Annotated in this window: 56 protein-coding genes, 1 rRNA gene and 1 pseudogene (1 of these 58 cut by a window edge); 40 read left to right on the plus strand and 18 right to left on the minus strand. The window is 69.8% G+C overall.

The window, feature by feature from the left end:
* From rrf to ACH4SI_RS24030, 9 genes are all read left to right on the plus strand, one after another.
* Positions 1–93, plus strand: a 5S ribosomal RNA gene (gene rrf, locus ACH4SI_RS23990); the annotation flags it as partial.
* Between the two features lie 73 nt (positions 94–166).
* The gene (locus tag ACH4SI_RS23995) at positions 167–823 is read left to right on the plus strand and encodes an HAD family hydrolase (protein WP_398298827.1); all 657 of its coding nucleotides are present in this window, start codon (positions 167–169) and stop codon (positions 821–823) included.
* A 25-nt stretch (positions 824–848) separates the two neighbouring features.
* The gene (locus ACH4SI_RS24000) at positions 849–2,057 is read left to right on the plus strand and encodes an MFS transporter (protein ID WP_398298829.1); all 1,209 of its coding nucleotides are present in this window, start codon (positions 849–851) and stop codon (positions 2,055–2,057) included.
* Complete coding sequence (locus tag ACH4SI_RS24005) at positions 2,026–3,198, plus strand: acetoin utilization protein AcuC (protein ID WP_398298831.1); 1,173 nt, start codon at positions 2,026–2,028, stop codon at positions 3,196–3,198. The genes ACH4SI_RS24000 and ACH4SI_RS24005 overlap by 32 nt, the downstream gene beginning before the upstream one ends.
* A 101-nt stretch (positions 3,199–3,299) precedes the next feature.
* Entirely contained in the window at positions 3,300–4,115 is an 816-nt protein-coding gene (locus tag ACH4SI_RS24010; protein ID WP_398298833.1) for a phosphatase, read from the plus strand.
* 131 nt (positions 4,116–4,246) lie between these two features.
* Positions 4,247–4,456 carry a helix-turn-helix domain-containing protein gene (locus tag ACH4SI_RS24015; protein WP_135341538.1) on the plus strand — a complete coding sequence of 70 codons (210 nt, stop codon included), beginning with the start codon at positions 4,247–4,249 and terminating at the stop codon, positions 4,454–4,456.
* A 122-nt stretch (positions 4,457–4,578) separates the two neighbouring features.
* Complete coding sequence (locus tag ACH4SI_RS24020; RefSeq protein WP_003948845.1) at positions 4,579–4,677, plus strand: 30S ribosomal protein bS22; 99 nt, start codon at positions 4,579–4,581, stop codon at positions 4,675–4,677.
* Between the two features lie 185 nt (positions 4,678–4,862).
* Positions 4,863–5,906 (plus strand): NAD-dependent epimerase/dehydratase family protein, encoded by a 1,044-nt coding sequence (locus ACH4SI_RS24025; RefSeq protein WP_398298835.1) that lies wholly within the window; start codon positions 4,863–4,865, stop codon positions 5,904–5,906.
* Positions 5,907–5,920: 14 nt separating this feature from the next.
* The gene (locus tag ACH4SI_RS24030) at positions 5,921–6,961 is read left to right on the plus strand and encodes a lysophospholipid acyltransferase family protein (RefSeq protein WP_398298837.1); all 1,041 of its coding nucleotides are present in this window, start codon (positions 5,921–5,923) and stop codon (positions 6,959–6,961) included.
* A gap of 235 nt (positions 6,962–7,196) precedes the next feature.
* Here ACH4SI_RS24030 and ACH4SI_RS24035 read toward each other — a convergent pair whose 3' ends face one another.
* The 4 genes from ACH4SI_RS24035 to ACH4SI_RS24050 all read right to left on the minus strand — a co-directional run bounded on the left by ACH4SI_RS24035 (position 7,197) and on the right by ACH4SI_RS24050 (position 11,287).
* Complete coding sequence (locus ACH4SI_RS24035) at positions 7,197–8,468, minus strand: DUF5667 domain-containing protein (protein WP_398298839.1); 1,272 nt, start codon at positions 8,466–8,468, stop codon at positions 7,197–7,199.
* A 214-nt stretch (positions 8,469–8,682) separates the two neighbouring features.
* Positions 8,683–9,522, minus strand: coding sequence for an ECF subfamily RNA polymerase sigma factor, BldN family (locus ACH4SI_RS24040; protein ID WP_398298841.1), 840 nt, complete (start codon positions 9,520–9,522; stop codon positions 8,683–8,685).
* Between the two features lie 468 nt (positions 9,523–9,990).
* Entirely contained in the window at positions 9,991–10,914 is a 924-nt protein-coding gene (locus ACH4SI_RS24045; RefSeq protein WP_398298843.1) for an HAD family hydrolase, read from the minus strand.
* Between the two features lie 94 nt (positions 10,915–11,008).
* Entirely contained in the window at positions 11,009–11,287 is a 279-nt protein-coding gene (locus tag ACH4SI_RS24050; protein ID WP_398298845.1) for a glutaredoxin family protein, read from the minus strand.
* Positions 11,288–11,634: 347 nt separating this feature from the next.
* On the opposite strand from ACH4SI_RS24050, the gene ACH4SI_RS24055 reads away from it, so the two are divergent.
* The 5 genes from ACH4SI_RS24055 to hemB are packed head-to-tail and all read left to right on the plus strand — an operon-like array spanning position 11,635 to position 17,588.
* A complete protein-coding gene (locus ACH4SI_RS24055; protein ID WP_398298847.1) occupies positions 11,635–12,465 on the plus strand; it encodes a redox-sensing transcriptional repressor Rex in 831 nt (276 codons plus the stop codon).
* Positions 12,462–13,961 (plus strand): glutamyl-tRNA reductase, encoded by a 1,500-nt coding sequence (locus ACH4SI_RS24060; protein ID WP_398298849.1) that lies wholly within the window; start codon positions 12,462–12,464, stop codon positions 13,959–13,961. The genes ACH4SI_RS24055 and ACH4SI_RS24060 overlap by 4 nt, the downstream gene beginning before the upstream one ends.
* On the plus strand, positions 13,958–14,926 hold the full coding sequence (hemC, locus tag ACH4SI_RS24065) for a hydroxymethylbilane synthase (protein ID WP_398298851.1): 969 nt from the start codon (positions 13,958–13,960) through the stop codon (positions 14,924–14,926). The genes ACH4SI_RS24060 and hemC overlap by 4 nt, the downstream gene beginning before the upstream one ends.
* Positions 14,923–16,587: a uroporphyrinogen-III synthase gene (locus tag ACH4SI_RS24070; protein ID WP_398298853.1), complete on the plus strand. Its 1,665-nt coding sequence runs from the start codon at positions 14,923–14,925 to the stop codon at positions 16,585–16,587. The genes hemC and ACH4SI_RS24070 overlap by 4 nt, the downstream gene beginning before the upstream one ends.
* Positions 16,584–17,588 (plus strand): porphobilinogen synthase, encoded by a 1,005-nt coding sequence (hemB, locus tag ACH4SI_RS24075; RefSeq protein ID WP_398298855.1) that lies wholly within the window; start codon positions 16,584–16,586, stop codon positions 17,586–17,588. The genes ACH4SI_RS24070 and hemB overlap by 4 nt, the downstream gene beginning before the upstream one ends.
* Positions 17,589–17,658: 70 nt before the next feature.
* Here the strand turns inward: hemB and ACH4SI_RS24080 are convergent, their stop codons facing one another.
* Positions 17,659–18,765, minus strand: a complete 1,107-nt coding sequence (locus tag ACH4SI_RS24080; RefSeq protein ID WP_398298857.1) for a serine hydrolase domain-containing protein — start codon at positions 18,763–18,765, stop codon at positions 17,659–17,661.
* A gap of 198 nt (positions 18,766–18,963) precedes the next feature.
* Here ACH4SI_RS24080 and ACH4SI_RS24085 point away from each other — a divergent pair, with 198 nt between their 5' ends.
* Positions 18,964–19,380 carry an NUDIX domain-containing protein gene (locus ACH4SI_RS24085; protein ID WP_398298859.1) on the plus strand — a complete coding sequence of 139 codons (417 nt, stop codon included), beginning with the start codon at positions 18,964–18,966 and terminating at the stop codon, positions 19,378–19,380.
* A gap of 49 nt (positions 19,381–19,429) precedes the next feature.
* Positions 19,430–19,567: pseudogene (locus ACH4SI_RS24090) on the plus strand (YdcF family protein); the annotation flags it as partial.
* Positions 19,568–19,602: 35 nt separating this feature from the next.
* Here ACH4SI_RS24090 and ACH4SI_RS24095 read toward each other — a convergent pair.
* From ACH4SI_RS24095 to ACH4SI_RS24105, 3 genes are all read right to left on the minus strand, one after another.
* Entirely contained in the window at positions 19,603–19,740 is a 138-nt protein-coding gene (locus ACH4SI_RS24095; RefSeq protein ID WP_398298861.1) for a hypothetical protein, read from the minus strand.
* Between the two features lie 88 nt (positions 19,741–19,828).
* Positions 19,829–20,470 (minus strand): nucleoside/nucleotide kinase family protein, encoded by a 642-nt coding sequence (locus ACH4SI_RS24100; protein ID WP_398298863.1) that lies wholly within the window; start codon positions 20,468–20,470, stop codon positions 19,829–19,831.
* A gap of 124 nt (positions 20,471–20,594) precedes the next feature.
* Positions 20,595–21,182 carry a hypothetical protein gene (locus ACH4SI_RS24105; RefSeq protein ID WP_398298865.1) on the minus strand — a complete coding sequence of 196 codons (588 nt, stop codon included), beginning with the start codon at positions 21,180–21,182 and terminating at the stop codon, positions 20,595–20,597.
* Between the two features lie 199 nt (positions 21,183–21,381).
* Between ACH4SI_RS24105 and ACH4SI_RS24110 the strand changes: the two genes are divergently transcribed.
* Positions 21,382–22,893, plus strand: coding sequence for an alpha/beta hydrolase (locus ACH4SI_RS24110; protein ID WP_398298867.1), 1,512 nt, complete (start codon positions 21,382–21,384; stop codon positions 22,891–22,893).
* 78 nt (positions 22,894–22,971) lie between these two features.
* Here ACH4SI_RS24110 and argS read toward each other — a convergent pair whose 3' ends face one another.
* Positions 22,972–24,759, minus strand: a complete 1,788-nt coding sequence (gene argS, locus ACH4SI_RS24115) for an arginine--tRNA ligase (RefSeq protein WP_398298869.1) — start codon at positions 24,757–24,759, stop codon at positions 22,972–22,974.
* 179 nt (positions 24,760–24,938) lie between these two features.
* Between argS and lysS the strand changes: the two genes are divergently transcribed.
* The gene (lysS, locus tag ACH4SI_RS24120) at positions 24,939–26,690 is read left to right on the plus strand and encodes a lysine--tRNA ligase (protein ID WP_398298871.1); all 1,752 of its coding nucleotides are present in this window, start codon (positions 24,939–24,941) and stop codon (positions 26,688–26,690) included.
* A gap of 77 nt (positions 26,691–26,767) precedes the next feature.
* Here the strand turns inward: lysS and ACH4SI_RS24125 are convergent, their stop codons facing one another.
* The 3 genes from ACH4SI_RS24125 to ACH4SI_RS24135 form a co-directional block, all read right to left on the minus strand.
* Positions 26,768–28,144 carry a DUF2637 domain-containing protein gene (locus tag ACH4SI_RS24125; RefSeq protein ID WP_398299478.1) on the minus strand — a complete coding sequence of 459 codons (1,377 nt, stop codon included), beginning with the start codon at positions 28,142–28,144 and terminating at the stop codon, positions 26,768–26,770.
* 100 nt (positions 28,145–28,244) lie between these two features.
* On the minus strand, positions 28,245–29,021 hold the full coding sequence (locus ACH4SI_RS24130) for a hypothetical protein (protein ID WP_398298873.1): 777 nt from the start codon (positions 29,019–29,021) through the stop codon (positions 28,245–28,247).
* Between the two features lie 123 nt (positions 29,022–29,144).
* A complete protein-coding gene (locus ACH4SI_RS24135; protein ID WP_398298875.1) occupies positions 29,145–30,089 on the minus strand; it encodes a DUF3558 domain-containing protein in 945 nt (314 codons plus the stop codon).
* A 160-nt stretch (positions 30,090–30,249) separates the two neighbouring features.
* Between ACH4SI_RS24135 and ACH4SI_RS24140 the strand changes: the two genes are divergently transcribed.
* Positions 30,250–31,443, plus strand: coding sequence for an RtcB family protein (locus ACH4SI_RS24140; protein WP_398298877.1), 1,194 nt, complete (start codon positions 30,250–30,252; stop codon positions 31,441–31,443).
* 48 nt (positions 31,444–31,491) lie between these two features.
* On the opposite strand, the gene ACH4SI_RS24145 is transcribed toward ACH4SI_RS24140, so the two are convergent.
* Positions 31,492–32,247, minus strand: a complete 756-nt coding sequence (locus tag ACH4SI_RS24145) for an SDR family oxidoreductase (protein ID WP_398298879.1) — start codon at positions 32,245–32,247, stop codon at positions 31,492–31,494.
* A gap of 208 nt (positions 32,248–32,455) precedes the next feature.
* Here ACH4SI_RS24145 and ACH4SI_RS24150 point away from each other — a divergent pair, with 208 nt between their 5' ends.
* Positions 32,456–33,850, plus strand: coding sequence for a PepSY domain-containing protein (locus ACH4SI_RS24150; protein ID WP_398298881.1), 1,395 nt, complete (start codon positions 32,456–32,458; stop codon positions 33,848–33,850).
* Here the strand turns inward: ACH4SI_RS24150 and ACH4SI_RS24155 are convergent.
* Complete coding sequence (locus ACH4SI_RS24155; RefSeq protein ID WP_398298883.1) at positions 33,840–34,172, minus strand: YnfA family protein; 333 nt, start codon at positions 34,170–34,172, stop codon at positions 33,840–33,842. The two genes, ACH4SI_RS24150 and ACH4SI_RS24155, sit on opposite strands and share 11 nt — an antisense overlap.
* Positions 34,173–34,221: 49 nt before the next feature.
* A complete protein-coding gene (locus ACH4SI_RS24160; RefSeq protein ID WP_398298885.1) occupies positions 34,222–34,770 on the minus strand; it encodes a hypothetical protein in 549 nt (182 codons plus the stop codon).
* 148 nt (positions 34,771–34,918) lie between these two features.
* Between ACH4SI_RS24160 and hemL the strand changes: the two genes are divergently transcribed.
* The 7 genes from hemL (at position 34,919) to ccsB (ending at position 42,568) form a co-directional block, all read left to right on the plus strand.
* Positions 34,919–36,226, plus strand: a complete 1,308-nt coding sequence (gene hemL, locus ACH4SI_RS24165; RefSeq protein ID WP_398299480.1) for a glutamate-1-semialdehyde 2,1-aminomutase — start codon at positions 34,919–34,921, stop codon at positions 36,224–36,226.
* A gap of 8 nt (positions 36,227–36,234) precedes the next feature.
* Complete coding sequence (locus tag ACH4SI_RS24170) at positions 36,235–36,921, plus strand: histidine phosphatase family protein (RefSeq protein ID WP_398298887.1); 687 nt, start codon at positions 36,235–36,237, stop codon at positions 36,919–36,921.
* A 164-nt stretch (positions 36,922–37,085) separates the two neighbouring features.
* Positions 37,086–38,267, plus strand: a complete 1,182-nt coding sequence (locus tag ACH4SI_RS24175) for a hypothetical protein (RefSeq protein WP_398298889.1) — start codon at positions 37,086–37,088, stop codon at positions 38,265–38,267.
* A gap of 69 nt (positions 38,268–38,336) precedes the next feature.
* Positions 38,337–38,954, plus strand: a complete 618-nt coding sequence (locus tag ACH4SI_RS24180) for a TlpA family protein disulfide reductase (RefSeq protein ID WP_398298891.1) — start codon at positions 38,337–38,339, stop codon at positions 38,952–38,954.
* A gap of 9 nt (positions 38,955–38,963) precedes the next feature.
* The gene (locus ACH4SI_RS24185) at positions 38,964–39,722 is read left to right on the plus strand and encodes a cytochrome c biogenesis CcdA family protein (protein ID WP_398298893.1); all 759 of its coding nucleotides are present in this window, start codon (positions 38,964–38,966) and stop codon (positions 39,720–39,722) included.
* 3 nt (positions 39,723–39,725) lie between these two features.
* Entirely contained in the window at positions 39,726–41,474 is a 1,749-nt protein-coding gene (locus tag ACH4SI_RS24190; protein WP_398298895.1) for a cytochrome c biogenesis protein ResB, read from the plus strand.
* Entirely contained in the window at positions 41,471–42,568 is a 1,098-nt protein-coding gene (gene ccsB / locus ACH4SI_RS24195) for a c-type cytochrome biogenesis protein CcsB (RefSeq protein ID WP_398298897.1), read from the plus strand. The genes ACH4SI_RS24190 and ccsB overlap by 4 nt, the downstream gene beginning before the upstream one ends.
* A gap of 29 nt (positions 42,569–42,597) precedes the next feature.
* On the opposite strand, the gene ACH4SI_RS24200 is transcribed toward ccsB, so the two are convergent.
* Positions 42,598–42,936 (minus strand): PLD nuclease N-terminal domain-containing protein, encoded by a 339-nt coding sequence (locus tag ACH4SI_RS24200; RefSeq protein ID WP_398298899.1) that lies wholly within the window; start codon positions 42,934–42,936, stop codon positions 42,598–42,600.
* A gap of 89 nt (positions 42,937–43,025) precedes the next feature.
* On the opposite strand from ACH4SI_RS24200, the gene ACH4SI_RS24205 reads away from it, so the two are divergent.
* The 3 genes from ACH4SI_RS24205 to ACH4SI_RS24215 all read left to right on the plus strand — a co-directional run bounded on the left by ACH4SI_RS24205 (position 43,026) and on the right by ACH4SI_RS24215 (position 46,109).
* Positions 43,026–44,477, plus strand: a complete 1,452-nt coding sequence (locus ACH4SI_RS24205) for a menaquinone biosynthesis decarboxylase (RefSeq protein ID WP_398298901.1) — start codon at positions 43,026–43,028, stop codon at positions 44,475–44,477.
* On the plus strand, positions 44,474–45,376 hold the full coding sequence (mqnP, locus tag ACH4SI_RS24210) for a menaquinone biosynthesis prenyltransferase MqnP (protein WP_398298904.1): 903 nt from the start codon (positions 44,474–44,476) through the stop codon (positions 45,374–45,376). The genes ACH4SI_RS24205 and mqnP overlap by 4 nt, the downstream gene beginning before the upstream one ends.
* Before the next feature lie 61 nt (positions 45,377–45,437).
* The gene (locus ACH4SI_RS24215) at positions 45,438–46,109 is read left to right on the plus strand and encodes a UbiX family flavin prenyltransferase (RefSeq protein WP_398298906.1); all 672 of its coding nucleotides are present in this window, start codon (positions 45,438–45,440) and stop codon (positions 46,107–46,109) included.
* On the opposite strand, the gene ACH4SI_RS24220 is transcribed toward ACH4SI_RS24215, so the two are convergent.
* Positions 46,106–46,273 carry a hypothetical protein gene (locus ACH4SI_RS24220; protein ID WP_398298908.1) on the minus strand — a complete coding sequence of 56 codons (168 nt, stop codon included), beginning with the start codon at positions 46,271–46,273 and terminating at the stop codon, positions 46,106–46,108. The two genes, ACH4SI_RS24215 and ACH4SI_RS24220, sit on opposite strands and share 4 nt — an antisense overlap.
* A gap of 126 nt (positions 46,274–46,399) precedes the next feature.
* On the opposite strand from ACH4SI_RS24220, the gene ACH4SI_RS24225 reads away from it, so the two are divergent.
* From ACH4SI_RS24225 to ACH4SI_RS24255, 7 genes are all read left to right on the plus strand, one after another.
* The gene (locus ACH4SI_RS24225) at positions 46,400–46,861 is read left to right on the plus strand and encodes an Lrp/AsnC family transcriptional regulator (protein ID WP_398298910.1); all 462 of its coding nucleotides are present in this window, start codon (positions 46,400–46,402) and stop codon (positions 46,859–46,861) included.
* A 63-nt stretch (positions 46,862–46,924) separates the two neighbouring features.
* Positions 46,925–48,106 carry an aminofutalosine synthase MqnE gene (mqnE, locus tag ACH4SI_RS24230; RefSeq protein ID WP_398298912.1) on the plus strand — a complete coding sequence of 394 codons (1,182 nt, stop codon included), beginning with the start codon at positions 46,925–46,927 and terminating at the stop codon, positions 48,104–48,106.
* Between the two features lie 52 nt (positions 48,107–48,158).
* Positions 48,159–48,809, plus strand: a complete 651-nt coding sequence (locus ACH4SI_RS24235; RefSeq protein WP_398298914.1) for a UdgX family uracil-DNA binding protein — start codon at positions 48,159–48,161, stop codon at positions 48,807–48,809.
* A gap of 64 nt (positions 48,810–48,873) precedes the next feature.
* Positions 48,874–49,398, plus strand: a complete 525-nt coding sequence (locus ACH4SI_RS24240; RefSeq protein WP_398298916.1) for a GNAT family N-acetyltransferase — start codon at positions 48,874–48,876, stop codon at positions 49,396–49,398.
* 107 nt (positions 49,399–49,505) lie between these two features.
* On the plus strand, positions 49,506–49,829 hold the full coding sequence (locus ACH4SI_RS24245; protein ID WP_398298918.1) for a DUF4229 domain-containing protein: 324 nt from the start codon (positions 49,506–49,508) through the stop codon (positions 49,827–49,829).
* Between the two features lie 328 nt (positions 49,830–50,157).
* Complete coding sequence (locus ACH4SI_RS24250) at positions 50,158–51,498, plus strand: dicarboxylate/amino acid:cation symporter (RefSeq protein ID WP_398298920.1); 1,341 nt, start codon at positions 50,158–50,160, stop codon at positions 51,496–51,498.
* A 206-nt stretch (positions 51,499–51,704) separates the two neighbouring features.
* Positions 51,705–52,625, plus strand: coding sequence for a phosphotransferase enzyme family protein (locus ACH4SI_RS24255; RefSeq protein WP_398298922.1), 921 nt, complete (start codon positions 51,705–51,707; stop codon positions 52,623–52,625).
* Between the two features lie 5 nt (positions 52,626–52,630).
* Here the strand turns inward: ACH4SI_RS24255 and ACH4SI_RS24260 are convergent, their stop codons facing one another.
* Positions 52,631–54,001 carry a sporulation protein gene (locus ACH4SI_RS24260; RefSeq protein WP_398298924.1) on the minus strand — a complete coding sequence of 457 codons (1,371 nt, stop codon included), beginning with the start codon at positions 53,999–54,001 and terminating at the stop codon, positions 52,631–52,633.
* Positions 54,002–54,477: 476 nt separating this feature from the next.
* Here ACH4SI_RS24260 and ACH4SI_RS24265 point away from each other — a divergent pair, with 476 nt between their 5' ends.
* The 3 genes from ACH4SI_RS24265 to ACH4SI_RS24275 all read left to right on the plus strand — a co-directional run.
* On the plus strand, positions 54,478–54,810 hold the full coding sequence (locus ACH4SI_RS24265; RefSeq protein ID WP_398298926.1) for a hypothetical protein: 333 nt from the start codon (positions 54,478–54,480) through the stop codon (positions 54,808–54,810).
* On the plus strand, positions 54,807–55,067 hold the full coding sequence (locus tag ACH4SI_RS24270; RefSeq protein WP_398298928.1) for a hypothetical protein: 261 nt from the start codon (positions 54,807–54,809) through the stop codon (positions 55,065–55,067). The genes ACH4SI_RS24265 and ACH4SI_RS24270 overlap by 4 nt, the downstream gene beginning before the upstream one ends.
* A gap of 295 nt (positions 55,068–55,362) precedes the next feature.
* Positions 55,363–55,597, plus strand: the beginning of a protein-coding gene (locus ACH4SI_RS24275) for a hypothetical protein (RefSeq protein ID WP_398298930.1). 242 nt of this gene lie beyond the right edge of the window; only the first 235 of its 477 coding nucleotides appear in the window; the start codon lies at positions 55,363–55,365; its stop codon lies beyond the right edge, outside the window.

Here is a 55,597-nt window from a genome sequence, read left to right on the forward strand (position 1 = left end):
ACGCCCGGTTACATTCCGAACCCGGAAGCTAAGCCTTTCAGCGCCGATGGTACTGCAGGGGGGACCCTGTGGGAGAGTAGGACGCCGCCGAACAATCTTTGGAAAAGGCCCTGTGGAGAGCTGATAGCTCCCCACAGGGCCTTTTCGCGTTTGTAGGCTGCACGACATGCGCTACGACATGGTCATCTTCGACAACGACGGAGTACTCGTCGACAGCGAGCCGATCTCCAATCGGCTCCTGTCGGGCTATCTCACCGAGCTGGGACACCCCACCAGCTACGAGGACTCCCTGCGGGACTACATGGGATCCGCCATGCACCGCATCCACGATCTGGTCCTGGAGCGCACCGGGCAGCGGCTGCCCGCCGACTTCGACGCCACCTTCCACTCCCGCGTCTTCGCCGCCTTCCGCCGTGAGCTGGAACCCGTGGTCGGCGTCGCCGCGACACTCGGCGCTCTGCGGGCGGACGGGATCCCGTACTGCGTCGCCTCCTCCGGAAGCCATGAGCGCATACGGGTCGCCCTGCGGAAGACCGGGCTCTACGACTTCTTCGGCGAGGACCGCATCTTCAGCTCCGAGGACGTGGGCCGCGGCAAGCCCGCCCCCGACCTGTTCCTCCACGCGGCGAGCCGCATGGGCGCGACTCCCGGGCAGTGCGCCGTCGTCGAGGACAGCCCGCTCGGGGTGCGGGCCGCCCTGGCGGCCGGGATGGACGCGTACGGCTTCACGGCCATGACCCCGGCCGACCGGCTCCCGGGTGCCCGGGCCCACTTCTCGGACATGGCCGAACTGCGAATACTGCTCAGCTCTACCCACAAGTAGCGCCGGGGGCCTAGGCTCCGCGGACATGACGGATACGCGCCCGGGCCCACGGTTGCGGCATGGCCGTGCCTCGCTGGCCATCAGCTTCTTCGTCCAGGGCGCGATCTTCGCTCTCCTCGTGACCCGGATACCCGCCCTCCAGGACCGCTACGGGATATCCGACGGGCTGCTGCCCCTCTTCCTCGCCGCCGTGCCCGTTCTGGCCGGCGTGGGCAGCGTCGCCACCGAACACCTCGTCAAGCGCGTGCGGCCGGGGCGGGTGCTGCGCCGGGTCCAGCCCGTCGTCTCGCTCGCCCTGCTCGCGGCGGGGTCGGGTACCAAGGTGTGGCAGCTCGCTGCGGCGCTCGCGGTCTTCGGCCTCACCGTCGGGGCGCTCGACGCGTCGATGAACATGCTCGGGGTGAGCCTGCAACGCGCGTACGGGCGGAGCATCATGCTCGGCTTCCACGCCGCGTACAGCCTGGGCGGGATCGCCGGGGCCTCGCTCGCCTGGGTGGGCGCGCACTGGGACCTGCCGCTGCCGGTGCTCTACGCGCCACTCGTGGCGGCCCTCGTGCCCGTCGCGTTCGTCGCGGCCCGTTGGTACGCGGACGACGAGGGCCGACCAAGCGCGGCGGGCACCGCGGAGCACAGTGCCGTGAGCATGAAGCTGCTGCTGCCGCTCTGCCTCGTCATGGCCTTCGCCTACATCGGTGACTCCACGGTCTCCAACTGGTCCGCCAAGTACCTGGAGGACGTGCTGCACAGCTCCGATCAGCTGGCGACCGTGCCGTACAACGTCTACATGGTCACCACCCTCCTCGGCCGGTCCTTCGGCGACCTCGGGGTGCGGCGCTTCGGCGCGGCCGCCGTCGTGCGGGCCGGGGCGCTGCTCGCGGCGGGCGGGTTCGCGGTGGTCGCGGCGGCGCCCGGGGCCTGGGTGGGGATGCTGGGGTTCACGCTGCTCGGGCTGGGGCTGTGCGTCCTGGTGCCGCAGACGTTCGCCGCCGCCGGTCGGCTCTTCCCCGGGGCATCGGACGCGGCCATCGCGCGCCTGAACATCTTCAATTACGTGGGCTTTCTGATCGGTTCGCCGCTCGTGGGCGCGCTGGGAGGCGCGTGGAGCTACCGCGGGGCGATGCTCGTGCCGTTGGCGCTGGTCCTCGTCACGCTCGCCTATGCGAGGTCGTTCAGCGCTGCACCAGCCCGATACGGTGACGGGCATGAGCGGCCGCGCACAGTTGATGTGGGATGAGGAAGTAACCGGATACGACTTCGGGCCCGGGCACCCGATGGACCCGGTCCGGCTCGCGCTGACCATGCGGTTGGTGGAGGCGTACGGGCTCGACCGGGCGGTCGAGGTGGTGGCCGCCAAGGCGGCCGGCGACTCGACGCTGCGGCTCGTCCACCGCCAGGAGTACATCGATGCGGTCCGGCGGGCGTCGGCCGATCCGGCGGGCGCGGACGGTTCGTACGGGCTCGGGACCATGGACGACCCGGCGTTCGCCGGGATGCACGAGGCGTCGGCGCTGATCGCCGGGCAGTCGGTGGGCGCGGCGGAGAGCGTCTGGCGTGGTGAGGCGCTGCACGCGGTGAACTTCACCGGCGGGCTGCACCACGCCATGCCCGGCGGCGCCGCCGGGTTCTGCGTCTACAACGACGCGGCGCTTGCGGTGGCCCGGCTGCTGGAGCTGGGCGCCGAGCGGGTCGCGTACGTGGATGTGGACGTGCACCACGGCGACGGCGTGCAGGCGGCCTTCTGGGACGATCCGCGGGTGCTGACGATCTCGCTGCACGAGCACCCGCGCACCCTCTTCCCGCAGACCGGATGGCCCGAGGAGACGGGCGGCGAGCACGCCGAGGGCTCGGCGGTGAACGTGGCGCTCCCGGCCGGGACCGGGGACGCCGGCTGGCTGCGGGCCTTCCACGCGATCGTGCCGGAGCTGCTGGCCGCGTTCGGCCCGCAGGCGCTGGTGACCCAGCACGGCGCGGACACCCACATCGAGGACCCCCTCGCGCACCTGGGCGTGACCGTGGACGCGCAGCGCGCGGTCGCGGAGAGCTGCCACCGACTGGCCCACGAGCACGCGGACGGGCGCTGGATCGCCCTCGGGGGCGGCGGCTACGCGGTGGTGGACGTGGTGCCGCGGTCGTGGACGCATCTGGTGGCGATCGCGGCGGGGCGGCCGGTGGAGCCGGAGGCGGAGGTGCCGGAGGAGTGGCGGCACGAGGTCTACCGGCGGACCCGGCTGGAGGCGCCGCGGCGGATGACGGACGGGCGCGAGCCGGCCTGGCAGGACTTCGCCGAGTCCGGCTACGACCCGGCGGACCGCCTGGACCAGGCGATTCTGGCGACCCGGCGGGCCGTCTTCCCCCACCGCGGCCTGCTTCCCTAGCGACCCGCCCCGCGCTTCTTCGTACGCCAGTGTTAGGCCGACCGTGGGAACTCGGGGCGTTCGCCTTCGGGCGCGTACGGAGATCCAGCAGCATCGGTGGGGTGTTGAGTACCGCCGCGCTGCGTGCGCATCTGCTGGCGGCGCGGCTCGCCGGGCCGGTGGCCACCAGCCGGGAGGAGAGCCTGCGCCGCTACCGGCTCTTCGCCGCCCGCGACCCCCGGGTGCTGCTCGGCCTGGAGCCCGAATACGACTGGTCCTTCGCCGAATTACTTCGCCTCATGGGGAGTAAATGCGGGGTTTCGGTCAACCCGGCAGATGTCTCCGGTCACGACGTGATCGATCCGGAGCGTACGATCGTCGCCCTGCAGATCTTCGCGGATCGGCTCCGGGTGGCCGCCGAGACTCGGGCGCCGGTGCTCCTGGGCACCGGCCACCCCCACCGTCTCCTGGGTTTCTACGCCGCGTTGGCGTCGGCCCTCTCGGCGGCCGGATGCCCGATCCTCACCCCCGCGCAGGGTAGATGTGTCGACATAACGACTCGCTTTGGCGTACGTACGTACCAGCTCACCTACGTACGGGGCGTCGCGATGGTGCGGGAACCCGGCGCTCGGCCGACCGCGAATGAGCCGGGCGCCCACAGTCACTCGCCCCTCCCGGTTCGCGTCGCCCTCGCCTGTGCCGCGGAGTCCGGCGGGCCACTTCCGGGGCTGGTGATCGGGGACCACGGATGGGTCTGCGGAGCAGGTCAACTGGGGTTTGCGGCCATCGGGCTGGGCGACACCGACGACCCCGCGCCGTTCGTCGGGGAGGCCGAGGGACAGGTGTCCGTGGCCGTTCCACTTGATGACGCTGTGCGGTCTGGTTACTACCGGCCGCTTACTCGCTATGTACTCAATCGAGCGTGTCTGTCACAGTAGGCGTGCGATCGCTACTCCTCTTCCCCACTCGCATCACCCGCCCCTAACCTGGGGATGAGCGCGCATGCGAGCAGGAGTCACCGGAGGGGAAGCCGGTGCCCGACATGTGCGGAAGGTTCAGGTGGTGTGTCATGGCTGCTGGCGAACGGCCTCTGAATGAGGTTCAGTTTCTGACCGTGGCGGAAGTCGCCGCGGTGATGCGAGTCTCCAAGATGACCGTGTACCGATTGGTGCACAGTGGTCATCTGCCGGCGATCCGAGTGGGCAGGTCCTTCCGGGTCCCGGAGCAAGCGGTGCATGAGTACCTCCGCGAGTCCTATGTGGGGGTGGAGTCCGCTTAGGCCGCTTAGGCTGACGACCCTCGGATTACGTGGTTCGCCCGGTGGCGGGTAGGCTGGCCCGATGTAGGTCGTGTGGGCTCGGACGCCCCGCACCGAGTGATTCGAAGTGAGCGAGGGTAGTCGTGGGCTCTGTTATCAAGAAGCGGCGCAAGCGGATGGCTAAGAAGAAGCACCGCAAGCTGCTCAAGCGCACGCGCGTCCAGCGTCGTAACAAGAAGTAGGACCAGCGGCGCTGTGTTCGTCCCGCAGCCCTTCCACCCATGGTGGAAGGGCTGCGGTGCGTGTGGCGGGGCCCCGGCTTAAAACGTCGCACCTCGCGGCGAGTGGTCATCACAGCGCAACATCGAGCGGTTACGGTGTTCCGCACAGCCCAGCTCGGACGAGGGTGGGAAGGAAGGCGCTGATCTTGGGAAAGGTCGTGCTCGTCACCGGAGTCGCCCGCCGGCTGGGGGGCCGCTTCGTACGGCGCATACAGCGCGAGCCGGACGTCGACCGGGTCATCGGAGTGGACGCGGTCGCTCCCGAACACCAGCTGGGCGGAGCCGATTTCGTCCGGGCCGATATCCGTCACCCCACGATCGGGAAACTGCTCGCCGAATTCGGCGTCGACACCGTCGTCCACATGGACATCAACGGCACCCCGCTCGGCGCCCGCGGCAATCGCACCTCGGTCAAGGAAACCAACGTCATCGGCACCATGCAGCTGCTCGGTGCCTGCCAGAAGGCGCCGTCGGTCCAGCGGCTGGTGGTGAAGTCCAGCACCAGCGTGTACGGCTCCGCGCCCCGTGACCCCGCCGTCTTCGGCGAGACCACCCCGCCCAAATCGCTGCCGAGCGGTGGCTTCGCCAAGGACACCGTCGAGGTCGAGGGGTACGTACGCGGCTTCGCCCGGCGCCGCCCCGACGTCGCGGTGTGCGTGCTGCGCTTCGCCAACATCCTGGGGCCGTGCGCGGACTCCCCGCTCGCCGAGTACTTCGCGCTGCCGGTGCTGCCCACCGTCATCGGCTACGACCCGCGGCTCCAGTTCGTCCACGAGAAGGACGCCATCGAGGTGCTGCGGATCGCCGCCTCCGAGCCGCGCCGCGGCACGCTCAACAGCGGCACGTTCAACATCGCGGGCGACGGGGTGCTGCTGCTCTCCCAGGCCGCCCGGCGCCTGGGCCGCCCCACCCTGCCGCTGCTGCTGCCGACCCTCCGATGGGCCCGCACCGCGCTGCGGTCCCTCGGCATCACCGACTTCTCGCCCGAGCAGGTGCGGCTGCTCACCCACGGCCGGGTGGTGGCCACGACCCAGATGCGCGAGACCCTGGGATTCGACCCCGAGTACACCACCGCCGGCGCCTTCGCGGACTACGCGCACAGCCGCGGTCCTGGGCTGCTCCCGCCCGAGACCCTCGCCCGTACCATCGACCGGCTCGGCGCACTGCTGCCCGCCGGCACCCAGAATTGAGGAGCGCGACCACCATGGCGGATGCCAAGGTCATTCCGTTCGGTGAGGAACCCCGGTCCCGGCGGAAGGGACTGCGCACCGGCCGTTCGAACCGGTCCCAGGGCCCGCTGAAGCCCGTACCGCAGCAGCGCGACGAGGAGCTGGAGCACCCCCAGACCTCCGCGGCGGCCGCCCCGCCCTCGCCCCCGCACCCGCCGAAGCGGGCGCCGGGCGGCGGCGACTGGGAGCGCAAGCTCGCCCACGGCCTGAGCTTCCTGCGCCGCCGGATCACCGGCGAGTACGAGGTCGACGACTTCGGCTACGACGAGGACCTCACCGACCAGGTGCTGATGTCGATGCTCCGCCCGATGTACGAGAAGTACTTCCGGGTCGAGGTGAAGGGCATCGAGAACATCCCGGAGAGCGGCGGCGCGCTCGTGGTCGCCAACCACTCCGGGGTGCTGCCGCTGGACGGGCTGATGCTCCAGGTCGCGGTGCACGACAACCACCCGGCCCAGCGTCATCTGCGGCTGCTCGCCGCCGATCTGGTCTTCGTGCTGCCCGTCGTCAACGAACTGGCGCGCAAGGCCGGTCACACCCTCGCCTGCTCCGAGGACGCCCAGCTGCTGCTGGAGCGCGGTGAGGTCGTCGGGGTGATGCCGGAGGGCTTCAAGGGCATCGGAAAGCCGTTCGCGGACCGGTACAAGCTCCAGCGGTTCGGGCGCGGCGGCTTCGTCTCGACGGCGCTGCGCGCCGGGGCGCCGATCGTGCCGTGCTCGATCGTGGGCGCGGAGGAGATCTATCCGATGGTCGGGAACGCGAAGACGCTCGCCCGGCTGCTGGGGATCCCGTACTTCCCGATCACGCCGACGTTCCCGCTGCTCGGACCGCTGGGTGCGGTGCCGCTGCCGACGAAGTGGACGATCCAGTTCGGGGAGCCCATCCCGACGGACGGGCATCCGCCGGAGGCCGCGGACGACCCGATGCTGATGTTCAACCTGACGGATCAGGTAAGGGAAACGATCCAGCACACGCTCTACAAGCTGCTCGTGCAGCGCCGTTCGGTGTTTTTCTGAGGGCTCTCAGGGCGAGGCCGTGTCGTGGTGCGGGCCCCAGCCCGACGGACGGAGTCCGGCGCGGCCGGCCGAAGCTTGGGAGGCCCGCCAGGGCCGAGCAATGCGAGGGTGGCCAGAGCAAGGGGGCCAAGCTGCTCGTGCAGCGCCGCTCGGTGTTCTTTTAGCCGCTCGGTTTTAGTACTGCCGGTCGGGTCCGGCGTCACCGCCGGACCCGACCGCCCTTCACGTTGGTCGGCTACCTCGTGTCGTCGCCGTCGAGATCGAGCCCCGGCAGCAGGTCGGGCAGCAGCGGCGGGATGGTGATGTCCGGCTGGGGCGGCTTGCCGCCGCCCGCGTCGCCCTTGCCCGCGGACGGGCTCGGCGTCGTCGCCGCACCGGCGCCGGTCGGCGGGTCCAGCAGGCCGCCGGCGCCGCCCACCAGGCCCTGCCCCTCGGAATCGGCCGACGCCGACGGGCGCGGCCGGGCGGAGGCGTCCCCGGGGCGGCTGTGGCTCGGGGCGGCCGACGAGGACGCCGACTGGCCGCGCTCCGGCTCCACCACGCCCGGACGCGGCGGCAGCTCGCCGCTCGGCTGACCGGACTGCCCGTGCTGCTCCCGCGAGGTGGGCAGCAGCGAGCGCAGCGGACCGACCTCATCGTCTATGGCGTCGAAGACCGAACTGACCTGCTCGCCGACGTCCATGAGCTGGACCGGCAGCTGCTCGCGCAACCGGCTCCAGCCGTCGCGGTGCGCCGTGGCGAAGGTGGACAGCTCCCGCATCGCGCCGAGCGAGCCGTCCCGCTTGTACACCTCGCGCAGCAGCCGGTGGCCCTCGGAGGCGTCGTGGCGCATGCCGGACAGGGCCCGGCGGATCTCGCCGAGCTGGTCGTGGTCGAGGTCGCCGGAGCGGGTCCGCTCCATCAGCCGGCGGGCCTCGTTCAGCCGGGTGGACGCCTGGTCCAGATAGATCCGGCCGCGATCGGCGTCGCCGTCGGCCATCTCCAGCTTCAGGTCCTCCATGCCCCGCTTGACCCCGTAGAGGGTGTCGCCCGGGAGGGCGTCGGAGCTGGCCGCGGCGACTCCGCCGAACGCGCCCGCCGCGACTCCCACGGTGAGCCCCCCGGCCGCGAGCCCCTTGGACCAGCGGGAGCGGGGCCGGAGTCTGGCCACCGGGGGTTTCGCCCGGTGGGCGCCGCTGGTGCGGCGGCGCTGCTCGGGAACGCGGGACGCGCCGTCGGCGAAGGCGGCCTCCATGGCGGCGATCAGCTGGGCCCGCTGGGTGGTTTTGACGTCGGCGGACAGCGTCGGCGCGGGCAGCTCGCCGAGCTGCCGCGCCAGGCCCACCAGCCGCTGCTGGCCGGGGCTGTCCGCCGCCGGGCCGGACGGTTCGGCCCCGGCCCTGCCTCCGGTCGCGGTCGCCCCGGTCGTGTCCTGGGACGCCTGGTGCCGGCTCTCCAGAGCCTCCAGGGCCTCCAGCGCCTCGGCGAAGGCGTTCGCCCGCCGGTGCGCCGATACGTTCGCGATCACGGGCGGCACCTCCTCTTCTCGTGACGGTCGACTCCCCAGGACACCTGGAGGTTCCGTGCCATGCGCGCGTCCACCCGATCGAGTGAGGGGACTACGGGCAGGGTACGACCGCGAGGCGCCTGCATCTCCCACAACGAGCGGCGCAGCACAGGGGTTACGCCCTCCTGATGATCGGACCACACGTCGCGCCGCCGTTTCCGGGGGGTCGACGGGGTCAGCGGGCGTCGTCCGGCAGCAGCCGGGCCAGGGTGCGTACGGCTCGGTACTGCAGGGTTTTGATGGCGCCCTCGTTCTTCCCCATGACGCGGGCGGTCTCGGCGACCGAGAGGCCCTGGAGGAAGCGGAGCGTCACGCACTCCTGCTGCTGCGGGTTGAGTTTTCGCACCGCCTGGAGCAGCGCCGCGTTGGAGAGGGACTCCAGGACGGAGTCCTCCGGGCTGCGCTCGACCTCGTTGGCGTCGAGCATCTCGCCGGTGGTGACCTCCAGCCGGAAGCGGCTGGACTTGAAGTGGTCGGCGACGAGATTGCGGGCGATCGTGACCAGCCAGGCGCCGAAGTCGCGGCCCTGCCAGGTGAAGGTCCCGATGCGGCGCAGGGCGCGCAGGAACGTCTCGCTGGTGAGGTCCTCGGCCGTGGCCCGGCCGCCGACCCGGTAGTAGATATAGCGGTACACCGTGTCGGCGTACTGGTCGTAGAGCCGGCCGAAGGCCTCGGCCTCGCCCGCCTGGGCGCGCTCCACGAGGTCCATCATCCGGCGGCTGTCGCTGTCGGCGCTGGGCCGGCGGGCGGTGGAGGCGGAGCCGCGGGAACGTCTGCCGACCGCCGCGCCGCCATCGGTGAGGGCATAGCAGGGGCTGGCGGTGCCGGACCGGCTGACCGTGCCGTCGGCCGACCCGGCCGGACGGGCAGGACCGGCCGGACCGACGGGCACGGGCGAGGCGAGGGCGAGGGCGGGGACGGCATACGCGGTGGGGACGATTCCGCGCAGACAGTCGAGGACCGTTGCGCGCAGCGTAGCCAGGCCCGAGGCGTCAACCCCGACGTGTGGGTACACGGGACTCCCAGAGGCAGAGCTTCCATCACGTGCAGTACGGGACCGTTCACCCGCCGTAGGGACGCGTGGGTACCGGTTTGCGTCTAAGGAGAATAACGCTTCGTATAGGCGGCGCTACACCCAGTTGCTCAAATCATCGTTTCCGTCTGCTTCGTTATGCGTTGATGACAGATCAAGTGTCGAATGCAGTATGGGAGTTGATCGGAAACCTTCGCTGCTTGTGCACTGGAATGGCGTGTTGTGACATACGGGCGGTAAGGGGACTGGCGGGGGCGCTATGGGGCGGGAAACGCGGATTGACTGAAACGGGACGGACGCGGTCGTCCGATGACCGTTCTGATCGCTGCCCACGCCGTCACGCAGCGCGACGAACGGTCAAGGCCGGGCATACCGGGTCACCCTCGTACGGCGACGGTGGGTCACGGTGACGGGGGCGCCGCCGGAGGGGCTTTCCGGGGCGAACGGCCGCTAGCGCCTGCGGCGGTGGAGGGCCACGGCGGCGGCCGTGCCGCCCGCCACGGCGCCTACGCCGGCCGCGGCCGGGATGCCGATGCGGGCCGCCTTGCGGCCGGTGCGGTAGTCGCGCAGCCGCCAGCCGCGCTCGCGGGCGTGCTTGCGCAGCTGCCCGTCGGGGTTCACGGCGTAGGGGTGGCCGACGATCGACAGCATCGGGATGTCGTTGGAGGAGTCGCTGTACGCCGCGCAGCGGCTCAGGTCGAGCCCCTCGGCCGCCGCCAGCGCCCGTACGGCCTCCGCCTTCGCCGGGCCGTGCAGCGGTTCGCCGACCAGTTTGCCGGTGTACACGCCGCCGACGGACTCGGCCACCGTCCCCAGGGCCCCGGTCAGGCCCAGCCGCCGGGCGATGATCGTCGCGGTTTCGACGGGGGCCGCGGTCACCAGCCACACCCGCTGCCCGGCGTCCAGGTGGGCCTGGGCGAGGGCCCGGGTGCCGGGCCAGATGCGGTCGGCCATGTACTCGTCGTAGATCTCCTCGCCGATCGACATCAGCTCGGCGACCCGGTGACCCTTGACGATCGACAGCGCGCTGCTGCGCACGTCCTCCATGTGGGCCGGGTCCTCGACCCCGGCCATCCGGAACCACGTCTGCTGCCAGGCGAAGCGGGCCAGCTCGCGTTTGCGGAAGAAGTGCCGCTTGTAGAGGCCGCGCCCGAAGTGGAAGATCGCGGCGCCCTGCATGACCGTGTTGTCCAGGTCGAAGAAGGCGGCGGCCTGCTCGTCCCCGACGACGGGGAACTCCGGCTCGGCGGCGGTCTGTGGCGGGGGCGTCTCGGCCGACGACTTGCGCGCAGCCTCGGCCGATGCCTCTCCGGCGAGGACGCTCCGCTCCGTAGCGGGCTGTCGACGTCGGGTGAACCATCCCAGTGCGGCCATGGAGCGAGCATAGCCACGCCCCCGGTGCTTCCCGTTACGCCCGGGTGTCGAGCGGATTCAGGTTACGCGAAAGGGGGGCAGGCGGGAGTGGGCGTCAGCCGCCGAGGGCGGCGCGCAGCCGCTTGGGGTCGACCCGCCAGAAGTCGTGCTGGGTGCCGTCGACGAGGATCACCGGGATCTGCTCCCAGTACTTGCGGTACAGCTCCTCGTCCTGGGTGATGTCCTTCTTCTCCCAGGGCGTGCCCAGCTCGCCGCAGATCTTCTCGATCACGGCCTCGGCGTCCTCGCAGAGGTGACAGTCGGGCTTGCCGATCAGCGTCACCGTGCGCTCGCTGGGCTTCTTGCGGGGGCTACGGCGCAACAGCGGACTCATGGCCCCCATTGTGCGCCCCGTCCGGGGCTCTTCCGGCGAGTTCGGTGGCGGAGCCCGGGTCGGTTTACGATCGTGGGCGATTTGTTGCTGTCCGGGGGTAAAGCGGTGAGGAGTGAGGGCCCGTGCTCCCCTCGGCGTCTCCTTGGTGCGTGCGCGTCCCTGGGGAACGGTGCGACGCTGGTGGTGGTTCCGTGGCCAGGTCGAATGGGTGCGTGACACCGGTCACTTTGCTCGGACAAAGCGGACACCATCTTTGTGCACGCGTTCACAAAGACATAGCCTGGCGTCGATGGGGCGGCCTCACGCCGTACGGCCGCCCGCAGCCCCGCTCTACCCGCAGGAGCACCGTGGCAACTGGCCGAACTCACCGACCGGCGACCCGAAGCCGAGGAATCCCCGAGGCCACCGTCGCCCGGCTACCGCTGTATCTGCGCGCCCTGACCGCGCTCTCCGAGCGCTCGGTGCCCACGGTGTCCTCCGAGGAACTCGCGACCGCCGCCGGGGTCAATTCGGCCAAGCTGCGCAAGGACTTCTCGTACCTCGGCTCGTACGGCACCCGGGGTGTCGGCTACGACGTGGAGTACCTCGTCTACCAGATCTCGCGGGAGCTCGGCCTCACCCAGGACTGGCCGGTCGTGATCGTCGGTATCGGTAATCTCGGCGCCGCGCTCGCCAACTACGGCGGCTTCGCCTCCCGCGGTTTCCGGGTCGCCGCGCTGATCGACGCCGATCCGGCGATGGCCGGGAAGCCGGTCGCGGGCATCGCGGTGCAGCACACGGACGAGCTGGAAAAGATCATCGACGACAACGGGGTATCGATCGGCGTCATCGCCACCCCGGCCGGCGCCGCCCAGCAGGTCTGCGACCGCCTCGTCGCGGCCGGGATCACCTCGATCCTCAACTTCGCGCCCACCGTGCTGTCCGTGCCGGAGGGCGTGGACGTCCGTAAGGTCGATCTCTCCATCGAGCTGCAGATCCTCGCCTTCCACGAGCAGCGCAAGGCGGGCGAGGAGGCCACACCTCCCGAGCGGGAGACGGCCGGCACCGGCGAGCCGGGTGTCGCGACGACGCCCAAGGCGCCCTCCGTCACCCCGCATCGCCCGGCCGCCGGTGGGTCCGGCGGCGACGGCAGCCGGCAAGGACCTGACGGGGATGTGCCCGCCGTGATGCCGGCATGAGTCTCCTCGTCGTCGGAATGAGTCACCGCAGCGCGCCCGTGAGCGTGCTGGAGCGCGCCGCCCTGGTGGGGGACGAGCAGGCGAAGCTGTTGCAGGACACGCTCGCCGCCGACCCGGCCACCGAGGCCGCGGTGCTGGCCACCTGCAACCGGATCGAGCTGTACGCCGATGTGGACAAGTTCCACGCCGGAGTGGCCGAACTGTCCACCCTGATCGCCCAGCACACCGGCGTCGGGCTGGACGAGCTGACCCCGTATCTCTACGTCCACTACGAGGACCGGGCCGTCCACCACCTGTTCTCGGTGGCCTGCGGGCTGGACTCGATGGTCGTCGGCGAGGGCCAGATCCTCGGCCAGATCAAGGACGCGCTCGCGCTCGGGCAGGAGCTGCACACCGCGAGCCGGATGCTGAACGACCTCTTCCAGCAGGCGCTGCGGGTCGGCAAGCGGGCGCACAGCGAGACCGGGATCGACAAAGCCGGGCAGTCGCTGGTGACCTTCGGCCTGGAGCAGCTGGCCGGGTCAGCCTCGGTGCCCGCGTGGGCGGCCGGGAAGCGCGCGCTGGTGATCGGCGCGGGTTCGATGTCCTCGCTGGCCGCGACGACCCTCGCGCGGGCCGGTGTGGCAGAACTGGTGATCGCCAACAGGACGTTGGAGCGGGCCCTGCGGCTCGCCGAGTCCCTCGCGGGCCACCACGCCGGGCTGGCCGCCGCCGCCGCCGTCGCCGACCGGGCGGCCGACGCCGCGCGCGAGGCCGACCCGGAGCAGCGGCCCGGCCTGATCGCCCGCGCCGTGGCGCGCGACCGGGTGGCGAACGAGCTGCCGCACGCCGACATCGTCGTCTCCTGTACGGGCGCGACCGGCCTGGTGCTGACCGAGGACGATCTGCGGACCGCCCTCACCCAGCGGGCGGGCTGCCCGTCGGGCGGGCATGCCGGCACCGTCTCGCTGCTGGACCTGGCGATGCCGCGCGACATAGACGCGGCGGCGCACCGGATCGAGGGACTGCGGCTGGTCGACATCGAGTCCCTCGCCGAGGCGGCCGCCACCCCTTCCGACGACTCGGGTTCCTCCGCGGTGGCGCTCGCCGCCGATGTCGACGCGGTCCGCGGAATCGTCTCCGCCGAGGTGTCCGCCTTCGGGGCGGCCCAGCGCGCCGCGCACATCACGCCGACCGTGGTCGCGCTGCGTACCATGGCGGCAGATGTCGTCGCGAGTGAGATCGCCCGGCTCGACGGACGCCTGCCCGATCTGGACGACAAGCAGCGCTCGGAGATCACCCAGACCGTGCGCCGGGTCGTCGACAAGCTGCTGCACGCGCCCACCGTGCGGGTCAAGGAGCTGGCGAGCACTCCGGGCGGCGCGGGCTACGCGGACGCGCTGCGCGAGCTCTTCGACCTCGACCCTCAGGCGGTTGCCGCCGTCAGCCGGGCCGACACCGGCTCGGGCCCGGCGGTCGCCGCCGAACCGAACGACCCGAAGGGAGGCCGGGCATGACCACCGCCCCCACCACCCCACTGCGGCTGGGGACCCGCCGCAGCGCACTCGCCAAGGCGCAGTCCGGCCTCATAGCCGACGCGGTGCGCGAGCTGACCGGCCGCCCCGTCGAGCTGGTCGAGATCACGACGTACGGGGACATCTCGCGCGAGCAGCTCGCGCAGATCGGCGGCACCGGCGTCTTCGTCTCGGCGCTGCGCGAGGCGCTGCTGAGCGGCGAGATCGACTTCGCCGTCCACTCGCTGAAGGACCTGCCGACCGCCGAGCCGGAGGGCCTGACCCTGGCCGCGATACCGCGGCGCGAGGACCCGCGCGACGCGCTCATCGCGCGCGACGGCCTCACCTTCGAGCAGCTGCCGCCCGGCGCCCGGATAGGCACCGGATCGCCGCGCCGTGCCGCTCAGCTCAACGCGTGGGCGCGGTCGTTCGGGCTCGATGTCGAGACCGTGCCGATCCGCGGCAACGTCGGCACCCGGATCGGCTACGTCCGCTCCGGTGAACTGGACGCCGTGGTGCTCGCCGCCGCGGGGCTGATCCGCCTCGGGCAGATCGGCGAGGCGACCGAGATCCTCGACGCCGACCATGTTTTGCCCGCCCCCGGCCAGGGGGCCCTGGCAGTCGAATGTGCCGCGGAGGACGCGGAGCTGACTGCCCTGCTCGCCGGACTCGACGACCCGCACACGCGGGCCGCCGTGACCGCCGAGCGTTCCCTGCTCGCCGCCCTGGAGGCCGGCTGCAGCGCACCTGTGGGGGCGCTGGCCGACCTGTTGGGCGACGGTCAGGTTGTCACCGAAATGCGCCTGCGCGGCGTCGTCGGCACGACCGACGGCTCGACGCTGGTGCAGCTGTCCACCACCGGTCCCGTACCCGCGTCGCCCGACAAGGCCGCGGACCTCGGTCGCGAACTCGCCGCCGAGATGCTTGCCAAGGGTGCGGCCGGTCTTATGGGGGAGCGAGCACTTTGAACCCCAACGCCCCTAACCACCCCGGCTGCGGGCACGTCACCTTTCTCGGTGCCGGCCCAGGAGATCCGGGCCTACTGACGCTGCGTGCCGTGGAGGCACTGGCCGCCGCGGACGTGCTGATCGCCGACCCGCACGTCCTCGACGTGGTGCGTACGCACGTCAGGCCGGGCGTGGCCGCGGAAGCTCAGGGCACGCCTGGGCAGGCGGGCCCTGACGTGTCGTCAGGCATCGCCGAGGTCCCGGTACTCCGGGACAGCACCAATCTTGTCATGGCGGCCGCGCGCGGCGGCAAGCGGGTCGTCCGCGCCGTCGCGGGCGACCCCGGCCTCGACGGGAACGCCGCCGACGAGATGCTCGCGTGCGCCGCCGAGGGCATCGTCTTCGAGGTGGTCCCCGGTGTCGCTTCCGCGGTGGGCGTGCCCGCCTACGCGGGTGTGCCGCTGCGGGACTCCCAGGGCGCCGATGTGCGCTTCGTGGACGCCCGCACCGCCGACGAGCGGTGCTGGAGCGAGGTCGGCTCGTCCGACGCGACGGCCGTCGTCTCCGCCACCCTGGAGACGGTCGCGGCCGCCGCGGGCGAGCTGGTGTCCGCGGGCCGCAAGCCGGACACCCCGCTGACCGTCACCGTGGCGGGCACGACCACCCGCCAGCGCACCTGGACGGCGACGCTCGGCAGCATCGCGCAGGTGCTGAAGTCCGCGAAGGTGCTGCCGTCGCCGCAGGGCGCGCAGCCCGTCATAGCGGTCGTCGGCGAGAGCGGCGCGGCCGAGCGGCGCGATCAGCTGTCCTGGTTCGAGTCCAAGCCGCTGTTCGGCTGGAAGGTCCTGGTGCCGCGCACCAAGGAGCAGGCCGCCTCGCTCTCGGACCAGCTGCGTTCGTACGGCGCGGTGCCCAGCGAGGTGCCGACGATCGCCGTCGAGCCGCCGCGTACCCCGCAGCAGATGGAGCGCGCGGTCAAGGGCCTGGTCACCGGGCGCTACGAGTGGATCGCCTTCACCTCGGTCAACGCGGTCAAGGCGGTGCGCGAGAAGTTCGAGGAGTACGGGCTCGACGCCCGCGCGTTCGCCGGGATCAAGGTCGCCGCGGTGGGCGAGCAGACCGCCAAGTCGCTGATCGAGTTCGGTGTGAAGCCGGATCTGGTGCCCAGCGGTGAGCAGTCCGCGGCCGGGCTGCTGGAGGACTGGCCGCCGTACGACCCGGTCTTCGACCCGATCGACCGGGTGTTCCTGCCGCGCGCCGACATCGCCACCGAGACCCTGGTCGCCGGGCTGATCGAGCTGGGCTGGGAGGTCGACGACGTCACCGCGTACCGCACCGTGCGCGCCTCGCCGCCGCCGGCCGAGACCCGTGAGGCGATCAAGGGCGGCGGGTTCGACGCGGTGCTGTTCACCTCGTCGTCCACCGTGCGGAACCTCGTCGGTATCGCCGGCAAGCCGCACAACGTCACTGTCATCGCCTGTATCGGCCCGGCCACCGCGAAGACCGCGGAGGAGCACGGCCTGCGGGTGGACGTGCTGTCGCCCGAGCCCTCGGTGCTCAAGCTCGCCGAGGCGCTCGCGGACTTCGGCGCGGCGCGGCGCCAGGCCGCGGTCGAGGCCGGGGACCCGGTCACGCGCCCGAGCGAGCGACGGCCCGGATCGCGAAGGAGGGCACGCTCTTGAGCACGCGGTACGGCAGCTTCCCCGGGGCCCGTCCCCGTCGGCTGCGTACGACACCCGCGATGCGGCGCATGGTCGCGGAGACCCGGCTGCACCCGGCCGAGCTGATCCTTCCCGCGTTCGTGCGGGAGGGCGTCAGCGAGCCGGTGCCGCTCCAGTCGATGCCGGGCGTCCTCCAGCACACCCGGGACACCCTGCGGAAGGCCGCGGCCGAGGCGGTCGCGGCGGGTATCGGCGGGATCATGCTGTTCGGGGTGCCGGAGGAGTCCAAGAAGGACGCCGTCGGCACCCCCGGCACCGACCCGGACGGGATCCTTCAGGTCGCCATCCGCGATGTGCGCGCCGAGGTCGGCGACAACCTCGTGATCATGTCCGACCTGTGCCTGGACGAGCACACCGACCACGGCCACTGCGGCGTCCTGGACGCCGAGGGCCGGATCGACAACGACGCCACCCTGGAGCGCTACGCCGAGATGGCCCGCGCCCAGGCCGACGCGGGCGCCCACACGGTCGGCCCGAGCGGCATGATGGACGGCCAGGTCGGCGTCATCCGCGAGGCCCTGGACGGCGCCGGGTACCAGGACGTGTCGATCCTCGCCTACACCGCCAAGTACGCCTCCGCCTTCTACGGCCCGTTCCGCGAGGCGGTCGGCTCGTCGCTCAAGGGCGACCGCAAGACGTACCAGCAGGACCCGCCCAACGCCCGCGAAGCCCTGCGCGAGCTGGAGTTGGACCTGTCCGAGGGCGCCGACATGGTCATGGTGAAACCGGCCCTCCCGTACCTGGACATCCTGCACCGGATCGCCGACGCGGTGGACGTGCCGGTGGCCGCGTACCAGATCTCCGGCGAGTACGCGATGGTCGAGGCGGCCGCCGCCAACGGCTGGATCGACCGGGACCGCGCCATCATGGAGACCCTGACCTCCATCCGCCGCGCGGGCGCGGGGATGATCCTCACCTACTGGGCCACGGAGGCCGCCCACCGCCTGAACCGCGGCGAGTAGGTCTTCCCGCCACGTTTCCACGCTGTACGGGCCGGATGCGCACCCTGCGCATCCGGCCCGACTGCGGCTGTCAGTCGGCGAGCGCGGCGTTGACGAGTGCCTTGATGTACGGGAGGTCGTTGCCCGTCCCGGTCGGATTCAGGGAGTACACCAGGCGGTGTCGGAGGTCGCGGGTGGCGAAGACGCCGTTGTCCCAGCCGGGGCGGGAACCGGTCTTGCCCCAGGCGTACTCGCCGTTCGGGAGCTGGTGGCGCAGGAGTCCGCCGATGCTGTAGCAGGCCGTCCGGCCGACGCAGTTCGTGTTGTCGGCGGCGCTCGGCACGTTCGGTACCCGGAACACCAGCTTTTGCTGGGAGGGCGGAAGCAGGCGGCCCCGGAACAGCGCGGTGATGAAGCGGTCCAGGTCGGCGGCAGTGGAGATCATGCCTCCCTCGGCCCACGGGTACGGGCTCTGCTCGGTCACGTCCTGCCCGTCGAGGTACACCTCCGCGTGGGGTGAGGGGATCGTCGGGTCGTCGGCGGCGGGCAGGCTGGTGTGGCGCAGGCGCAGCGGCAGGATGATCCTGCGCTCCAGTTCGTCGGCGAAGGAGCGGCCGGTGACCTTCTCCACGATCAGGCCCAGCACGAGGGAGTTGAGGCCGTTGTACTGCTGCTCGGAGCCGGGCGCGGGCGGCGTGCCGGTGGCCGCGGCGAACGAGTCGCGCAGACCGTCTTCGGGCGTCACGGACTTGAGCTGCCATCCGAGCCCGTCGGCGGGGCCGGGAGTGGGGGCGGGCTTGGGCAGGCCACTCGTGTGGTCGAGGAGCTGGCGCACGGTAACGCCGTCGTACGCCTTGGGCAGCACCTCGGGAACGTATCGCCGCGCCGGCGCGTCCAGGCCGATCCGGTGCTCGGCGACGAGCTGGAGAATCACCGTGTTGGTGAACATTTTGGTGGCACTGCCGATCCGAAAATGCGCGTCGGCGGTGACCGGGCCGGCGGTTGCTCCCACGCCGTCCCGTCTGAGCAGCGCGCCCGCAACGATGTCGTCGGGCAGGTGGTCGAGGATGCCCTGGACAGTCGGCTTCACGGACGCCGGAGCGCTGGAAGCAGACGTGGCGGCGGCCGTGGGCAGAGCCGCGCCGACCGTGAGCGCGGTGGCCAGGGCAAGGGTGCTGACGGCGAGGCGGATACGCATCGAAGTCTCTCCAGGACGGCTCGGACGGGTGTTGTTGACAACGTCAACTCTGCTGCGTACAGCTGCGGTCGCCCATCAGTGATCGCCCTGATCACAACCCTGGGCTGCCCCTGAAAGAGGGGGCAATCCCGAGAAGCCGGTGGCCTCTGCCGCTACGGTGGGGGCCACCGCTGCGAAGGCGTCATCGGGAGGGTGGTTGTGGCTGAGGCTCCGCCGAAGAAGATCCCCGGGTGCTTGGCTGTGATCCTCACCAGCCGCAGGGAAATCATCCTGCAACTGCGGGACGACAAGCCCGGGATCGGCTGGCCGGGGTACTGGTCACTGCCCGGAGGGGGACGGGAGCCGGGCGAGAGGCCTATGGACACCATCCTCCGCGAGATCAAGGAGGAGACCGGCATCACGCCGGATACGATCGAAGAGGCCACGGTGACCCCGTACGACCCCCTCAAGATTCCGCCGCATGTGTTCCTGGTCTCCTGGGACGGCGAGGAGGGCGAGCTCGTCCTCGGTGAGGGGCAAGCGTTACGGCTGGTCCCTCTGACTCAGCTGCCCGAGAAGATGCCGCCTCACATCCGGCACTACATCCTTCAGCTCACTGCGGTGAACAGCATGTGACCACCGAGGCGCAGTGGCGTGACGCCAGCGGCGTTCGCGGCCAGGCAAGTACCACGCCGGTCTATTCCCCCTGCTGGTGTTCAGCGGTGGCAGCAGCCCGACGACTGCTGCCCTCTATCCTCGCGGCGAAGCCGTGCATTTCCACGATTATGCGCTTGATCTCGGTGTGCCCGCCGACGCGATTCTGGGTGTACGCGCCCGAGCCGCACGCATACGGACAGGTCAACCCTCGTCGCGGTGCTGCGGGGACAGTTTCGCCCAGGCGGTGAACGCGGTGGCGACCGTCAGTAGGCCGAGGCCGATCCAGAGGCTGATGCGGATGCCGTCGGCCTTGGCGAGTTCGGCCGGGCCGTCGGTCACGCCCAGGACCGTCAGCACGGCGCCGTACAGGCCGAGGAGGGCGGTGATGAGCCAGCGGACGTCGAAGGTCTGTGGTTCAGGGTGCCGGTCATGCCTCGGCCTCTCCCGCGGCGGTGAAGCCGATGACGAGGTCGGCGGCGTCGCGGCCCGGGGCGACGAGACGGGCGTTGGCCTCGTCCGTGGTGAGGACCCAGCGTTCGGCCTCGGCGGGCTCCTTGCCGAACCGCTCGTGGCGGTCGATCAGGCGCCGTACCCGCTCCTCGGTGTCCAGCTCGACCCACCAGGTCTCGTCGAGCAGCGCCCGGACGGGGTGCCAGGGCGCGTCGTCGAGCAACAGGTAATTGCCCTCGGTGATGACGAGCGGGACCTCGGGATCCACCGGGATGGAGCCCGCGATGGGCTGCTCCAGCTCGCGTTCGAAGCCCGGCGCGTAGACCGGCTCGCCGGGGCGCGGCTCCTTGAGGCGCCGTAGCAGCGCGGTGTAGCCGTACGGGTCGAAGGTCTCCGGGGCGCCCTTGCGGTCCAGCAGGCCGAGGCGGCGCAGCTCGACGTCGGCGAGGTGGAAGCCGTCCATGGGGACCAGGACCGCGCGGGCGGGGCCGAGCGCGCCGACCAGGTACTCGGCGAGGGTCGTCTTGCCGGCACCGGGCGGTCCGGCGATTCCGAGCAGCCGCCGGCCGCCGGAGTCGGCCAGGCGGCGGGCGCGATCAAGAAGTTGCTGGGGAGTCATGGCGGATGCTTTCGGGGAGTCCGGGTGAGTGCTTCAGGCCAGCCCGTTCTACACCGCCGCCCCGGGCTCCCCTTTTGAGGGGGCGCCTGCGCCGCCATCGGTCATGGGCGCGTAGCGCCCCCGCTCAGCGGGCGGCGGTCCAGGAGTGGGCGACGTCCACGATCACCTTGCCGTCCGACTGGAAGACCCGGAACGGCAGCCGGGCGCGCACCCCGAGGCCGACCTGGGTGTCGCCCTCGAAGCTGGCGGCGTAGCGGGTGTCCCGGAAGGTCCGGTAGCCGGTGACGTCCACGCCCGGCAGCTGCTGCCGGGCCGTGCCCGGATACGTCCGCCGGCCCGACTCGTAGTCGTAGCTGGGCGCGCCCACCCGGATGTCGAGGATCGCCCCGCCGTTCACCGGGATCGGGTCCCCGGAGCCGTCCTGGTGCAGCGCGTCGACGTACCGCACGTCGTACCGCACCTTGTCGGACGCGGTGGCTCCCTTCACGTCGAAGACCATGCGGTCGAAGCACTCGTGCCGACCGGTCCTGATGTTCTCCAGCGGCTTGTGGTTCCCCGAGGGGGCCGTCTTCTCGCCGCTGCCCCAGCCGGTCGCGCACGCCGTGGCCGTTCCGGTACCGGTGGCCTGCGCCGCTTGCGCTGTTCCGGCCGTCACCGCCAGTCCGGCGCCTGCCAGCACGATCGCCGCGAGCGAGGTTCCCCACCGTCGCATGTCCTACCCCCAAGTGTCTCGATTGACGGATGATGTATGAGGTTTGACGGGCCGCGGGCTCCGGAGGTTGTCCCCAAACGGGGAATCTGTCGCAAAGGGTGCGGTTCGGGGCCGCCCCCTACGGGTGGGGTTATCCGCAGCGCCCACCGGCCGGGTGACCGGATGGGCACGCTCGTCCGGTGCGGACAGGCTCGTCCCCATGCTACTGATGACCGGCAAGACCGCCGCGCTGGCGCTCGCCATCGCCGCCACCGCCTCCGTCCTGGCCACCGTGTCGTCCGCCGACGCGACCGAGGGGAAGGCCGCCACGCCGCCCCTCGGCTGGGGGACGTGCGACGGCGACGGCCACGACGCCCGCCAGGAGTGCGCCACGCTCTCCGTGCCGCTGAACTACCGCGACCCGGGCGGGAAGCGGATCACGCTCGCCGTCTCCCGGATCCGCAGCGAGCGGCCGGACGCCCGCCGCGGCACCCTGCTGCTGATCCCCGGGGGCCCCGGGGGGTCCGGCCTGAACCGGCCCACCACCTACGGCAAGCGGCTTCCCCAGTCGGTGCGGGACGCCTACGACCTCGTCAGCTTCGACCCACGCGGACTGGGCCGGTCCACACACGCGGACTGCGGTCTGGCGGACGAGGACCTGTCCGTGGCCACGGCCCGCCCCTGGCCCGCCGCCGACGGCGGCATCGCCGGGAACGTCGCCACCGCCCGCCGCATCGCCGACGCCTGTGCCCGCAACGGCGGCGATCTGGTGCACGGCCTCAGCACCGTCAACGAGGCACGGGACATCGACCGCATCCGCCAGGCGCTCGGCGAGCGGAAGCTGTCCGCCTGGAACATCTCGTACGGGACGTACGTGGGATCCGTGTACGCGCAGCTGTTCCCGGAGCACACCGACCGCTGGGTGCTGGACAGCAACGACGATCCGAACCCCGAGCGGGTGGGGCGCGGCTGGTTGGCGAACCTCGCGGTCGGCGTCGAGGACACCTTCCCCGCCTTCGGGAAGTTCGCCTCCTCCCTTCCCGAGGCCGAACGCCTTGCCGACACCCCGGCCGGGGTGCGCCGCGTCGTCCTGGACCTCGCCGCCCGCCTGGACGCCGGGCCGCTGCCCCGGGACGGGGCCGACCAGCCCGCGCTGGACGGCAACATGTTCCGCCACAGCGTCCTGACCGCCCTCTACTCCCCGAGCAACTTCAAGGGCCTGGCACAGTTCATCAAGGGCGTCCAGGACGGCTACGCGCCTGCCGAGACGCCGGCGCAGATGACGCAGGACGCCGCGGCCGTGTCCTACGCGACCCTCTGCAACGATGTGGAGTGGCCGAAGTCGATCTCGGCTCACGCCCGCGATGTCGCCGCCAGCCGCGCCTCCCACCCGCTGACCGCGGGCATGCCGGTGAACATCACGCCGTGTTCCTTCTGGCCGGACAAGCCCCAGGACAAGCCGGTCCGCATCACCGACCGGGGCCCGTCCAACGTGTTGCTCGTCCAGAACCGCCACGACGTCGCCACCCCCTACAGCGGGGCGCTGAACCTGCGCCGCGCCCTCGGCGACCGGGCGCGGATGGTCAGCGTCGACGCCACGGGCCACGGCGCGGCCTACCTCCCCGCCCCGTACGCCAACCCCTGCGCGGACCGCGCGGTGACGGACTACCTGGTGCGCGGCGAGCGGCCCGCGCGCGACGTGTCCTGCCCGGCGCCGCAGGAGGCGCCGTGAACGGCCGCGCGGCGGGCCCGGCCGCCTCTTCGTGACCGGGCCCGCCGCGCGCGGGCGTACGGGGTGGTGCGGGAGCGCTCAGAGGCGCTCGGGCGTCCGGATGCCCAGCAGGGACATCCCCTGCCGCAGCGTGCGGGCCGTCACGTCGCACAGGAAGAGCCGGTTCTCGACCTCGGCCGGGCCGCCCTCCGCCTTCAGGACCGGGCACTGGTCGTAGAAGGTCGTGAAGAGCGAGGCCAGCTGGTAGAGATACGCGGCCAGCTTGTGCGGCTCGTACGACGCGGACACCTCGGCCAGCGTCTCCGCGAACTGGTCCACATGCAGGCCCAGCGCCCGCTCGGCGCGGGCCAGCGGCAGCTCCGGGTGCGGGGCCGGGGCCTGCGTCTCGTCGGCGCGGCGCAGGATCGACTGGATGCGGGCGTACGCGTACTGGAGGTAGACGGAGGTGTCGCCGTTGAGCGAGACCATCTGGTCGAGGTCGAACTTGTAGTCGCGGGAGGCGGAGGTGGACAGGTCGGCGTACTTCACGGCGCCGACGCCCACCTGGCCGCCGCGCTCCAGGATCTCCTGCTCCGTGAGGCCGAGCTTCTCGCTCTTCTCCCGGACCACGGCCGCGGCCCGCTCGGTCGCCTCGTCGAGCAGGTCCTCCAGCCGGACCGTCTCGCCCGCGCGGGTCTTGAACGGCTTGCCGTCCTTGCCGAGGACCGTGCCGAAGGCGAGCTGGACGGCGTGGACCTGCTCGTTCAGCCAGCCGATCCGGCGGGCGGTCTCGAAGACCATCTTGAAGTGCAGCGACTGCCGGGCGTCCACCACATACAGCAGGGTGTCGGCCTGGAGGTTCTGCACCCGGTCGCGGATCGCGGACAGGTCGGTGGCCGCGTAGCCGAAGCCGCCGTCGGACTTCTGGACGATCAGCGGGACCGGGTTTCCGTCCGGGCCCTTGACGTCGTCGAAGAAGACGCACAGCGCGCCCTCGGAGCGGACCGCGACGCCGGACTCCTCCAGCAGGCGGCAGGTCTCGGCCAGCATGTCGTTGTAACCGGACTCGCCGACCACGTCGGGGTCATGGATCTCGATGTCGAGCTTGTCGAAGACCGAGTAGAAGTAGATCTTCGACTCGTCCACGAACTTCCGCCACAGGGCGATCGTCTGCTCGTCCCCGGCCTGCAGGTCCACCACCCGCCGCCGGGACCGCTCCTTGAACTCCGGATCGGAGTCGAACAGCGCGCGCGCCGCCTTGTAGAGCCGGTTCAGATTGGACATCGCCTCTTCGCCGGATGCGGCGTCCTTGTGGTCCAGCTCGTGCGGATGCTCGATCAGGTACTGGATGAGCATGCCGAACTGGGTGCCCCAGTCGCCGATGTGATGGCGCCGGATCACCTTCTCGCCGGTGAACTCCAGGATCTTGACCACCGCGTCGCCGATCACCGCCGAGCGCAGATGGCCGACGTGCATCTCCTTCGCCACGTTCGGCTGGGCGTAGTCGATCACGGTCGTGCCCGCGTCCGCCGCGAACGGGACGCCGAGCCGGTCGTCGGCGGCGCGCGCGGCGAGGGTCGCGGTGATGGCGGAGTCCGCGACGGTGATGTTGAGGAAGCCGGGTCCCGAGACCTCGATGTCGGCGATCACCGGGTCGGGGTCGGCGGAGGACGGGGCGACCGGAAGGCGCTCCACGACCTTCGCCGCCAGCTCGCGCGGATTCCCCTTCAGCTGCTTCGCCAGCGCCAGCATCCCGTTGGCCTGGAAGTCGGCCCGGTCGCTTCGTCGCAGCAGCGGGTCCGCGGAACGGGCCTCCGGCAGGGCAGCCGTGAGGGCGCTCGCGACGCGCTGGTGGACCGAAGCGGCAAGGGAGGGGACCGAGGCCATGGGTGAGGTGCCGTTCCTATAGAGGGCTGGGTTACCAATCTGGCCACCTCAGTATTTCATGGGCCGTCCAACCCTTTCTCCGGGCTGTGGACAGCTGGATAACCCCCGATGTGGATAACGCCGACTACCTGTGGGCAACCCCGAAGGTCCCTCCTCCGTCTGGGACAATGGTCGGTGCCATGACCGCTAGGAAGGAAGTGCCGACCGTGGCTCAGAGCACCGAGACCGACTGGGTCTCCCGTTTCGCGGACGAGGTCATTGCCGAGGCGGAGCGTCGCGCGCCCGGCAAACCGATCGTCTGCGCCTCGGGCCTCAGCCCGTCCGGCCCGATCCACCTCGGCAATCTGCGCGAGGTCATGACGCCGCACCTGGTCGCCGACGAGATCCGGCGCCGGGGATACGACTGCGTCCACATCCTGTCCTGGGACGACTACGACCGGTACCGGAAGGTCCCGGCCGGGATCGACCCGTCCTGGTCCGAGCACATCGGCAAGCCGCTGACCTCCGTCCCGGCCCCGCCCGGCTCGGCGTACGCGAACTGGGCCGAGCACTTCAAGGCGCCGATGATCGAGGCGCTGCGCGCGATGGGCATCGAGTTCCACGGCATCAGCCAGACCGAGAAGTACACCTCGGGCGCCTACCGCGAGCAGATCCTGCACGCGATGCGCCACCGCGAGCAGATCGACGCCGTGCTCGACCGGTACCGCACGAAGGACAAGCCGGCCCCGAAGAAGCAGCAGCAGAAGCAGCAGAAGCCGGTCGACGAGGCCGAGCTGGAGGCCGCCGAGGGCTCGGGCGCCGCCGCCGAGGACGACGGCAGCGCGGGCGCCGCCGGGTACTACCCGTACAAGCCGTACTGCTCGGTCTGCGAGCGCGATCTGACGACGGTGACCTCGTACGACGACGAGACCACCGAGCTGGCCTACACCTGCGCCTGCGGCCACGGCGAGACCGTCCTGCTCAGCGAGCACGACCGCGGCAAGCTGGTCTGGAAGGTCGACTGGCCGATGCGCTGGGCGTACGAGGGCGTCGTCTTCGAGCCCTCCGGCGTCGACCACTCCTCGCCGGGCTCGTCCTACGTGGTCGGCGGGCAGATCGTGCGCGAGGTCTTCGGTGGCGACCAGCCGATCGGCCCGATGTACGCGTTCGTCGGCATCAGCGGCATGGCCAAGATGTCCTCCTCCAAGGGCGGTGTGCCGACCCCGGCCGACGCGCTGGAGATCATGGAGGCGCCGCTGCTGCGCTGGCTGTACGCGCGCCGCAGGCCGAACCAGTCCTTCAAGATCGCCTTCGATCAGGAGATCCAGCGCACCTACGACGAGTGGGACGCCCTGGAGCGCAAGATCAACGACGGTTCCGCACAGCCCGCGGACGCCGCCGCGTACAGCCGCGCGACCGGCACCGCCACCGGTGAGCTGCCCCGCACCCCGCGCCCGCTGCCGTACCGGATGCTCGCCTCCGTGGTGGACATCACCACCGGGCACGACGAGCAGACGCTGCGCATCCTCAGCGAGCTGGACCCGGCGAACCCGGTGAAGTCCCTGGACGAGACGCGGCCGCGGCTCGACCGGGCCGAGCGCTGGATCACGACCCAGGTCCCGGCCGAGCAGCGCACCCGGGTCAGGGAGGAGCCGGACACCGAGCTGCTGGCCTCGCTCGGCGAGACCGAGCGCGAGTCGCTGCGGCTGCTGCTCGACGGGCTGGACGGGCACTGGTCGCTCGACGGGCTGACGACGCTGGTCTACGGCGTGCCGAAGCTCCAGGCGGGACTGTCGGCGGAGGCCAAGCCGACACCGGAGCTGAAGGTCGCGCAGCGGGCGTTCTTCGCGCTGCTCTACCGGCTGCTGGTCGGGCGGGACACCGGGCCGCGGCTGCCCACCCTGCTGCTCGCGGTGGGGGCGGACCGGGTGCGCAAGCTGCTCGCGGCCTGAGTCCGCTGTGAGTCCGTTGGCGACGGACTGAGCCGGGCGGGCCGCGTGCCCGCCCGGCTCACCCCGTATCCGAGGTGTTACGGAGTGTGCTCCACCTGCATCTCCATGCGGTGGCGCTCCTTGAAGTCGTTCACGTATGCGTTCAGCTCGTCGATGCCGAGATCGGCGACGCCGTAGGTCTCCCGGAGCCGCTGCCCGAACTGGTACGCCGAGGGGTACCGCCCGTTGTCGGCGAGGAACTGCCGGTAGGTCGCGAAGAACACGTCGTCGCGCGGCACGTCGTCCGGCATCGTCGCGGCGGCGGGCGGCTCCGGCTGCTCGTACTCGGCGTACGGCTGCTCCTGGTCGCGCTGCTCAGGGACGTACGCGCCCTGCCTGGTCCCCACGCCCTGGCCGCCGAGCTGGCGGACCCGGTTCGGCCCGACCGGGACGGTGACCTGCGGCTGCTCGGGCTGTACCGGCTGCTGCTCAGGGTGTCCGGGCTGCGCCGGATGGGAGGCGGCGGGGTCGAACGGGACGGCGCCCCGGCCGTCGTGGTCCTGCCCCGTCGGCTGCTGGTACACCGGCAGCGGCAGCGAGAGGGGCAGCTCCTGCGGCTGCTGCGGCTGCTGCTGCCCGGGACCGGCGGCGTACCCGGCGGTGCCGTCGGCCGCGCCGTGGACGCCTTGCTGCGCCCCGGGGTACGCCGTGTCCGGCGTCCACCCGGCCCCGCCCCCCGCGGTGCCCGGTGTGCCCGTCGGCAGCGCGGCCGGGGAGAAGGCGCTCGCTTCCAGCCCGGCCGCCTCGAGGCCCGCCGGGGCGGTGTCGGACAGCGGCACCCCGTAGCGCGCCAGCCGCAGCGGCATCAGCGCCTCCACCGGGGCCTTGCGGCGCCAATTCCGCCCGTAGCGGGCCTGTAGCCGGGTCTGGTAGACCAGCCGGTCCTGTTCCAGCCGGATGACCTCGTCGTAGCTGCGCAGCTCCCACAGCTTCATCCGGCGCCACAGCCGGAAGGTCGGTAGCGGCGCCAGCAGCCAGCGGGCGATGCGGACCGACTCCATGTGCCGGTCGGCGGTGATGTCGGCGATCCTGCCGATCGCGTGCCGGGCGGCCTCGACGGAGACCACGAAGAGCACGGGGATGACACCGTGCATGCCGACGCCGACCGGGTCCGGCCAGGCGGCGGCGCCGTTGAAGGCGATGGTCGCCGCAGTCAGCATCCACGCGGTCTGGCGCAGCAGGGGGAAGGGGATGCGGATCCAGGTCAGCAGGAGATCCAGGGCCAGCAGGACGCAGATACCGGCGTCGATCCCGATGGGGAAGACGTTGGCGAAGGCGCCGAACCCTTTCTTCTCGGCGAGGTCGCGGACCGCGGAGTAGGACCCCGCGAAGCCGATCGCGGCGATCATCACCGCCCCGGCGACGACCACGCCGATCAGTATTCGATGCGTTCGTGTCAGCTGCATCGCGGCCACCCGCGATCCCTCCCCGTCCTTGGCGACAAGCCTTGGCATGCAGCGGCCAGGGTCGCATACACGTCAACCGCCACGGACGGGAAGGGGGCGGCGGAGACGGCTAGGCGCCGCCCTTGGAGTCCTTGGATCCCTTGGACGCGTCGGCGGACTTGGAGCCGCCGGAGCTCGGGGAATCCTTGCCGCCACCGGCGCCGCCGGTGCCCTTGGCGACGGATGCGACGACCTCCTTGGCCGCAGCCTTGGCGTCGTCCATCAGCTTGGTGGCGTTCGGCGTCTTCTCGGTCTCGTAGCCCGCGCCGTCGTACTCGATGGTCACCACGACGTTGGCGGTCCGGGCGACGACCGTCGTGTTCCGGAAGTCGTCGCCGTCCTTCTTCTCGTCGCTACGGACCGTGGTCGCCGCGTCACCGATGGCCGTCTGCTCGGTCTTGACGTTCTTCACCCCCTTCGCGCCGGAAGACTTGCTCGCCTGCTGGGTGGCGTACTCCTGGGCGCGCTTGTCGCCGGTGCCGAGCCCCGCGTCGGAGGGGAAGAGCTTCAGGGAGAGGGACAGCGAGCGGTACTTGAAGCCGTCGAGGCCGTTCCACAGGCAGGTGGCGGACGTGTTGGTGTCGCCCGAGGGGAGGGCCTTGCCCTTCTTGGGCTTCGCCTTGGGCACCAGCTTGCCGATGGTCGTGCCCGAGAGGGCCGAGCACACATCGGGGAGCTTGCTGAACTTTGCCGCCGCGACGGACGGCGAGGCACTGGGTGAGGAGGGTCTCGACGAACTCTCCGCGTTCTTTTTGTCGTCGGAGCCGGAGGAGCAGCCGGCGACGAGCATGACCGGTACGGTCGCGCAGGCGAGTATTCGGGCGAGTCGCGGGGCTGAACGGTGCATGGTTCCTTCGCTCAATCTCTGTCGATGGGCGGTGATCCCGCCCGCGTCATTACCGGCACGGTACGCGGCCGATCGCGGGCGGCCCAATCCCCGAGGTCTCCCACCCGCGGTCGGCTCGGTCCGCTATTCGGTGAGGCGCCCGGTCAGCTCCTGGGCCAAGTCTTCGGCGTTCCCCTGGAGTTCTTCGCTTTCGGGAATGTCCTTTTTGTTGATCGACCATTCGTCGTACTCAATGGTGGCAATCACATTCGAGGACCGGAAGACGACCGTGATGTCCCGGTGGATTCCGGAGTCCTTGGTGATCAGCTGGTCATTGAGGAACGCGTCGTCGGCGAGGTCGTCGAGGCGACGCGGGGCGGTCGCGTCCGGGTTCTCCGGCGTGGCTCCGTCGCTTGCGGTGCTCTCATCGTCGCCCGCGCCCGGGGTGCCCGTGTCGCCCTTCTCGCCGGTGTTGCCCTTCTCACTTCCGGCGCCGCTCTTGCCGCTGTCCGCACTCGCGCTGCCCTTGCCGCTCGACGTCCCCGATCCCGAGCCGGGGGACGAGGAGGCGGAGGCGCCGCCGTCCGACTCGTCCTCGTCCGAGGTGCCGGCGGAGGGCGAGGGCGGGGTGTCCGGAATGTCCGCGGCGGACGCCTTCTTCTCGTACAGTTCCAGCGCCCGGTCGTCGTCGCTCACGGACGGGTCGTACGAGACGACGCGCTCGAAGTCCAGCGTCAGATAGCGGGTGCCGCTCGGCGTCGCGAGCTTCCAGCGACAGCCGTCGCGGCGGTCTATGTCGTACGTCACGGTCGCCTGGCCGTCGTACGCCTTGTCGTCCTCGGTGCCGCCGGGCAGCAGCCGGCGCAGGGTCTTGGCGCTCACGGCGCCGCACGCCTCGGGAAGGGTGTTGTAGCGGCCGGGCTCGGCCGAGACCGTCGAACCGGAGTCGCCGGAGGTGCTGTCGTCGGCCCCGGGCTTCGCGTCGGAGCCGGTGCATCCGCTGAGTCCCGCGGTGGCGAGCACGGCGATGAGCAGGGCGGCGGCCGGGGTGGCGCGCCGGCCACGGGCCGTTCGCTGCGCTGGCTGCACTTATCCGTGTCCCTTCGAGCGAAAACTGCTTGCCGCCCGTGGGCGGTGGCTGCAGACAATGTGTACCGCACGGGCCGCCGCATCTGCCGGTCGGTCGTCGTGAATGGGGCATGGACCCGGTTTTTGCGTTGTCAGTCTTTTGCGGGGGAATGAGTAAAACATGTCGTATGTCGAGGTGCCCGGGGCGAAGGTCCCGATCCGTATGTGGGCGGACCCCGCGACGGTCGAGGGCGGGGCCATGCAGCAGCTGCGGAACGTGGCAACGCTGCCGTGGATCAAGGGCCTGGCCGTGATGCCGGACGTGCATTACGGAAAGGGAGCCACCGTCGGCTCGGTGATCGCGATGCAGGGGGCCGTGTGCCCGGCGGCGGTCGGTGTGGACATCGGCTGCGGGATGTCGGCGGTCAAGTCGTCGCTCACCGCGGACGATCTGCCGGGCGATCTGTCGCGGCTGCGGTCCAAGATCGAGCAGGCGATTCCGGTGGGCCGGGGGATGCACGACGACCCGGTCGACCCGGGACGGCTGCACGGGTTCGGGACCGCCGGATGGGACGACTTCTGGGGGCGGTTCGGGGGAGTGGCCGAGGCGGTCAAGTTCCGTCAGGAGCGGGCCACGAAGCAGATGGGCTCGCTCGGTTCGGGCAACCACTTCATCGAGTTCTGCCTCGATGACGAGGGTTCGGTCTGGCTGATGCTGCACTCCGGTTCCCGGAACATCGGCAAGGAACTGGCCGAGTACCACATCGGCCAGGCCCGCGGACTGCCGCACAACCAGGATCTGATCGACCGCGATCTGGCCGTGTTCATCGCGGACACCCCGCAGATGGCCGCCTACCGGCATGATCTGTTCTGGGCGCAGGAGTACGCCAAGTACAACCGCGCGATCATGATGTCGCTCTTCCAGAACGTCGTGCGCAAGGAGTTCGCGAAGGCCCGCCCGGTCTTCGAGCCGGTCATCTCCTGCCACCACAACTATGTGGCCGAGGAGCGGTACGAGGGCATGGACCTGCTGGTGACCCGCAAGGGCGCCATCCGCGCGGGCAGCGGGGACTACGGGATCATCCCCGGTTCCATGGGCACCGGTTCGTACATCGTCCGGGGCCTGGGGAACGAGGCGTCCTTCAACTCGGCCTCGCACGGCGCCGGCCGGAAGATGAGCCGGAACGCCGCGAAGAAGCGTTTCTCGACGCGGGACCTGGAGGACCAGACGCGGGGCGTGGAGTGCCGCAAGGACTCCGGCGTCGTGGACGAGATCCCGGGGGCGTACAAGCCCATCGAGAAGGTCATCGACCAGCAGCGCGATCTGGTCGAGGTGGTGGCCCGGCTCAAGCAGGTCGTCTGCGTCAAGGGGTGAGCGTGCGGGGCCGTGGCCGTGGCGGATCGACGGCCTCGGCCCCGCCCGTCAGCGCTCCCGGTGGACCTTGTGCTGGGCGGCCTGGGCGCGGGGGCGGAGCACCATCAGGTCGATGTTGACGTGGGAGGGCCGGGTGACCGTCCAGGCGACGGTGTCGGCGACGTCGTCGGCGGTCAGCGGCTCGGCCACGCCCTCGTAGACGGCGGCGGCCTGGCTCTCGTCCCCGCGGAACCGGTTCACCGCGAACTCGTCCGTCATGACCATGCCCGGTGCGATCTCGATCACCCGCACCGGCTCGCCGCACAGCTCCAGCCGCAGCGTGCCCGCGATCGCGTGGGCGCCGTGCTTGGCGGCCGCGTATCCGCCGCCGCCCTCGTACTGGATGTGGCCCGCCGTGGAGGACAGCACCACGATCGTGCCGTCGCCGGAGGCGGTGAGGGCGGGCAGCAGGGCCTGCGTCACATGGAGTACGCCCATCACGTTGACCTCGTACATCGCCCGCCAGTCGGCCGGGTCGGAGGTCGCGACGGTCTCGGCGCCGATGGCTCCGCCCGCGTTGTTGACCAGCACGTCACAGCGGTCGAAGTGATCGGCGAAGGCGGCCACGGCGTCCCGGTCGGTGACGTCCAGGACGTACGGCACGGCCTCGTGCCCCGCCTCCGTCAGCTCCGCGGCCAGGGCCTCGATCCGCTCCTTGCGGCGCGCGGCGAGGACGACGCGGAATCCGGCCGCGGCGAGTTTGCGGGCGGTTGCCGCCCCGATCCCACTGCTGGCACCGGTGATGACTGCGGTACGGGTGGTCATCGGCCCTCCTGTGGCGACGTGGCATGCATGATCGCGGTATGGAAACCGCATGGTGATCCATACGCAGGATATGACCTTCTGGTTTGCGGCCGATCGGGGGACTGAAGATCGGAAACCGCTAACCGCTCTCGGCCCCGGGGAAGGGTGCACTGCGTCCGGCGCGCCGCCGGTCTCGGACTGTCCCATGCCCAAGGAGTGAATTCAGGTCATGACCCATCAGAACAGAACAGTGTCCCGGTCCCGTCGGTCCCTCCGCCGCTGGGGCGTCGCCTCCGCCGGCGCTCTCGCGGCGGCGGCGCTGGTGGCCGGCGGTCCGTCGGTCGCGTGGGCCGCGGCCGGCGCGCAGGGCTCGCACACGACATCGGCCTCCGCATGCCACCAGGACCAGGGGCGGCACGGCGACCGCAACCATGGGGATGGCCGGCAGCACGACAACAACCACCAGCAGCAGCAAAACCACGGGCAGCAGCAAAACCACGGGCAGCAGCACAACAACCAGCAGAACAACCACCAGCAGCAGAACAACAACCAGCAGCAGCACGACAACGGGCAGCACCAGAACAACAACCACCAGCAGCAGCACGACAACAGGCAGCACCAGAACAACAACCACCAGCAGCAGCACGACAACTGGCAGCACCAGAACAACCAGCAGCAGCACCAGAACGGCCAGCAGCACGGCAACCAACAGCAGAACAACGGGCAGCAGAACAACGGGCAGCAGAACAACGGGCAGCAGCACCAGAACAACCAGCAGCAGCACGACAACGGGCAGCACCAGAACAACAACCACCAGCAGCAGCACGACAACTGGCAGCACCAGAACGGCCAGCAGCAGCACCAGAACAACAACCAGCAGCACGGCAACCAACAGCAGAACAATGGGCAGCAGAACAACGGGCAGCAGCACCAGAACAACAACCAGCAGCACGGCAACCAACAGCAGAACAATGGGCAGCAGAACAACGGGCAGCAGCACCAGAACGGCCAGCAGCAGCACCAGAACGGCCAGCAGGGCCACGGGCAGCAGGGCCACGGGCAGCAGATGAACGGCCAGGCCACCAACAACCAGGCCGCCGCCAACCAGGGCCAGAACGGTTGGCAGAACGGCCGTCCGGGCCGCTACCAGCGCGAGAACGGCGCCCCGCAGGGCCACGGCTACCAGCAGCGCGCCATGAGCCAGTACGTCGAGTCGACCCAGGCCGCCGCCCACGGCGACCACCAGGACGACCACGGCCGCGACCACGACCAGCAGAGCACCAGCGGACCGGTGACGCTGCAGCAGGCCGTGGAGATCGCCGAGTGCGAGGTCGGCGGTGAGGCCGTCAGCGCCGAGCTGGTGGACGACGACTGCCCCGAGGACGACGCCCGGCGCGACGACCACGGCAAGAACGACCACCGCAGGAACGACCACCGCCAGGACCAGCACCAAGGCCGGCACCACAACGACAACAACCACGGCGACCACAAGGTGTGGGCCGTGGACGTCGAGTGCGGCGACACCGTCACCCGGGTGCTGATCGACCCGGACACAGGCTGCGTCCTCTCAACTGAGGAGCAGGACGACGACCACGGTCACCACGGCCGCCCGCTCACCTTCTAGGGGCGTACATGATCACGGCGACACCGGCCAGGCAGATCAGCGCACCGATCACATCGAAACGGTCGGGCCGGTAGCCGTCCGCCACCATGCCCCAGGCGAGTGAACCGGCGACGAAGACGCCGCCGTACGCCGCGAGGATGCGGCCGAACTCCGCATCCGGCTGGAGCGTGGCGACGAAACCATAGGCGCCGAGGGCGATGATCCCGGCGCCGATCCAGGCCCATCCCCTGTGCTCGCGCACACCCTGCCAGACCAGCCAGGCGCCTCCGATTTCCAGGAGGGCGGCCAGGACGAACAGGCTGACGGAGCGTGCGATGAGCATGGGGGAAGGCTAGGACACCACTCAGGGCCGGCCGACGGCCGAGGCTCGCTCAGGGCCAGACCAGGCAGTACGGTTGGTGGCCCGCCTCGTGCAGCCGGTGGCTGAAGTCCTGCCACTCGTGCAGCAGTTGGTAGACCAGGAAGGCATCGCGCGGGCCGCCGCGGTCCGGGACCGTGGACCAGATGAACGCCGCGGCGCCCACCGCCTCCTCGCCGACGCCCCGCAGCGGGTCGACGGCGGTCATCGGCAGCTTGACGACGGCGTAGTCCGGGTGCAGGACGACGAGTTCGAGCGGGGGCACCTTGTGCAGGGGCACGCCCTCGATGCCGGTGAGGACCATCGCGGCCACCGTCTCCGGCTTGATCTTGGTGAACATGCCGTGACCCAGCTCGTCGCCGCCCAGCTCCTCGGGGCGCATGGAGATGGGGACCCGGGCCGCGGTGGCCCCGTCGGGCGCGCCGAAGTACTTGTAGGTCACCCCCATGCGGCCCCCGCTCCTGCTTGCCCTGCCCGCGTCTTCTCGCCGATGGCGTCCGGGGCGGGCACGCTCGGGGCCTCGATCGTCAGTCCCTTCACCCAGTTCGCCACCGCGATACATATCTCCACCCGACCACTCGCAGCCACCGCCGCGCAACCCGATCATTGCGACCTGATCAAACTGATCAATATGACTGAGACCTCCCCCGCGTCGGCGTTGTGAAACTCCCGACGGCAGGACTCCGTCACCCTCTGACAACATGGCTAGCGTGAGCTATCCGTACGCAGCCCCAGTTTCGCAGACGCTTTTCGATCGCGCGGCCGTCGTGACGCCCGGCGGCGTGAACTCTCCGGTCCGGGCTTTCCGCGCCGTCGGAGGTACGCCCCGCTTTATGGTGTCGGGTGACGGTCCGTACCTCACCGATGCCGACGGACGCGAGTACGTCGACCTCGTGTGTTCGTGGGGACCGATGATCCTCGGCCATTCGCACCCCGAGGTGATCGCGGCCGTGCAGGCCGCCGTCGCACGTGGTACGTCGTTCGGCACGCCCGGCGAGGGCGAGGTCGAACTCGCCGAGGAGATCGTGGCCCGCGTCGGCCCCGTCGAGCAGGTGCGCCTGGTGTCGTCCGGCACCGAGGCGACGATGTCGGCGATCCGCCTGGCCCGCGGGTTCACCGGCCGCCCCAAGGTGATCAAGTTCGCCGGCTGTTACCACGGTCACGTGGACGCCCTGCTGGCCGCGGCCGGGTCCGGGGTCGCGACCTTCGGGCTGCCGGACACCCCGGGGGTGACCGGCGCGCAGGCGGGGGAGACCCTCGTACTGCCGTACAACGACCTGGAGGCGGTGCGGGCGGCGTTCGCCGCGCACCCGGGCGAGATCGCCTGTGTGATCACCGAGGCGTCGGCGGGGAACATGGGCGTGGTGCCGCCGCTGCCCGGGTTCAACGCGGGCCTGAAGGAGCTGTGCGCCGACAACGGCGCGCTCTACATCTCCGACGAGGTCATGACCGGCTTCCGGGTCTCCAAGGCCGGCTGGTTCGGGCTCGACGGGGTCGTACCCGATCTGATGACCTTCGGAAAGGTCATGGGCGGCGGCTTCCCGGCCGCGGCCTTCGGCGGCCGCGCCGATGTCATGGCGCAGCTCGCCCCGGCCGGCCCGGTCTACCAGGCGGGCACCCTGTCCGGGAACCCGGTCGCGACGGCGGCGGGTGTGGCGCAGCTGCGGCTGCTGGACGACGCGGCGTACGACAAGGTCGACGCGGCCTCCGCCCGGCTGCGGGAGCTGGTGACCGAGGCGCTGGACAAGGCGGGCGTCGCCCATCGCGTCCAGGTCGCGGGCAACATGTTCTCCGTCTTCTTCACCGACGAGGACGTCACGGACTACGCCGGGGCGAAGGCGCAGCAGGCGTTCCGCTTCACCCCCTTCTTCCACGCGATGCTGTCCCAGGGCGTCTATCTGCCGCCGTCCGCCTTCGAGTCGTGGTTCGTCTCGACGACCCATGACGAGCGGGCGCTGGAGCGGGTGGCGGAGGCTCTGCCGGGGGCGGCGCGGGCAGCCGCCGAGGCGACTGAATGATGGGTGACATGACACAGAGCGAGAACGACATCACCGTCGTCCATGTGATGCGCCACGGCGAGGTGGAGAACCCGGAGGGCGTCCTGTACGGGCGCCTGCCCGGCTACCACCTGTCCGAGCTGGGCCGTCGCATGGCCGACCGGGTCGCCGAGCACCTCGCTGAGCGCGACATCACCCATGTGGTCGCCTCCCCGCTGGAGCGGGCCCAGGAGACGGCCGCGCCGATCGGCAAGGCGCACGGTCTGGACGTGGCGGTCGACGAGCGGCTGATCGAGGCGGCGAACGCCTTCCAGGGGAAGACCTTCGGGGTGGGCGACGGCGCGCTGCGCAGGCCGGCCAACTGGCGTCATCTCACCAACCCCTTCCGTCCCTCCTGGGGCGAGCCGTACGTCGACCAGGTGGTGCGGATGATGGGGGCCCTGGGCGCGGCGCGCGACGCCGCCCGCGGGCATGAGGCGGTCTGTGTCAGCCATCAGCTGCCGATCTGGATCGTGCGCAGCTTCGCGGAGCGGCGGCGGCTGTGGCACGACCCGCGCAAGCGGCAGTGCACCCTGGCCAGCCTCACGACCTTCACCTACCGCGGCGACAAGATCGTGTCGATCGGCTACAGCGAACCGGCCCGCGACCTCGTCCCCGCCCATCTCCTCGCGGGCGCCAAGAAGGTGAAGGGGGCCTCCAAGGGGGTCGGCGCGTGACCAGCGCGCTGTAGGCGTCTCATCGCATGGGGTAATCGTGCCCCGGATATTGTCCCGGGACTGTAATTGACCGCGTCCGTTCGGAACCCCGCTATTCGTCTCGCCATCTCAAAGGTCGTCCGTGGCCCGGACAACCAGTGCGGCGAGTGCGAATTGAGGACGCTATGCGTGAGGTCAGCCGGAGGGGGATCCTCGGTCTTGGTGTGGGGGCGGTCGCGTCACTGACCGCCGTCGGCTGTTCGTCGGGGTCGGGCAAGGCGGCGCCGAAGAGGACCGCGCAGGCAAAGCCGATAGGTGACGGTTCAACTTCCCGTGGGGTGAGCCGGCCGAAGGATCCCACGCCGGAGCGCCTTGAGCGGGGGCAGAAGCCGCCGCAGTTCGTGGTTTTCTCCTGGGACGGCGCGGGGGAGGTCGGCAACGGCCTCTTTCCGCGTTTCCGGAAGCTCGCCAAGGATCACGGCGCGACCATGACGTTCTTCCTCTCCGGTCTCTACTGCCTGCCGGAGTCGAAGAAGTCGCTGTACAAGCCGCCGAACAATCCGGTGGGCGCCTCCGACATCGGCTACCTCTCCGACGACCACGTCAAGGAGACGCTGCGGAACGTGCGTCTGGCCTGGCTGGAGGGGCATGAGATAGGCACGCACTTCAACGGCCACTTCTGTTCCGGCCGCGGCACCGTCGCCCACTGGACGTCCGCCCAGTGGGAGTCCGAGGTCGAGCAGGCCGTGTCGTTCGTCACCCAGTGGCGCACGAACACCGGATTCAAGGATGTCGATCCGCTGCCCTTCGATTACCGCGAGGAACTGATCGGCGGGCGCACCCCCTGTCTGCTGGGTCAGGAGAATCTGCTGCCGACCGCCCGCAAGCTCGGCTGGCGCTATGACGCCAGTTCGCCCGGCGGTCGTCAGGTGTGGCCGTCGAAGAAGAGGGGGCTGTGGGACTATCCGCTGCAGCAGATTCCTTTCCCCGGGCACTCTTTTGAGGTGCTCTCCATGGATTACAACATTTTGGCGAACCAGTCGCGGAATTCCACGAATGCGCCGCCCGCCAACTACCCGGGCTGGCGCAAGCAGGCCGCCGATGCGTACATCGCCGGTTTCCAGCGGGCCTACGAGACCAATCGCGCCCCGTTCTTCATCGGGAACCACTTCGAGAAGTGGAACGGCGGGATCTATATGGACGCCGTCGAAGAAGCGCTCAAGCACATGGCGGACGAGAAGCACAAGGACGTGCGGCTGGTGTCCTTCAAGCAGCTCACGGACTGGATGGACGCGCAGGACCCGGCCGTGCTCGCGGATCTTCAGGGGTTCGGTGTGGGCCAGGCCTGGAGCGCGGGCAGCAGCTGACCGACCCCCTCCGAGAGCAGCCGAGGGGGGTGGCGAAGATCCGCAAATGGGCCATGCGAAACTTTTCACATGAGTGCCTGCCGCGCCCCTCGGCGTCTCGCGACCTACCGTCGCGCAACCGTGCTGGCCACCGGGGCCGCGGTTGCCGCGCTGTCCCTTTCCGCCTGCGGTAGCGGCGGCACCTCGGGCGGATCCGCCGATACCAAGTTTGTGCAGGGCAAGGGCGGCGTCGACACCGTGCCCAAGGGGGACCGCATGGAGGCTCCCGAGCTGTCCGGCAAGACCCTGGAGGACAAGCCGCTCGACGTGGCCGACTACAAGGGCAAGATCGTCGTCCTCAACGTATGGGGCTCCTGGTGCGCGCCCTGCCGGGCCGAGGCCCCGAACCTCGCCAAGGTCGCCGAGGACACCAAGGCCAAGGGCGTCCAGTTCATCGGGATCAACACGCGTGACAGCAACCGAGCCCCCGCGCTCAGGTTCGAGAAGGCGTTCAAGGTCGGCTATCCGAGCCTGTACGACCCGATCGGCAAGCTGATGCTGCGCTTCCCCAAGGGCAGCCTCAACCCGCAGGCCATCCCGTCGACCATCGTTCTGGACCGGGACGGCAAGATCGCGGCCCGCGCGCTCACCCCGCTCAGCGAGGACAGCATGCGCAAGATGGTCGACCCGCTCATCGCGGAGAAGTGACCTCTTGTGATGACGCTCGCCGCCACCGGTGCGAATGAGACCGTGCTGACCGGGGCGCTGCTGTTCGCCCTGCCGATCGCCGTCCTCGGCGGACTGGTCTCCTTCTTCTCCCCCTGTGTGCTGCCCCTGGTGCCGGGCTACATGTCGTACGTCACCGGGATCACCGGTACGGATCTGGCGGAGGCCAGACGCGGCCGGATGGTCGCGGGCGCCTCGCTCTTCGTGCTCGGCTTCACCGCCGTCTTCGTCTCCGGCGGCGCGCTGTTCGGCCACTTCGGCTGGACGCTCCAGGAGCACAAGGAGACCCTCTCCAAGATCCTCGGGGCCGTCACGATCGTGATGGGCCTGGCCTTCATGGGGCTGCTGAAGGGCTTCGGGCAGCGGGAGTTCCGCTTCCACCTCTCGCCGACGATGGGGATCGCGGGCGCGCCGGTGCTGGGCGCCCTGTTCGGCGTCGGCTGGACGCCGTGCCTGGGGCCCACCCTCACCGCCGTCCAGGCGCTGGCGTTCAATGAGGGGAGCGCGGGGCGTGGCGCTCTGCTGACCGTCGCGTACTGCGTCGGGCTCGGACTGCCGTTTGTCGCCGTCGCGGTGGCCTACCGGCGCGCGCTGGGCGCCTTCGCCTGGGTCAAACAGCACTACGTGTGGGTGATGCGGACCGGCGGCGGTCTGCTCATCGCCCTGGGGGTGCTGCTGCTCACCGGGGTCTGGGACGCCATCATGAGCGACACGCAGAGCTGGGCTCAGAGCTTCAACGTTGGGATCTGATCCATGTCCACCACCGATACCGACTCCGCGGCCGAGAAGGCGGCCGACAAGGCGGCCGACAGTGGCCAGTCCGCCGAGGAGCGCGAGCTGGGCGCGGCGGGATCGCAGCTGTCCACCGCCCCCGCGGAGGAGATCAACGTCCCCTCGCTGGGGCCGCTCGGCTGGGCCAGGTGGTTCTGGCGGCAGCTGACCTCGATGCGGGTCGCGCTGCTGCTGCTCTTCCTGCTCTCGCTGGGCTCGATCCCGGGCTCGCTGATCCCGCAGACCAGCATCGACCAGGTCAAGGTCCAGGACTTCAAGGACAAGCACCCGACGGTCACCCCGATCTACGAGAAGCTCCAGCTGTTCCACGTCTACAGCTCGGTGTGGTTCTCGGCGATCTACATCCTGCTGTTCATCTCGCTCATCGGCTGCATCGTGCCGCGCACCTGGGCGTTCGTGGGCCAGCTGCGCGGCCGCCCGCCGGCCGCCCCGCGCCGGCTCACCCGGCTTCCCGCCTACGCCACCTGGCGCAGCGACGCCGAGCCGGAGAAGGTGCTGGAGGCGGCGCAGCGGATCATGAAGCGGAGGCGCTTCCGCAGCCACATCACGGGGAACGCGGTCGCCGCCGAGAAGGGCTACCTGCGTGAGGTCGGCAATCTGCTCTTCCACACCGCGCTGATCGTGCTGCTGGTCTCCTTCGCCGCGGGCCAGCTGTGGAAGACCGAGGGCAGCAGCCTGATCACCGAGGGCGGCGGCTTCTCCAACAGCCTGACGCAGTACGACGACATCAAGACCGGGCAGCTGTTCCAGAGCGACGACCTGGCGCCCTTCAGCTTCCAGCTGGACCGCTTCCACGCGACCTACGAGCGCAGCGGCCCCCAGATGCGCACGCCGCGCACCTTCCGCGCCGACGTCACCTACTGGGACGGGGTGGACGGGGCCGCCCGCAAGAAGTCGATCAAGGTGAACGAGCCGCTGGAGATCCAGAATTACAAGGTCTTCCTGCTGAACCACGGCTACTCGCCGGTCGTCACGGTCCGGGACGGCCAGGGCGAAGTGGTGCACCAGGGGCCGGTGGTCGGGCTGCCGATCGACGGGGCCAACCTCACCGAGAGCATGGTCATCAAGCTCGGTGACTACCGCGACAAGAACGGCAAGCGTGACCAGGTCGCGTACCAGGGGCAGTTCCTGCCGACCTGGGTGCGCAGCAAGGGCATGTTCTCCCAGTTCCCGGCGCTGGACAATCCGGCGCTGGTGCTGACGGCCTACCACGGCAGCCTCGGCATCGACGGTGGTACCCCGCAGAGCGTGTACCAGCTCGACAAGTCGCGGATGAAGCAGTATCTGGAGCCCGACGGGAAGACCAAGTTCGCCCGGGCGCTCGCGCCCGGCGACACCATGAAGCTGCCGAACGGCGAGGGCACGCTGACCTTCGACGGCGTCAAGAGCTGGGCCAGCTTCCAGATCTCGCACAAGCCGGGTGACCAGACGGCCCTGCTGGGCGCCGTGGGCGCCCTGGTGGGTCTGGTCGGCTCGCTGTTCATCCAGCGCCGCCGGGTCTGGATCCGGGCGGTGCGGGGGGCCGACGGCGCGACCGTCGTCGAGATGGCCGGGCTCGGCCGCAACGAATACGCCAAGCTCCCCGAGGAGCTGGGCGATCTGGCCGTCCGGCTGCAGACGGACGCGCCCCCCGCGGCAGATCCCGAAGGCACCGCAGAACCCGGAGACACCGCAGACCCCGCAGATCCCGCAGAAGGAGCGCGCGCGTGAACCTCGCGGCCGCAGTCAACGAAAGCCTCGCCCAGTACAGCAATTGGCTGATCTACACGGCGATGACGGTCTACACCCTCGCCTTCCTCGCCCATATCGCCGAGTGGGTCTTCGGCAGCCGCAGCGCCGTGGGCCGCACCGCCGCCGCGCTCACCACCGAGGGCGGGGCCGCCAACCGCCCCTCGGTCACGGTGAAGACCGCCGAGAAAGGCGGCACCGGCACCGCCGTACTGGAGCGTCCGAAGGTCATCACCCGGGCCGCGGCCGGCAGCCGCGACGTCCCTGACGGGCCGGGCGCCTCGGGCGGCACCGAGCAGGGCGATGTCTACGGCCGGATCGCGGTCGGCCTGACCGTCCTGGCGTTCGTCCTTCATGCCGGGGCCGTCCTCACCCGTGCGCTGTCCGTACAGCGGGCGCCCTGGGGCAACATGTACGAGTTCTCCACGACCTTCGGCATGGTCGCGGTCGGCACGTACCTCACGCTGCTCCTGCTGAAGAAGAACGTGCGCTGGATCGGTCTGCCCCTGACCACCTCGGTCCTCCTCGACCTCGGACTGGCTGTCTCTGTCTTGTACACCGACAGCGACCAGTTGGTTCCCGCCCTGCACTCGTACTGGCTGTGGATCCACGTGAGCTGCGCGATCATCTCCGGCGCCGCGTTCTACATGGGGGCTGTCTCCACGCTGCTCTACCTGTTCCGCGATCGCTACGAGGCGCAGCTGGAGAACCCGGAGCTCAAGCAGTACGGTCAGGGCGTCAAGTCCGTGCTGGCGCGGGTGCCGTCGGCGGCGTCGCTGGACAAGTTCGCGTACCGGATCAACGCCACGATCTTCCCGCTGTGGACGTTCACGATCATCGCGGGCGCGATCTGGGCCGAGGCCGCGTGGGGCCGCTACTGGGGCTGGGACCCCAAGGAGGTCTGGTCCTTCATCACCTGGGTCGCCTACGCCTGCTACTTGCACGCCCGGGCCACCGCGGGCTGGAAGGGGCGCAAGGCCGCCTACCTCGCGCTGATCGCCTTCGCCTGCTTCCTGTTCAACTACTACGGCGTGAACATCTTCGTCACCGGCAAGCACTCCTACGCCGGAGTCTGACGAGCAGAGAACTCAGGAACGCCGAAACCTCACGACGCCGCGGGCGGCGGGGTGTCCTCCGGACCCTCGCCCCCGCGGCGCAGTTCGTCGCCGTCCTCCGGCCGGTCCTCCCGCCGCTCCCCCAGGGACTTCAGGAACTCCGGGTTGTCGTCCGGGGCGATCCACGCGCGCCGCGCCTCGGGCGCCGTGGCCCGCTTGCGGCCCACCAGCAGCCAGGAGATCGAGCCCACCACCGGGAACAGCAGGACGAGGATCGCCCAGAGCGGCTTGGGGATATGGCGGACGTCCCGCTCTTCGGTGGTGATGCAGTCGATGAACGCGTAGATGCTGAGTGCCAGCGGCACCAGGATCATCAGCACCCGGAGCATGAGGCGATCCCCCTGCGTGTGGTGTTCGGGGCCGGTCGAGCGGGCCCCAGTTACGGGACCAGGGTAGTGCGTACCGGATACTGGGACGCATGGCTTATGACGATCTTCGTTCCTTTCTGCGGGCGCTCGACAGGGAAGGCGACCTCAAGCGCGTCAAGGCCGAAGTCGATCCGTATCTGGAGATCGGCGAGATCGTCGACCGCGTCAACAAGGCGGGCGGTCCCGCGCTGCTCTTCGAGAACGTCAAGGGCGCGGCGATGCCGCTGGCCATGAACGTGTTCGGCACGGATCGCCGGCTCCTCAAGGCCCTGGGCCTGCGCTCGTACGACGAGATCAGCGAGAAGATCGGCGGGCTGGTCAAGCCCGAGCTGCCGCAGGGCTTCGTCGGGCTGCGCGAGGCGTTCGGGAAGCTCGGCTCCGTGGCGCACGTACCGCCGAAGAAGGTGAAGGAGGCACCGGTCCAGGAAGTGGTGCTGACCGGCGACGACGTCGACCTCGACGCGCTCCCGGCCCTGTTCACCTGGCCCGAGGACGGCGGCTCGTTCTTCAACCTCGGCCTCACCCACACCAAGCACCCGGAGACCGGGGTGCGCAACCTCGGCCTCTACCGCCTCCAGCGCCACGACCGCCGCACCATCGGCATGCACTGGCAGATCCACAAGGACAGCCGCAACCACTACCAGGTCGCGGCCCGGCGCGGGGAGAGGCTGCCGGTCGCGATCGCCTTCGGCGCGCCGCCCGCCGTGACGTACGCGTCGACCGCCCCGCTCCCCGGGGACATCGACGAGTACCTGTTCGCGGGGTTCGTGCAGGGGCGGCGGATCGAGATGGTCGACTGCAAGACGGTGCCGCTCCAGGTCCCGGCCGCCGCCGAGGTCGTCATCGAGGGCTGGCTGGAGCCCGGGGAGATGCTGCCGGAGGGCCCGTTCGGCGACCACACCGGCTTCTACACGCCCCAGGAGCCCTTCCCGGCGCTGACCATCGACTGCGTGACGATGCGGTCCCGCCCACTGCTCCAGTCGATCGTGGTGGGCCGTCCGCCGACCGAGGACGGGCCGCTGGGGCGGGCGACCGAGCGGTTCTTCCTCCCGCTGCTGAAGATCATCATCCCGGACATCGTGGACTACCACCTCCCCGAGTCGGGCGGCTTCCACAACTGTGCGATCGTCTCGATCGACAAGAAGTACCCCAAGCACGCGCAGAAGGTCATGCACGCCATCTGGGGTGCCCACATGATGTCGCTGACCAAGCTGATCGTCGTAGTCGACGCGGACTGTGACGTACACGATCTGCACGAGGTGTCCTGGCGCGCGCTGGGGAACACCGACTACGCCCGCGATCTGACCGTGGTCGAGGGCCCGGTCGACCATCTGGACCACGCCTCGTACCAGCAGTTCTGGGGCGGCAAGGCGGGCATCGACGCCACCGCCAAGTGGCCCGAGGAGGGCTACACGCGCGACGGCGGCTGGCCGCACATGGTCCAGTCCGATCCGGAAGTGGCCGATCGGGTGACCCGACGCTGGAAGGAACTCGGACTGTGACCTCCGCTGCCGCCGCCGTGCCACAGCCCGGCCGGACCAGGTCGTTCCTGCGCCTGGTGATGATCGAGCACTCCGTCTTCGCGCTGCCCTTCGCATACACCGCCGCGCTGACCGCGATGCAGCTGTGGGACGGCTCCGTCCACTGGATCAAGCTGCTGCTGATCACGGTCGCGATGGTGGGCCTGCGTACCTTCGCGATGGCCGCCAACCGCGTCATCGACCGCAAGATCGACGCGCGGAACCCCCGGACCGCCTCCCGCGAGCTGGTCACCGGCGCGGTCTCGGTCCGCACCGCCTGGACCGGGGCGCTGGTCGCGCTGGTCGTCTTCCTCGGAGCCGCCGCGCTGCTCAACCCGCTGTGCCTGGTGCTGGCGCCGGTCGCGGTCGTCCCGATGGTGGTCTATCCGTACGGCAAGCGGTTCACCGACTTCCCGCACGCCATCCTGGGCCTCGCCCAGGCGATCGGCCCGATCGGCGCCTGGATCGGGGTCACCGGCGAGTGGTCGTGGGACGCGGTGATCCTCGGCCTCGCGATCGGCATCTGGATCGGCGGGTTCGACCTGATCTACGCCTGCCAGGACGTGGCCGCCGACCGGGCGCACGGGGTGCGGTCGGTACCGGCGCGCTTCGGCATCGCGGGGGCGCTCCACGGGGCACGCGCCTGCCATGTGATCACCACACTGCTGCTGGTCTGGTACGCGCTGGCCACCGGCGCCGGGGCCTTCTTCTGGCTGGGGCTGCTGATCGTGGCGGCGGCGTTCGCGTACGAGCACACGATCGTGCGCCCGGACGATCTCTCCCGCCTCAACCGCGCCTTCTTCACGGTGAACGGCTTCATCGGAATCGCCCTGTTCTGCTGCGCTCTGCTCGACCTGGTGGTGCGGGGCCTCGGCCCGTGAGACCCCCGGATAGGCTCGGTGTGTGGAGCCGCCGCACGGGCCGAACAGGCCGCACGAAGAAGTGAGCAGACGTCGGCCCTGGGTGGTCGGTGTATCCGGCGCGTCCGGGACGCCGTACGCCGCCTCGGTGCTGCGCGCGCTGCTGTACGCGGGTGAGGCCGTCGACCTGGTCGTCAGCCGCGCCTCGCGGCTGACGCTGCTGGACGAGACGGGGATCGGGTTCCGGGACGCGCACTGGCGGGAGGATCTGCGCCGCTGGCTGGCGCGCGGCGCGGACGGTACGCCGGACGCGTTCGACGACGTCCCGGTGGACTCGGCGGACGTGACTCACTGGGCGGCCGGGGATCTGGCCGCCGGGCCGTCCTCGGGCAGCTACGCCGTCAAGGGGATGCTGATCGTCCCCGCGAGCACCGCGTGTGTGGCCGGGGTCGCGCTGGGCCTTTCGAAGGACCTGCTCCAGCGGGCCGCGAGCGTGACGCTGAAGGAGCGCCGTCCGCTCGTGGTGGCGGTGCGGGAGACCCCGCTGAACGGGCAGACCCTGCGGCACCTGGTGACGCTGGACGAGGCGGGCGCCGTGGTGCTGCCCGCCTCGCCGGCGTTCTACGCGGGTGCGAGGCACATCCAGGATCTGGTGGACTTCGTCGCGGGGCGGGTGCTGGACGCGGCGGGGGTGCCGCACAAGCTGTACCGCCGGTGGGAGGGGGAACTCGGTGGAGACCGAGGACCGGACTAGCGCGTCCAGCGCTTCCTGGCGCGGGCGGCGCGGGCCGCGACGACGGCCGCGCGGCGGGCCGTCCGGGACACGGGACGGTCATGGGTACGGACCACGGCACGCGAGCGGCCGGCCAGTTCCCGCAGCTCCAGCATGCGGGCTTCAAGACCTTCGATCGTGTACACGGTGAGTTCTCATCTCCTGAGGTAACAGGCCGAACGCCTAGAGGATTTGCAGGACTTGTGGTCCTGATGCCTTAGATTCTACATGTAATGACGCTCTAACCCTGAATAATGGAAGGCGCACGGCATATGGACGCGGTGGACAGGCAGCTCATCCAGGCCCTGCGGGAGAACGGCAGGGCCTCGTACGCGGAGCTCGGCAGGCTCGTCGGCCTCTCCGGGCCCAGCGTCACGGACCGGATCAACCGCCTGGAGACGGCCGGGGTGATCACGGGCTATCGCGCGACCGTGGACGCGGCCTCCCTCGGCCTCGGAGTCACCGCCCTCATCGGCCTCCAGCTCTCCGACGCCGCCGACCACGAGGACGTGGCGCAGCGGCTGCGCGACCTCGCCGAGATCGAGGACTGCTGGTTCATCGCGGGCGACGACTCGTACATGCTCAAGGTGCGTGCCTCGAACGTGGACGGCTTGGAGCGCACCGTCCGCAGACTGTCCCTGACCAAGGGCGTCGCCCGGACGCGTTCCACGATCGTGCTCTCCACGAAGTGGGAGAACCGGGTCGGGGAACTTCCCGAGGACGTCGAGGCGTAGTCTCGGCGAAGGCCGACACCGGCACGACGACGTAGGGCCAGACGCATGGGAGGCGGCCGTCGCATGAGCGCAGCGACACACGATGTGGGTTTCAAGCGGGAGTTGGAGCAGAAGGTTCTCGCGGGGGAGCGGCTCACCCGTGAGGACGGCATCGCCCTGTACGAGTCCGACGACCTGGCCTGGCTGGGCGGGCTCGCCCATGAGGTGCGCACCCGCAAGAACGGCGACGTCGTCCACTTCAACGTCAACCGTCATCTCAACATGACGAACGTGTGCACCGCGTCCTGCGCCTACTGCTCCTTCCAGCGCAAGCCGGGCGAGAAGGACGCGTACACGATGCGCATCGAGGAGGCCGTCCGCCTCGCCAAGGCGATGGAGAACGACAAGCTCACCGAGCTGCACATCGTCAACGGGCTGCACCCCACCCTGCCCTGGCGCTACTACCCGCGGTCGCTGAAGGCGCTCAAGGAGGCGCTGCCCGCCGAGGTGTCGCTGAAGGCGTTCACCGCCACCGAGATCCACCACTTCGAGAAGATCTCCGGCATGTCCGCGTCCGAGATCCTGGACGAGCTGATCGACGCCGGTCTGGAGTCGCTGACCGGCGGCGGCGCGGAGATCTTCGACTGGGAGGTCAGGCAGCACATCGTCGACCACGACACCCACTGGGAGGACTGGTCGCGCATCCACCGGCTGGCGCACGAGAAGGGTCTCAAGACCCCGTGCACCATGCTGTACGGGCACATCGAGGAGCCCCGGCACCGGGTGGACCACGTGCTGCGGCTGCGTGAGCTGCAGGACGAGACCGGCGGATTCCAGGTCTTCATCCCGCTGCGCTACCAGCACGACTTCGTGGACATGCAGGACGGCAAGATCCGCAACCGGCTGCAGGCGCGCACCTCCATGGCGACCGGTGCGGAGGCGCTGAAGACCTTCGCGGTCTCCCGGCTGCTGTTCGACAACGTCCCGCACGTCAAGGTCTTCTGGGTGATGCACGGGGTGCAGACCGCGCAGCTCGCCCTCAACCACGGCGCGGACGACATGGACGGTTCGGTCGTCGAGTACAAGATCACGCACGACGCGGACAACTACGGCACGCCGAACAAGCTGACCCGCGACGACCTGCTGGACCTGATCCGGGACGCGGGCTTCCGCCCGGTGGAGCGCAACACCCGGTACGAGACCATCCGCGAGTACGAGGGCCCGGACCCGGCCCGGCGCGAGTCGCCGCAGCCGATGCGGGTGTGAGCCCCTTCGTACGTATTCGTCTGAGGGACGGCGCGGCGGGTACCCGGGGCGCATGAGCGCCCGTACGGCCCCCGAGGACGCGTACACGGCCGAGCCCTTCGTGCCCGGCGGCGCCGGTCTGGACGCGCTCCGGGAGGCGGCCGCCGGATGCCGCGGCTGCCCGCTGCACCGCGAGGCGACGCAGACCGTGTTCGGCGCGGGCGCCCCGCACGCCCGCGTCGTCCTCGTCGGCGAGCAGCCAGGCGACCAGGAGGACCGGCAGGGCAAGCCGTTCGTCGGGCCCGCCGGCCGGGTGCTGACCCGGGCGCTGGACGAGGCCGGGGTGGACCCGGACGAGACGTACATCACCAATGCCGTCAAGCACTTCAAGTTCACGGTCGTCCCCGAGCGCGGCAAGCGGCGCATCCACAAGCCGCCCAGCCTGCGCGAGATGACCGCCTGCCGTCCCTGGCTGGCCGCGGAGGTGCGGGCGATCGACCCCGAGATGATCGTGGCGCTCGGCGCGACCGCCGGGAAGGCGCTGCTGGGGCCGTCGTTCCGGGTGACCGAGCAGCGGGGGACGCTGCTGACGTGCCCCGCGCTGGACGACCGCGAGATGGTCGCCACGATCCACCCGTCCGCCGTACTGCGGGCCGACGACCGCGAGGCGGTCCACCGGGGCCTGGTGTCGGATCTGCTGATCGTGGCGGAGGCCCTTCGCTGAGTCTCTTCGCCGGGCCCTGGGCCACGGAGCTGGTTCGGACAGCTGCTCGGATATCGTCGTCCGCATGCCCCTGACGTTCGACCTCGACCCCGAGACCACCCCTGAGCTGCTCGACTCGATCCGTACGCTCTGGGCGGACGTCTCGAACGCGGGCGGCGCCGTCGGTTTCGTGCCACCGGTGACCACGGAGGACGTACGGCCCGAGTTGATCAAGCACCTCGCCGCGATGGCCGAGGGGCACACCCGGCTGCTCGTCGGCCGGGACGAGACCGGCGCGGCGGCCGCGACCGCCTTCTTCACCCTCAACACCCACCGGCTGATGCGGCACTGGTGCTGGCTCTACACCGTGATGGTGCACCCCTCCCACCAGGGCAAGGGCTACGGCCGTGAGCTGATGGCCGCCGTGGAGGAAGCCGCGCGCGGGATGGACGGCATCCGGGGCATACGGCTCACCTGCCGGGGCGGCACCGGGGTGGACCGTTTCTACGCGTCGTGCGGCTACAAGGAGGTCGGCCGGGTGCCGGGGGCGATCAAGGTCGCGGACGACGACTTCCGCGACGACATCACCATGTGGCTACCGCTGAACTGACGGCTCCCACTGAACTGACTGGGCGCTGAATTGATCAGAAACCGGACGTGATTGACTGGGAGGGCAGGAACTTCCAGGAGGACTTCCCGGAGAAAGGGGACCCCGCCGTGTCTCTCAAGCCGAGCGCCACGCTCCGCTACACCAGCATGCGCCTGGGGATCTTCGCCGGTTGCTTTCTGATCATGTGGGCCCTGGTCTACTTCCGCGTCGTCCCCGCCGGCCTCGGCGCCTCCAACCTGTTCTGGGTCGTCCTGCTCGCGCTGGTCGTGTCCGCCCCGCTCAGCTTCGTCCTGCTGCGCAAGCAGCGCGAGGCGATGGCGGTGCAGGTCGCCGAGCGCGTGGACCGGGCCAAGGAGCGGCTGTCGGCGAGCCAGAGCCAGGAGGACGGCGCGCAGGACAGCGTGCAGGACGGCTCGCGCGCCGGCGCGTAACTCCGTGTAAGGATCCTCACACTCCGCACTCGTTTCCGATGCCCCCTGGGCCAGTAGCCGCTGGCCCAGGGGGCGTTGAGCTGTTTCAGGGGCCAGTGGGACCAAAGATTTTCTTTGGGTTCCCCAAAGTTCTGGTGTTAATGTACTTGTCATGAAGACAGCAGCCGCGCCCCGTATCGCAGCGAGCGTTCCGCTCGTGGCGCGCCTGCACATCGATCTTTGCCGCTGTCGGTCCGCGGCCTGTCAACGCCGCTGACCCCTCTCGTACAGCGGCCGGAGATCCCGTACGGACTCCTGGCTTTTTCTCGCCCTGCTTACCTCCCCCGGAGTGTGTCCGTTGTCGTCCCTCCCCGAGACGTCCGGCCGGACGTCGTCCTTCCGCTTGCCCAAGGTGCCGTTCTGGGCGCAGATCCTGCTGGGTCTCGTCCTCGGTGTGGTGCTCGGCTGGGTCGCCCGCAGCGGCGACGTCGGCTGGCTGGTCACCACGCTCGACAAGATCGGCTCGATCTTCGTCCAGCTGCTGAAGCTCGCCGTCGCCCCGCTGGTCTTCTTCGCGATCCTGATATCGATCACGAACCTGCGGAACGTCAGCAACGCCGCCCGGCTGGCCACCCGCACGCTGCTGTGGTTCATGGCCACCTCGCTCATCGCGGTCGCCATCGGCCTGGCCATCGGCCTGCTCACCAACCCGGGCGCGGGCACCGGCCTGACCGCGAAGGACGGCGCCAAGCCCGACGAGGCCGGGTCCTGGCTGGACTTCCTCACCGGCATCGTGCCGACGGACGTCATCACGCCGTTCACCGATCTGCAGGTGTTGCAGATCGTCTTCATGGCCGCTGTCGCGGGCGTCGCCGCCCTCCAGCTCGGTGAGAGGGCGCAGCCGATCCTCACCCTGAGCCAGTCGGTGCTGGAGCTGCTGCAGAAGGCCCTGTGGTGGGTCATCCGCCTCGCCCCGCTGGGCAGCCTGGGGCTCATCGGCTCCGCCATCGCCGAGTACGGCTGGAACCTCATCAGCAAGTACGCGACCTTCACCGCCGACGTCTACATCGGCTGCGCGCTGGTGATGTTCGGCGTCTACCCGCTGCTGCTGGCGACCGTCGCCAAGGTCAACCCGCTGAGCTTCTTCAAGGGCGCCTGGCCCGCGATCCAGCTGGCCTTCGTCTCCCGCTCCTCGGTCGGCACCATGCCGCTCACCCAGAAGGTCACCGAACGCCTGGGAGTGCCCAAGGAGTACGCGTCCTTCGCGGTGCCCTTCGGCTCGACCACCAAGATGGACGGCTGCGCCTCCATCTACCCGGCGCTCGCGGCGATCTTCATCGCCGAGATCTTCGGCGTGCACCTCGGCCTCGGTGACTACCTGCTGATCGCCTTCGTCTCGGTCATCGGCTCCGCCGCCACGGCCGGTCTCACCGGCGCGACGGTCATGCTCACCCTGACCCTCTCCACCCTCGGCCTCCCCCTGGAGGGCGTCGGCCTGCTGATGGCCATCGACCCGGTCCTGGACATGATGCGGACGGCCACGAACGTCGCCGGCCAGGCCCTGATACCGGTCGTGGTCTCGGCCCGCGAGAAGATCCTCGACCACGACGCCTACAACAACGCCACCGCGTCGCCCCTGGACGACCGTGACGAGGCCGCCGAGCCGGAGCGTCAACTGGCCACCGCGTAGCGACGGTCGCCCCGTACTGCCTCGACATCGTCCCCGTTCTCTGCTGAGAGCGGGGACGATGTGCTGTGCTGTGGCTGACCGTCATGCTCCGTCACGTCTTCGTTCCCACGTCGTGGGTACCGTCGCAGTGATGTCTGCCGTGAGTCGCTGACGGCCTTGCGGTTGGTCCCTGGGCCCGGCGGCGTGATGGAGAGGAGCCGAACCGCATGCCGTCTGGCGCTGCACAGGGTTCAGGAGAGGGGTTCTCGTCGGCAGGTGCTACGCAGGCTATGGCTGCTGCGTGCCGACGAGTGGGCCTCGGCAGCGACGGGGCCCAACTGATCCGCTTGGGAGAGAACGCGCTCTTCCGGCTGACGGAGCACCCGGTGGTCGTGCGCATCGCAAGATCAACGGAGTATCTGCCCTCTGTACGGGGCGAGGTGGAGGTGTCGCGCTGGCTGGAGCGTGAAGGCTTCCCGGCGGCCCGTGTCGTCGATGATCTGGAGCAGCCGTTGGTCATCGACGGCCATCCGGTGACGTTCTGGCACTTGATAAAGGAGAACGACCGGAAGGCAACCTACGGAGAGTTGGGGGCAATTCTGCGTGACCTCCACTCGCTGAGCCTGCCGGACGGTCTGAGCCTTGCACCATTCCCTGCCTTGGACCGAACCGATCGGCGCATTGATGCGGCTACCGACATACCGGAGGATGACCGCGAATTCCTACGCAAGCGTGCGCGGGAGTTGCGCGACCGGATTGGAGATCTTCGCTTCGAGTCCAAGAAGGGGCCGGTACACGGTGATGCGCATGTCCAGAACCTCATGGTGGATCGGAACGGCCGAGTAATTCTTATCGACCTGGAGAGGTTCAGCTTCGATCATCAGGAGTGGGACCTGATGGTTACTGCCACTGAGCATCACAGTCTCCGTTGGCAGACCCCGGAGCAGTATGCGGAGTTCACTGGTGCGTACGGCAGAGATCTGCGCGAGTGGTCTGGGTTCGCCACTCTGCGGGGCGTTCAGGAATTCAACATGACCACTTGGCTCATGCAGAACGTTTCCGAGAGCGCTGAGGTAGCCGAGGAGTACGCTCGGCGCGTTGCTTCCCTGCGGGATGATGACGCGCCGCGCAACTGGCATCCGGGCTGAGGTCGCTATTCGTCATCCATCTGCGTCATCGCGTCACGTACCTGCTCGTTGAACTGCTGCACGGTACTGTTGCTGGCGTGGACCGACACTGCGTGCTGGAAGTCCGTAACGTACCGCTGAAAGCGTGCGGATTGGAGGGCGTCCCCGGCCTCGACAGCGAGACCCGCTGTAGTGACTGCCGCTTCGAGTTCACCATTCAGTAGCTGACTCTGGGCGAGCACCATGCGGCAGAAGCCGAGCGTGCGGGCGTACTTGGGGTCCGTGAGGGAGACTGCTCGTTCTGCGAAGTGCACGGCCTCACGGCTTTTCCCGAGATCACGGAAGCAGTGACAGAACTCGCCGACCAGTTCGGCTTCATCCATGTAGGAGAGCCACTCCGGATCGTCACCGGTATCGGCGAGTTCGAAAAATCGCTCTGCCTCGTTCATTGCACGTCCCGCCCCCGTGTGGTCCCCTACGGTAGAGAGGGCGCGTGCTTCGTGAGCCGCGAACAGAGCCATTCCGCGTGGCGTGGAGTGGGCTCGTCCTCCCTCAATGGCTGCCCTGGCAAGACGCATGGCGCGCGATGCCTGCCTCAAGTAATTGGCTTGGTGGCTCATGTTGGCAAGGATGCGCGCACCCATCATTCGGTCGTCGACAACCTGCGTCAGCCGGAGAGTCGACATCATGTACCGGTCGGCAAGCGTGTGATTGCCGCTGTCGTACGCCGTCCACGCCAGGAGTTGTGAAATCTCCGTTGCCGCTCCGAACAGTGCCGTGCCTACCTTGGCGCTGTAACTTGCGTCCAGTAGCGGCAACACTTCCTCACGGAAATAGTGGCGGAACGCCTTGTGCGCGTGACCGCCGCCAAATTGGAAATCGAGCTGCATGAAGTACCCGGCCGCAGTGCGGATAGCGGCGATGTCCCTCATGCCCACGCGACGGGATCCAGCGGAGTCATTGCTGAGACCGTCCGGACGTGAGACCAGCCACGTGAGGGCAGCGTGATCAACGTCCGCCTCGGTCAGGAGAAGTTCGCTCGGTGGATCGTCTTCTGGTCGTAGCCGCGCAAGGCCGTCAAGGACACTCAGAGCTTCGGGTAGCGACTTGGCGTAGTTCACGCCGGCTGTTGGGGTGACCGGCACCGGTCCAGGGAAGCCAAGATCCGTCGGCGTGATCGTTCGATGCAGTTTGTCGCTCAGAGCTTCCGCTACGAACGCCGCAGTCTGCGGCTGAATGCCTCCGCCATCGAGCCATCGCTGCACGGAGACATGCGTGGTCCCTCGCTGTTCGCCATGTCGCGCCGCAACTTCACAGACCCGCCTGGCTAAGCCCTTGTTCGACGCCCCGGCTTCCTTCATGTGAGCGGCCAACCGGTGATTCGGCTTTTTGTCCACCCCCGCTGTCACCCCCGACATCACGTCAAGTGTTCATCCTGTCACAGCAAGTTTCTTTGTGGTGTGGGTTCATGGCGAGCCCCCATGCCTGCCTCCGCGAACCCCCTGCGTGCACGTGGACCCCCACGTGATCGCTGCCGCCTGTTCCAAGACAGTCGTTGACTGTCGAGAACGTAAGGACCCCGGCGGTGCGTGCGGCACCCCGGGGCGTGGCCAACCTGAGGAAAGCAGGTCGACATGCGGAACTGTATCGACAGAATCTTCGAACTGTTGGCGCGAGTAGTACGGCTTGGGCCGGGACGTTGTCGCACAGTCGAGACAAGCCTTCCCGAGAGTGGCGGGGATGCTCCGACGCTGCGCTTTCCGCGCGTGCACCAGGCGCCCGTCCGGCCGTACGTCGTGGCGCATGAACGGCGTCGGGAGGGACTCCCCCGAGTGGAGGTGCTGTGTGCTCCCCACGGGATGGTGGTGGTCCGATGAGTACGCAACCGCGCTTGTTGCCGTGGAACGGAACGGCTGGCCAGCCGTGCTACCTGGTGACCGACGAGGACGGCAAGGGGTATCTGTCTCAGCTCGCTGACGAGATGGAAGCGGTCCAACTGCGCATGGGCGCTGAACTTCTCGACCATGCTCGCGCGCTTCTCGGTAATCCGAAGGTGGGAGCCGGTGAACTCCGCTTCTTTCGAATCGTCTGGGTCGAGGCGCTTCATGATGCGCTCCGGGTCGCGGATAGCCGCGGGAGGCGCCTTCCCGCGCCTGATGAGGACGAGGACGACGGATCGGCTCAGGAGAACGGGGTGCTCGGATGAGTGACACGTCAGAAGGCTGGAAGGTCAGCCCTGTCCCGGGGCGTGGGCTGCGGCCTCGTAAGAACGGTCATTTTGAGCTGCCGCTTCATGTGCTCCGCCCCGAGGGCGCTGCCGGGGCCTCGCTGGTGCTGACCGTGGTGGAAGCGGAGCAGTTGCACGCGGCCTTGTGCTACGCGCTCGACGGCGAACCTGCTCCTGTCGACGCACCGGAGTGCCGAAAGCCGGTCCGCTACCCGGGTGGCCGACAGCAGTACTGAGATCCGCGGCTACGGGCAACAACCGAAGAAGTAATACCGGCCCGCGTGCCTGGTCAACTCCTGGGGGTCTGCTGGAGACCGATCATGAACCCCGGTGCCAGTGGCACCGGGGTCGTCGTCGTGCTCTCGTTCGTCATGGCTATTTGATCCCATTTCGTTACCTTCATTCTTCTTCACGAAATAGCTGCCACCTTGGGAATCTTCGTGTACATGAGAGATCGCGCCGGGCTGGGGGCGCCGCAGTGTCACTCGTGGCCCTCCCAGTGCCGGACGACCCAAACAGGTTCGGGGGCCCGTGAGCATCTTCCAGCGTGATCCGGAGAAGTCCGCCGCTCGTCAGGCGCGGCGCGAGTTGGCCAGGGCTGACGCCGCAAGGAAGCGTCGGGCCAAGCAGGAGGAGAAAGCGCGGCTGCGAGCCTGGCGGGCAGAGCACCCGTCGGAGACGGCCATGAACCGTGCGGCCATGCTCCACATGTGGGCCAAGTCCGAGTACGGGGAGACGTCGTTCGGCCCCGTAGCGGGTGGGAGCG

The sequence above is a fragment of the Streptomyces sp. NPDC021212 genome, from assembly GCF_044332925.1.
In the GTDB taxonomy this organism is placed as follows: domain Bacteria; phylum Actinomycetota; class Actinomycetes; order Streptomycetales; family Streptomycetaceae; genus Streptomyces.

Excerpts from the sequence above, each read along its gene's own strand:
- ACH4SI_RS24005 (WP_398298831.1), top strand. The coding sequence starts at position 2,026 with ATGAGCGGCCGCGCACAGTTGATGTGGGATGAGGAAGTAACCGGATAC.
- ACH4SI_RS24000 (WP_398298829.1), top strand. The coding sequence starts at position 849 with ATGACGGATACGCGCCCGGGCCCACGGTTGCGGCATGGCCGTGCCTCG.
- ACH4SI_RS24030 (WP_398298837.1), top strand. The coding sequence starts at position 5,921 with ATGGCGGATGCCAAGGTCATTCCGTTCGGTGAGGAACCCCGGTCCCGG.
- ACH4SI_RS24100 (WP_398298863.1), bottom strand. The coding sequence starts at position 20,470 with ATGACTCCCCAGCAACTTCTTGATCGCGCCCGCCGCCTGGCCGACTCC.
- lysS (WP_398298871.1), top strand. The coding sequence starts at position 24,939 with ATGACCGCTAGGAAGGAAGTGCCGACCGTGGCTCAGAGCACCGAGACC.
- ACH4SI_RS24255 (WP_398298922.1), top strand. The coding sequence starts at position 51,705 with ATGCCGTCTGGCGCTGCACAGGGTTCAGGAGAGGGGTTCTCGTCGGCA.
- ACH4SI_RS24175 (WP_398298889.1), top strand. The coding sequence starts at position 37,086 with ATGCGTGAGGTCAGCCGGAGGGGGATCCTCGGTCTTGGTGTGGGGGCG.
- ACH4SI_RS24130 (WP_398298873.1), bottom strand. The coding sequence starts at position 29,021 with ATGCACCGTTCAGCCCCGCGACTCGCCCGAATACTCGCCTGCGCGACC.
- ACH4SI_RS24240 (WP_398298916.1), top strand. The coding sequence starts at position 48,874 with ATGCCCCTGACGTTCGACCTCGACCCCGAGACCACCCCTGAGCTGCTC.
- argS (WP_398298869.1), bottom strand. The coding sequence starts at position 24,759 with ATGGCCTCGGTCCCCTCCCTTGCCGCTTCGGTCCACCAGCGCGTCGCG.
- ACH4SI_RS24205 (WP_398298901.1), top strand. The coding sequence starts at position 43,026 with ATGGCTTATGACGATCTTCGTTCCTTTCTGCGGGCGCTCGACAGGGAA.
- ACH4SI_RS24110 (WP_398298867.1), top strand. The coding sequence starts at position 21,382 with ATGCTACTGATGACCGGCAAGACCGCCGCGCTGGCGCTCGCCATCGCC.
- mqnE (WP_398298912.1), top strand. The coding sequence starts at position 46,925 with ATGAGCGCAGCGACACACGATGTGGGTTTCAAGCGGGAGTTGGAGCAG.
- ACH4SI_RS24265 (WP_398298926.1), top strand. The coding sequence starts at position 54,478 with ATGAGTACGCAACCGCGCTTGTTGCCGTGGAACGGAACGGCTGGCCAG.
- ACH4SI_RS24190 (WP_398298895.1), top strand. The coding sequence starts at position 39,726 with ATGTCCACCACCGATACCGACTCCGCGGCCGAGAAGGCGGCCGACAAG.
- ACH4SI_RS24145 (WP_398298879.1), bottom strand. The coding sequence starts at position 32,247 with ATGACCACCCGTACCGCAGTCATCACCGGTGCCAGCAGTGGGATCGGG.
- ACH4SI_RS24050 (WP_398298845.1), bottom strand. The coding sequence starts at position 11,287 with ATGAGTCCGCTGTTGCGCCGTAGCCCCCGCAAGAAGCCCAGCGAGCGC.
- ACH4SI_RS24185 (WP_398298893.1), top strand. The coding sequence starts at position 38,964 with ATGACGCTCGCCGCCACCGGTGCGAATGAGACCGTGCTGACCGGGGCG.
- ACH4SI_RS24270 (WP_398298928.1), top strand. The coding sequence starts at position 54,807 with ATGAGTGACACGTCAGAAGGCTGGAAGGTCAGCCCTGTCCCGGGGCGT.
- ACH4SI_RS24180 (WP_398298891.1), top strand. The coding sequence starts at position 38,337 with ATGAGTGCCTGCCGCGCCCCTCGGCGTCTCGCGACCTACCGTCGCGCA.
- ACH4SI_RS24160 (WP_398298885.1), bottom strand. The coding sequence starts at position 34,770 with ATGTATCGCGGTGGCGAACTGGGTGAAGGGACTGACGATCGAGGCCCC.
- ACH4SI_RS24225 (WP_398298910.1), top strand. The coding sequence starts at position 46,400 with ATGGACGCGGTGGACAGGCAGCTCATCCAGGCCCTGCGGGAGAACGGC.
- ACH4SI_RS24105 (WP_398298865.1), bottom strand. The coding sequence starts at position 21,182 with ATGCGACGGTGGGGAACCTCGCTCGCGGCGATCGTGCTGGCAGGCGCC.
- ACH4SI_RS24150 (WP_398298881.1), top strand. The coding sequence starts at position 32,456 with ATGACCCATCAGAACAGAACAGTGTCCCGGTCCCGTCGGTCCCTCCGC.
- ACH4SI_RS24235 (WP_398298914.1), top strand. The coding sequence starts at position 48,159 with ATGAGCGCCCGTACGGCCCCCGAGGACGCGTACACGGCCGAGCCCTTC.
- ACH4SI_RS24080 (WP_398298857.1), bottom strand. The coding sequence starts at position 18,765 with ATGCGTATCCGCCTCGCCGTCAGCACCCTTGCCCTGGCCACCGCGCTC.
- ACH4SI_RS24200 (WP_398298899.1), bottom strand. The coding sequence starts at position 42,936 with ATGCTCCGGGTGCTGATGATCCTGGTGCCGCTGGCACTCAGCATCTAC.
- ACH4SI_RS24170 (WP_398298887.1), top strand. The coding sequence starts at position 36,235 with ATGACACAGAGCGAGAACGACATCACCGTCGTCCATGTGATGCGCCAC.
- ACH4SI_RS24015 (WP_135341538.1), top strand. The coding sequence starts at position 4,247 with ATGGCTGCTGGCGAACGGCCTCTGAATGAGGTTCAGTTTCTGACCGTG.
- ACH4SI_RS24155 (WP_398298883.1), bottom strand. The coding sequence starts at position 34,172 with ATGCTCATCGCACGCTCCGTCAGCCTGTTCGTCCTGGCCGCCCTCCTG.
- ACH4SI_RS24060 (WP_398298849.1), top strand. The coding sequence starts at position 12,462 with ATGAGTCTCCTCGTCGTCGGAATGAGTCACCGCAGCGCGCCCGTGAGC.
- hemC (WP_398298851.1), top strand. The coding sequence starts at position 13,958 with ATGACCACCGCCCCCACCACCCCACTGCGGCTGGGGACCCGCCGCAGC.
- ACH4SI_RS24045 (WP_398298843.1), bottom strand. The coding sequence starts at position 10,914 with ATGGCCGCACTGGGATGGTTCACCCGACGTCGACAGCCCGCTACGGAG.
- ACH4SI_RS23995 (WP_398298827.1), top strand. The coding sequence starts at position 167 with ATGCGCTACGACATGGTCATCTTCGACAACGACGGAGTACTCGTCGAC.
- ACH4SI_RS24140 (WP_398298877.1), top strand. The coding sequence starts at position 30,250 with ATGTCGTATGTCGAGGTGCCCGGGGCGAAGGTCCCGATCCGTATGTGG.